Genomic DNA, 56,185 nt, shown 5'->3' with positions numbered 1-56,185 from the left:
GCGCAAAGGTGTTCAGTGGCACCTACCTCACCGACGATGCATTGATAGGGAGATCCGATGTGCCGCTGGGGGTGTTGATCGACGCCGGCCTCGACCTGCGCTCGGCCACCTGGGCGTTCCACACGGTCTACTGCTTCGTCGTCGGGTTCACCATCGAGGAGCAGGCGGTGGAGCCGTCGCCCGGCAAGCGGGATGAACGGTTCGACCCGGACCGGCGCGCCGCCCGGACCGACTCCGAGCTGGCCGCGGCCGCCGGCGAGCACCTCTTCGGCGCCGCCCAACCCCGCTTCGACTTCGGCCTCGACCTGCTGCTGGACGGTCTCGCCGCCCGCATCCACGCCACGGAACGGGCCTGACCAGCCGGTTTGTCCCACCACCCGGCAGGTGGGCTATTCTGTTCCGGCACCGCAGGCAGCTGGGGTGTGCATTCCTCCGTAGCTCAATTGGCAGAGCATCCGACTGTTAATCGGACGGTTACTGGTTCGAGTCCAGTCGGGGGAGCTGACCAGTAGCACCACGAAGGCCCGGACCTGAAGTCCGGGCCTTTTTCGTGCACGGACGCGCCGGGTCCACCGAGGAGTGGTGGACCCGGCGCGCGGGGACGGGTCCGACCGGATCGGGAGACCGATCGGGGCGCCCCCGCACTGGCCGCGCACCGAACATACAGCGACCCTTCGATGAACTTCGCAGCGCGAAGGAACCCGTTACCGTCCGCGGGCATTGCGACCTGCCATCCTCGAACGGGCACCCGGGAGGGAGGAGGCCGCATGACCACGACCCACAGGCACCGCGCCCTGCTCGGTGTGGCCCTGATGGCCCTGTGCTCGGCCTGCGGCGTGGACGGCAGCGAAGCAGCCCCCATCGAGGTCTGCGGCACCACCTTCAGCCAGACCTCCGCCGTCGGCTCGGCCGCCCACGGCCCCTTCACCGAACCTGAGACCATCAGCCAGCTGCCCGACGGCACCCTCACCCTGATCCTCACCGACGACTGCTCCATCGGCGCCCGGGTCGACTTCCCCATCGCCGACGCCATCACCACCCAGGTCGCGCTCGCCACCGACGGCCTGCAAGCCGGACTGGTCATCTACCCCAGAGCCCGGAAGTTCCCGATCACCATCGACCGGGCCCCTGTCGGCACCGTCGTCATCACCGTCGATCTACCCCCGACCCAGCGACTGCGGAGCACCACCTGATCCCGCGGAAGGGGCGCGGGCGTCACCGGAGTCGGATGTCCACTTCGGCCGCGGCCCTCTCGACCATCGCAGTCAGTCGCGCCACCCAGGCGGGCATGGTGTGTCGATAGTTCGCGATGGTGAGCAGCCCCGGGCCGACGAAAGCCCAGGCACGAGCGCGGCTCCAGGTGCCGGCGTCGGCTCCCGATGCCACTCGGAACAGTTCACGGGCCGGACCGTCGAAAAGGCTCCAGGCATAGAGCATGTCCACGGAACGATCGCCGACGCCGATGCCACCGAAGTCGATCACGCCGGCGAGGGTGCCGTCGTGGTGCGTGAGCAGATTCTCCTCGGACAGGTCGGTGTGCACCCAGCAGGGCGCGTCGGTGGCGGCGGGTACATCGCGCAGGCGTCGCCATGCCTCACGGACCTTGGTCGGGTCGAACAGGTCCGCCAGTTGATCGGCTGCGTGAGCGGCCCAGCCGTCGATCAGATCGGTGACCGGCTCGCCGCAGCGGTAACCCCAGCGCTCCGGGCCGGCTGGAATATCCGTGGTGGAGACCGCGTGCAGACTCTGCAGGAAACCACCCAGGGACTCCGCCAGGAGAGCTTGCTGCGCGGCGCCCAACGCAAGTGGGAGTGTGCCGGGTAGCCACGACAGGATCGCCCATGGCCGCGGCAATGCCTTGCTCGGCGGGCCCGAAGCGACAACCTCGGGGATGGGGGCCGTGAGATGTGGCCCGAGGTAGGGCATCCAGCGGACCTCGTTCAATAGGTCCTTGACGTAGTCGTCAGAGCGGGGCAGTCGAATGGCGAGAGCCTCCCCGATCCGGAACACCCAATTGCTGCTTCCGAACGACAGGCTCGGCCGTATCGACATCTCGCCGAGATGAGGCGCATGCTCACGGAGAAGAAGAGAGATGACCTGGTTATCCGGCGGGATGTCGGCCCGAGCCGGAGGTGTGGCGCTCACACACTCACTATCGAAGGCTCCACATCCTGCACAACCGGTTTGTGGTGGGGACAGACGGGTGCACGTCGCTGACGCGAACCCAAACCTGTTACGCGAGAGAGGGATCGGGCTGCCACCTGTCGAAGACCGAGCACCGCCCCGCTTCCCGGTGGAAGCGAGGCGGTGCCGGTCAGTGATCAGGTCAGGCGCGGGTGGACGAGGAGCGTCGGCGCGACATCAGGACGATGACGACGATCACCACGATGACGACCACGACGATCAGGATGATCGCCCAGATCGGGAATCCGCTGTCACTGTCGGCGGTAGCGGCGCTGTCGGTCGCGGACGCCGACGTGGTCGCCGCGGCGGAGGACGATGCCGGCGACGAAGCCGCCGAGGATGCCGCGGAGGACGATGCCGTCGGCGCCGCGGAGGACGGGGCCGCCGAGGACGACGGTGCCGCGGAGGAGGTCTCGACGGCCTCCACCACGGTGACCGGCTCGGGGGCGGCCTCGACCGCTTCCTGGTAGGCGACGGCGCTGGCGACGAACGCCTCGTCACCGGTGGCGGCGACGTCGTAGACGCAGTCCTGCTGGGCGACCTGATCGGTCACTCCGGCACCCTCGCAGGTGGCGGTCGCTGCCTGGACGGCGGCCGGCTCGAGGTCGGCGATGGTCTGCGGTTCTTCTTCCTGGGTGGCGTTCTCGCCCTCCGGGTGCGCGGTGTCGAAGAGGGAATCCGCGGTCGGGACGCGCCAGGTGTCGCCGAAGGTTCGCAGCTGCTCGACGGTGGCCGGCGGGGTGAGCGGGTCACCGGTGCGCGGGGTCAGGTCGTTACTGGGGTCGCCGTCGAGGTTGCCGAGCAGCCCGGCGTAGGTCTGGCTGCCGCCCAGCTTGGCGACGCCGATATCGACGTACCCCTGCTGGACGACGATGCGAACGCCCGTGTCCCCGTTCGGCAGCACGATCGTGTAGTCGTTGGCCGCGCTGACGTACAGCTGCGACCCGCCCGGCAGCGTGGTGTCGGCTGTGGGCAGGTCGGTGGCCGTGCCGTTGATGGTCAGCCCGCGCTCCGGGGTGGCGGTGAAGACCAGTGTGTCACCGGCCGCGTAGACCGCGCCGGCCCCGTTGATCGAGACGCTGGGCTTCTTCGGGTAGGTGATCTGCCGGGCCTGCACGATCAGGTCACCGGAGGAGGAGCGCACGAGTTCGTAGTCCCCGACCTCCTGGAAGTCGTACTTCAGCCCGTCGGGGGTGCGAATGTGCACGTCGCCGCGGGCATTGGGCACCACGTCGGCATCCGGGGGCACCGGGGCGCTGGTCGGTGCGCTGGGGGTGGAGTCCACGACGACGGACTCGCCGTTGAGCCTGACCTCGGCGGTGATGTTGTTGCCCGGGGCGCAGTCGTCGAGTTGGGTGATCACCACACGGTTCTCGCCCGTGGTGATCTCGGAGGCCAGGTTCTTGGACGCGGACTCCCCCAGCTTGACGTAGCTGTTGTCGACCACCCGGCCGTCAGGGTTGGTGTCGTTGTAGATGGTGATCAGCGCGGCGTCGTCGACGACGCCGAAGGAGATCTCGAACTCCTTGACGGTGGTGCCGGCCGGCACGTTCACGAACGTCTGGAAGTAGGTGTAGTCCACGGCCTGCAGGCACTCGAAGTCCTTGAGGCGGGACCCGTCCCCGCCGCCGTAGGTCTTGCCGTCGTCTGCGGTCACCGAGCCGTCGAAACCGATGGTGTCCGGGTCCGGAGCCGCGCGCCAGCCCGACTCGGATGCGGCCGGGACCTTGGACTCCTCGAAGAATCCCCGGTCGCCGTTCACGCTGCTCTTGAACTGGGTCGCGCCGTGCGGCTGCGGCTCGATGAACATCTGCCACGGCGATCGGGTCAACTCGTCCGCGGGGGCCCCGGCCGATGCCATGGGCAGACCCGCGACCATCAGGGCGCCGATCGCGAGCGGGACCGCGGCCCACTTCGCCCGTGCGCGAATGCTCTTCGGTACTGACACGTGTTCTCTCTCCGGTTCTGACGTCGACGGCAGATGGCAGAAGAGACCGCGGCCGTCCCACCCCGGCATGACCCTCGAACGCAGGGCACCCCGACGTGGCCTCTTCCGTGGAGCCGGTGACAGGCTGCTTCCATCACCGCTGGTACCAGGGGCCGATCCATGGCGGCCTCACTCCCCCGGCGCAGAAGATAGCGCGTGGTTTGTCTCTTTTACATACCTTTGCGATCTCGATCGTTCCCCGGAAGGAGGAACTGCTCACCGCATCCGAGCAACTCCGAAGGGTGACGCTCCGCTCCCCTGGCTCAGAATTCCGAGCTCGGGATGACCGGCACGGTGAGCGCAGCCGGACGTTCGGGTCCCCAGTGCAGGGTCGCACGACCGCGAGGACCGCGGGCGTAGTGGGCGGGGAACTGCCCGGTCAACGGATTCGACGGCCACAGCCAACGACCGGCGATGACAAGACGGATCTCGTCACCCGAGCGGAAGCTGGTCGCCGAAGGCCCGAGGGCGACGTCGACGGGGACCACCTCTCCGGTGGTCATCGGCTGCGGGCGGTCGAACGTGTGCTCCGGACGCCCGGGACGCGACTTCTCTTCGTCGAGCTCGCGCATCGAGACCCGCTGCCACCCGGTCGTGACCCGATCGCGACCGAATCCGTACGAGCCCTCGAAGGGCACATACCTGCCGTTGCGCCACTTCTCGACGCCGACGTACAGATCGGCGTCGGTGGTGCCGTCGAGTTCGATCCAGATGCGCAGTGCCATCGCACCGGTCAGTTCCAGGTCGCGTCCGAGCGTGCGCCGGAAGGACAGTCCTTGGCGGCGCAGGTCGAAGCGCGCGGTTCCGGCGTGCGTCGACGGGTGGTCGCCCAGCCTGCCGTTGTCGAGGTACCAAGGGGTCCACAGGGTGCGGGCCAGTGGCCAGGCGTCCTCGCGGCGGACGACGGTGACGGTGTCGCGGCTGTCCCTGACCTCCAGGCGCACCGCCGGCAGGTCGGGTCGGGGTGCCCGGTCCGCAAGGAAGTGGTCGAAGAACGCGAGTTGTGCCTCCTTCGCCTCGTCGGAGTAGAAAGTGGACCACTTCCCCGATCGGTGAGTCCACGCGAAACGGTCTGTGCTGCTGACGGTTTCGAACGCACGGAAGGTGCCACGACTGTGCAGGTTGTTGTCCGAGAACGACGTGCACAGCAGCACCGGCACCTGGATGTTGCTGATGTCGCGGACGAGCGATGTCCACCAGTCGTCGCGGGTCGGATGGATGCGGGCGGCCTTCTCGAGGTTGACCGTCTCGGACGCCGTCATCAGGGCGGTCCACAACTTCAGGAAACCGTTCTCCCGGACGCCGCCGGGTCGCATCAGATCCCGGTAGGGGTCGGTGAAACCTTCCCAGGGCACGATGCACCGCAACGCGTCCGGACGTTCGGCGGCGCCGGAGTACTGGGTGATCGCCAGGTAGGAGACGCCGATCATGCCGACGGAGCCGGTGCTCCAGGGCTGCTCGGACGCCCACTGGATGATGTCGGCGACATCCCGGCCCTCCTGCGCGGACAGGAGTGTGCCGACACCTTCGGAGGTACCGGAGCCGCGGAGGTCGGCGTTGACCACCACGTAGCCGTGGTCGGTCCAGTAGGCCGGGTCCGGGGCTTCCCAACTGGTGTACTGCGAGATCCGCACCGGGGACGTCTGCCGCATCATCCGGTACTGCGGGGGCAGCCTCCAACCGTTCCGACCGCGGGCCGGCAGGTTGTCCTTGCCGTAGGGGTGCGCGCAGACGATGACCGGCCAGGGACCCGCGCCCTGCGGACGGTAGACGTTGGCGCGCAGCACGGTTCCGTCGCGGGTCGGGATCGGCAGGTCGTTGTCGACGACCACCCGGGGTGCCTCGTACACGGTGACCTGCGGCCGTCGAAGACCACGGAGTCGGGCCATGGCGTACCGCGCGGCGCCGGGTCGTCGCCAGGGTCGCTCGGGGGACATCACACTCGTCGACGGGCTGATCGGGGCATCGGCCGACCTGGTCATGTCAACTCCTCCTGGGCGTGGGGGGCGCAAAGGAGTGTTTCACCAGGGGTTCTTCCGGACGTTCGGACCCCAGACAGGTCGCGGTTCTGCCGACAAGACCCCCTTGTAACCTGGCCGGGTTCGATCACCGACCCGGGAGGCGCCGTGCTCAGCAGCCGCATGCCGGAGCTGACCGCACTGCAGGTGCTGGTCACGGTCGCCCGCTCGCCGAGCCTCAACGCGGCGGCCAAGGCTCTCGGGGTGAGCCAGCAGGCGGTCTCGGCCCGCGTCGCCGGCCTCGAGTCGTTGGTCGGTGTGCCGCTGATATTGCGCACCCGCCAGGGGATCTCCATGACGAAGGCCGGCAGCACCGTCGCGGAGTGGGCCCACCGGCTGCTGGACGTGGCGGCGGAGCTGGACTCCGGTTTGGCCACGCTGCGGGACGACGGTCAGGCCCACATCAGGATCGCCGCGAGCCTCACCATCGCCGAGCACCTGCTGCCCGGCTGGCTGGTCGGCGTCCGGTCACCCGGCCGGCCGAACCCCGAGATCCAGGTGGTGGCGACCAACAGCGACCAGGTCCTCGAACTCCTCCGCGCCGGTGAGGTCGATCTCGGTTTCGTCGAGAAGCCCGGCGTCCTCACCGATGTGCGGAGCCGGACCGTCGCGCGGGACGAACTGGTCGTCGTCGTTCCGCCCGGTCACCCCTGGACCCGGCGCGGATTCGTCCTCGACGCCCACCTGCTCGCCGACACCGCCATCGTCTCCCGGGAGACCGGGTCCGGCACCAGGGAGGCCCTGCTGCACGCACTCCGCCGGGTGGAAGGGCCGGGGTTCCGACTCCGGCCCGCGCTGATGTCGTTGTCCTCCACCACGGCGGTGCGGGCCGCGGTCGCGGCCGGCGCCGGACCGGCCGTGCTCAGCCGGCTCGCGGTGGATGAGGACGTCAGAGCCGGTCGCCTGGTCGAGATCCCCCTGCCGGGCGTTGATCTCCGGCGGGCGCTCCGAGCTGCCTGGGTTGGCGGCAGCGCGCCACCGGCAGGAGTGGCGCGCGACCTGGTCGCCCACCTCGGATCCCGTCGACCGACTGCCTGACACCGGGGTGAGTTCGTACAAGTCCGTCTTGATACAAGGTGACCTTGTCACCTCACAGGCACGCTCACGTAGCGCCGCACGGCCGGTCGCGGGCAGGGTCGAAGGGTGAGCACCCCGACCATCGCCCGCCCGCACCAGCCGGCCCGGCTCCGCGAGCGGCCCGACACCGCGCGGGTGTTCGAGCACATCACCCCGAACTGGTTCGCCGCGGTGATGGGCACGGGCATCGTCGCCAACGCAGCGGCCGGCCTCCCCTGGCATCCTGGGCCGCTGCGGGCGTTCACCCTGGCCATCTGGGTGCTGGCCGTGCTGATGCTGGCGACCATCGGCACGGCCTTCCTGCTGCACTGGCGACGGCACCCCGACAACGCTCGCGGATATGCCCGGCACCCGGTGATGGTCCAGTTCTACGGCGCCCTGCCGATGGCGATCCTCACCGTCGGGGCCGGCACCCTGCTCGTCGGCCGGGACGTCATCGGCCTGCACGCCGCCGTGGTGGTCGACCTCGCGCTGTGGACCACCGGGACGATCATCGGGCTGGGCACCAGTCTGTGGGTGCCGTTCCGGATGATCACCCGCCATGACCACGCGAAGGCCGTGGCGCTCCCCGCCTGGCTCATGCCGATCGTCCCGCCAATGGTCTCGGCATCCACCGGAGCCCTGCTGCTGCCGCACGTCCCGGCCGGGCAGGCCCGGTTGACGCTGCTCATCGCCTGCTACGCGATGTTCGGGATGAGCCTGCTGCTCGGGATGATCACGATCACGATGATCTATTCGCGACTCGTCCACGGCGGTCTGCCGGCGCTGCAGGCGGCGCCGACGGTGTGGATCACCCTCGGCATGATTGGCCAGTCCGTCACCGCGGCCAACCTCCTCGGCGCCGGTGCCGGCGACGTCCTGCCCGCTCCGTACGCCGGCGGCCTGCGAATCTTCGGCCTGGTGTTCGGGATGGTGATGGGCGGCTTCGGCGCCCTGATGTTCGCCCTGGCGATCGCGCTGACGGTGCACGCCGGGCGGCGCGGCCTGCGCTTCTCGCTCACCTGGTGGAGCTTCACCTTCCCGGTCGGTACCTGCGTCACCGGCGCATCGGCCCTCGGGACGACCGCCGGATCCACCGTCGTGCACGGGCTGGCCGTGGTGCTGTACGTCGTCCTGCTCGGCGCGTGGGCGACGGTCGCCATCATCACCGCCCGGGGCGCGTGGAGAGGTTCGCTGCCCGGGCCGGCCTGATCCGGTCCACCTCGATCCAGCTGGCACCGCCGAAGTGCAGGGTGTTGCGGCAGAGGTAGGGCGGAACCGGCAGATCGAACTGGACGTACCCGTCGGCCGGGCTCTGACGGAGCAGATCCGAACGGCTCCCGACGTCCAGTCGGAGTCGATCACCGGCCTGCAGTCGCACCGGGACCGGAGTCAGGCTGAACCGCAGGTGCACCGGCTCGCCGGGTGTCAACGCCTGACGCCTCCCGGTGTCGTGGGCGATCTCGACAGAGCTGCCCCGCCCGGGGTCCGCCGACGCCGCGGTCGGCCGGACGGCACCCATCGACAGGTGGTGCCGGATCCCTTCGGCATCGATCCTGGACAGTCGGGCGATGACGTACGAGTCGATCTCGTTGCAGCTGAACGTCAGGTCGGCGGTGACCGCACCGGCCAGCTCGGTGTCGTCCTCCACCGGTAGTTCGAAGGTCAGAAGCTGGTGCTCGATCTCATCCAGACCACCGATCACCGGCAGCCCGATCGGGATCCCGATCCAGCTGTCGCTGCCGGCCTCCGGCTCGACATCGCTCAACACGCCTCCGGACGCCAGGTACAGCCGCTGCATCCGCGCGGACGGCGGGGGGAACGTCGCCGAGGTGTCGAAGGTCTCGGCACCCTCGACCCAGAAGCGAACGGGCGCCTGTCCGTCGTAGCCGTTGTCGGTGGATCGCAGGACGTGGTCGAAGAACGCCAATGCCTCCTCCTGCCAGGAGTACACCGGGAGCAGGTACTCCGCGGGCCCGAGGATCATCCATTTCCGGTCCGCCGGGGTCCCGGCCTTTTCGAAGAGTTCGTAGCTGCCGAACTGGTGCAGGTTGAAGTAACCCAGGTTCTGCACCACCACGAAGGGCACATCGATGTGGCCGAGATGGTCACCGACACCTTCGGCCACCAGACCCGCCTCCCTCGTCTTCGCGTCGAACACCCAGTCCACGAAGGTGCGCCGCACCGACTCGACCGGCGTGGCCGACATGAAGTGGGTGAAGAGGTCGTCGACCTTGCGGTGCACCACCTTCTCCAGCAGCGGGTGCATCGGGCCGTTGGTGAGATGGCTGAGCAGCGCACGCTTCTGCGGGCTGACCCGCAGATCCTGCATCTTCTCGGTGAAGTTGGCCCCCATCCACAGATCCATGAAGTAGAGCCCGGGCACTCCGCCGAAGTTGATGATGTGCCGGTACGGATCGGTGCAGATCTCGTTGGCGAAGAATGCCTTCAGCGCCGGTGGACGACGTGCGGCGACCATCGGCTGGGTCATGCCGTAGTAGGAGGTGCCGAACAGCACCACCTCGCCGTTGCACCACGGCTGACCGGCCGCCCAGGCGATCACCGCCTCGTGGTCGTCGATGTCCTGCACCCCGAAGAACGGGCCCTGCTCGCCACCGGAGCGGCCCATGCCGCGGCGCTCGACGATCACCGGGCAGTACCCCCGGTCGGTGAACACCGGTGGGGAACCGATCTCGTTGCTGCCGGTCGGTGCACCGGCGGTGTGCAGCTCCGTCGAGTACGCGCCGAACGACACCACCGCCGGGTAGCGCCCGTCGACCTTCGGCACGTACACGTCCGCATGCAGTGTGATGTCACCGTCCACCGGGATACGTTGATCGGCAAGCGTTCTGCTTCCGAGTCCGGACATGGCCACGCTGTCGGGGGTCCACCCCGCGTACTGGCGGCCGGCGGTGGAGGGCTTGAGTCGGATCACGTCGGGTCCTTGTCCGTCTGTCGGGAAGGGAAGGAGTGCACGAGTCGGTGGAGAAGCAGGATGGTGGTGCGTTCGTCGCCTGCGCCGTTGGCCAGGGCGACGACGGCCAACCCGGTCGAGGTGGTCTGCAGGAGCGCGATCGCCTCGGCCGAGACCTCGGCACCTGCGGCCGACAGCAGATCGGCGGCGATCGGTCCGATACCGGCGGCGAGGGCCCCGAAGTGCGACCGCAGCTCGGGCGTGGTGTCCGCGATCTGGGTGAGCGCGAGCAGTACCCGGGTCTGCCCGGGATCGAGCAGCACAGAGACCAGCACGCCGATCTTCTCCTCGACCGTCGGCGCCGAGAGCATCCGGGCGAGAGCCCCGATCCGTCGCTCCACGGCCGACGCAGCCACGGCCGCCACCAGGTCGTCCCGCGTCGGGAAGTAGTACGTGATGTGGCTCTGCCGCAGCCCGATCCGCCGGGCCACCCGGGGCTGGGTCAACCCGGCAAGGCCGTCCTGCTGCACCAGTTCGACGGACGCTGCGACGATGTCGGAGCGCTTGTCCGTCATGCACTCCCCTTTGGCTCGCTCTCTGGTTGGTCGACCTACCAAGGCTGCAGGATGTCCTCTGCACCTGTCAAGGAGTCAGCCGGATGTCGCCCTCCGCAACGGGTGGTCACATCGGCCCGGCGGTACGCACGGTGTTGGATGGCGCAATGACATCAACAGAGCTGCAGGTCGACCACCGCGACGACTATTCGGTGTACCAGACCTCGACCTTCGCAGCGCTTCTCGCCGGGATCTACGACGGAGACGTCACCGTCGAGCAGTTGCTGCGGCACGGCGACTTCGGGCTGGGCACCTTCAACCATCTCGACGGCGAGATGGTGGTCCTCGACGGCGTCTGCCATCACCTGCGCAGCGACGGCACGGTCACCCCGGCCGACGGCGCCGCGCACACGCCGTTCGCCGCCGTCACCCGCTTCCACGATCGGATTGCCTTCGACGTCACCGGGCCGATGACCCTCGACGCCCTGGAGGCGCGGATCGATGCCGCCTCCGGCGGCGAGAACGCTTCTGTCGCGGTCCGTGTCGACGGCACCTTCACCGCGGTCCGCACCCGGACCGTCAGCGAGCAGCACCAGCCGTACGTGCCGTTCGTCGAGGTCACCGCGCACCAGACGGAGTCGTCGTTGACGGCGACCACCGGCACCGTCGTCGGCTTCCGGACCCCGAAGTTCGAGGCCGGCATCTCGGTGGTCGGTTACCACCTGCACTACGTCGACGACGCCCGGGCCCGCGGTGGCCACGTCCTCGACCTGGTGCTCTCGGAGGGTCGGGTGTCGATCTCCCCCATCACCCAACTGCACCTGATCCTGCCGGAGTCCGCCGACTTCCTCTCCGCCGACCTGCATCTGGACCGGCTGGAGCAGGAACAGCGACAGACCGAAGGCTGATCAGGTTGGGTCTGCCCGGGTCAGCCCGGGTCGCGTTCGACGGGCATCCACAGCTCGGTGGTCGCAGTACTGAAGTCGTCGGCCCGCTCGAGCACGGCGACGATCGACGGTCCCGGGCGCAGTCGCCACGGGTTCGACGGGAACCAGTCGGTGGCCGTGGCCGCCCAGGTCCGCTGCAACGCGTCCGGGTAGGCCCCGGTGGCGCGGAACACGGCCCAGGATCCGGCGGGGACCTCGATCACATCGAGATCCTCCGGTAGCACGGAGTTCCCGCTGACGGCTGCGCCGTGCAGGTAGGTGAGACTGGTGCCCTCGGTGTAATCGGGGTCGACGTCGGCGGTCACCTGCAGCAGGCCACCGGGCTCGGTGTCACTGCAGTCCTTGAGCCGCTGATGCTCGCCGGCGGGCAGGGCGGCGACGAAAGCTGCGATGTGCGGGTTGACGCCGTGGTGGATCAGCGGGACGCGGGTCGCGTGACCCACCAGCCGGAACGAGGGTCGGTCGGTGATACGGGTGTCCATGGGGTCGCTCCCTTCGACGGTCAGGCGGAACCTGAGCCTCGGTTGTGAACGAAGGGGGCCGCCGTGACGCTGCACCTCGGCCGGCGTGCTGCCGTGCACCATCCGGAACGCCCGACCGAACGCCTCGGTCGAGCCGTACCCGTACCGGACTGCGATGTCCAACAGACCGTCGCCGGCCACGACATCCGCTGCGGCGACGGTCATCCGGCGCCGACGCACGTACTCCGTCACAGGCATGCCGGCCAGCGACGAGAACATCCGCCGGAGGTGGTACTCGGTCGTGCCGACGCCGGCAGCGACCTCATCGACCTTGATGTCCTCGCCGAGTTGCGTCTCGACGGCGTCGACCAGACGGTTCAGTGCTGCGATCACGGTGCCTCCTTCGTGATCCACCTTGCCGGTCCGGCCCGGGTCCGCGCCCGATCATTCCGGACCGGAACGATCGGGAGTCAGGGGCGCAGCATCACCTTGCCGGCCGTGCGCCGCCCCTCCAGTTCGCGATACGCCTGGGCGACATCGTTCAGTGCGAATTCCGCTCCGATGCTCACGGGCACGGTCGCGTCGGCGACCCAGCCGAACACCTCGGCGGCGCGTCGACGCAGTTCGTCGGTGGTCCCGGCGTAGTGGGCGATGGTCGGGCGGGTCACGTACAGCGACCCGCCGGAGTTCAGCCGCGGGATCTCCAGCGGCGGTGTCGGCCCGCCGGCCGTGCCGTAGGCGACCAGGACGCCACGCTGCCGCAGGCTCGCCAGGCTCGCGTCGAAGGTAGGGCCGCCGACCCCGTCGTAGACGACGGCCACACCGGCACCTCCGGTGACATCCTTGACCCGGTCGGCGATGTCCTGGTAGCCGAACACGTGTGATGCCCCGGCTGCTGTCGCGGCGGCCTCCTTGGCCGGCGTCGACACCGTGCCGATCACCGTTCCGCCGCGGTGCACGGCGATCCGGGTCAGCAGTTGACCGACACCACCGGCCGCGGCGTGCACCAGCACCGGGTCGCCGGGTGCGACCGGGTAGGTGTCGGTCGCCAGATAGTGCGCGGTGATCCCCTGCATCAGGACGGCGACGGCCTGGTCGTCGGTGATCCCGTCCGGCACGGCCACCGCGCGGCCGGCCTCCACCGTCGCGAACTCGGCGTGACTGCCGCTGCCCCCGCTGAACCAGCCGACCCGGTCACCGACGGCGAAATCCTGCACGTCCGGACCGAGTTCCTCGACGACCCCGACACCTTCCACACCGAGGGTGAACGGCGTGGGCCGCGGTACCGCTCCCGTGCGCTGGTAGACGTCCATGTAGTTGATGCCCGCGACCGTGACCCGGACCAGGAGTTGCCCGGGACCTGCGGTCGGGGTGCCGATCTCGGAGACCTGAAGGATCTCCGGACCACCGGTGGCGGGGACGACGACAGCGCGCATGATGGTGCTTCCTCTCCTGGGGCCGGGGCGACGGCGCCACCGGCTCGACCCCACAGTGCCGCGGACCATCTGCGCGGAGAAGAGCCACATCGACACAGGGGGCTGTGCAGATCTGCACGTCAGCGGGATCTCGATACCTGCCTCCCCTGGCACCGCCGGCCCGATCGGACCGGGGCCATGGTCAGGCGCAGCAGTTGCACCCGCCCGAGCAACTGTGCGACTCCTCCGTGCGGGTCGCGGTCAGACCGACCGGCGCGCAGCAGTTGTCGCCGCGCCACGCCTCCCGTCCCTCCTTCAGGGCGACGGCAGCGATCACCAGGGCGGCGACCGGGTCGGCCCAGGTCCACCCCCACAGCGAGTTGACGGCCAGACCGACCAGCAACACACCGGAAAGGTAGGTGCACAGCAGGGTCTGCTTGGAGTCCGCGACCGCCGAGCGTGACCCGAGCTCACGCCCGGTCCGCCGCTGCCCGTACGACAGGAACGGCATGATCACCAGGCTGAGCCCGGCCAGCACCAGTCCGACGGTGGAGTGCTCCGCCTCGGAACCGCGGGTCAGGGCGAGAACGGAGTCGACGGAGACGTAGGCGGCCAGCGCGAAGAAGGACACCGCAATGATCTTCAGAGCCACCTTCTCCCGGGCCTCGGGATCGCGCCCGGCGAACTGCCAGGCGACCGCCGCCGCCGAGCCCACTTCGATGATCGAGTCCAGGCCGAACCCGATCAGGGCGCCCGAGGACGCGATCGTGCCGGCCGTGATCGCCACCACCGCCTCGATGACGTTGTAGGCGATGGTGGCCGCGACGAACAGGCGGATCCTGCGGTGCAGCAGCGCCCGGCGAGCGGACGATGCGCCGAGCTCCAGGTTGAGCGGGACCATGTCAGCAGCAACCGTTCTCGTTCGACGCGTCGCAGTGCTCCGGGTCCACGGCCAGCACGACACTCATCAGGTCGCCCAACGCATGACCCAGGCGTGCGTCGGCCAGTTCGTAACGGGTCCGCCGCCCCTCCGGCACGGTGACCACCAGCCCACAGCCCCGCAGGCACGAGAGGTGGTTCGACAACGATTGCCGGGACACCCCGAGCAGGTCCGCCAGATCGGAGGGATAGAAGGGACTCTCACTTAGGGCGAGCATCACCCGGGCGCGGGTCGGGTCGGACAACGCGTGACCGAATCGAGCGAGCACCGAGCCGTGGGTCACCGTCTCCATAGCGCCGACGGTACACCGCTTGCTGTATTCAGCAAAGAGTGAACTATGTGCCAACTCATGGGCGTCGTGCGTCACAGATTCTGAACATCCGATGCCTTTTTTGGGCCAGGGGATGTTCAGAATCGGAGAGGTTCTCGGGCTCCTGGCCCGCCTCGGCATCAACCCCGGCATCGACGGTCTGCCGGTGTGGGGCCGCCCCGCGACCCGCGACCCGCGACCTCCGGCATCAGGATCTCGTCAAGATCCGCTCCCCCGGCGTCAAGAGTCTGTCAACCAACCGGAAACAGGCGGTCCGCACTCCTACCGTCGCGATGTCCGATTCGAAAGGCCCGGAGGTCCGGGGCCTGACCCGTGGAGCGTGGAATGACCGTCGTCGCCGCCGTGGTCGCGGTGCTGCTGCTGGGTTACCTGGTGGTCGCCCTCGTCCGTCCGGAGAAGTTCTGATGACCGGGTGGTGGGCCGCCGCGACAACGATCGCGGTGCTGGTCCTGGCCCTCGCCATCGTGCACGTTCCGCTGGGCGAGTACATGGCCCGGGTGTTGACACCCGGGAAGCACAGTCGCGCCGAACGCGGCGTCTACCGCATGCTGCGCATCGACCCGAGGGCCGATCGGCGCTGGGTGGTCTACGCGCTGTCCGTCGTGATGTTCAGCATCGTCTCGATCGCTCTGCTGTGGCTGCTGCTCTCGATCCAGAGCGCGCTGCCGTATGCCAACGACACCCCCGACATGCCGCTCGCCCAGGGCTGGAACACCGCGGTCAGTTTTGTGACGAACACGAACTGGCAGTCCTACGCCGGCGAGTCCGCCCTGGGCTACACCATCCAGGCCATCGGTCTGACGGTGCAGAACTTCCTGTCCGCCTCCGTCGGCATCGCCGTGGTGGCCGCCCTGATCCGGGGCCTGTCCCGCTCCGGCACCGATCGCCTGGGCAACTTCTGGGTCGACATGACCCGACTGGTACTGCGTCTCGTGCTGCCGCTGTCGTTCCTGGCGGCGATCGTCATGGTGATCTCCGGCGTCGTGCAGAACCTCAACGTCCCGGAGACCGTCACCACCCTCGCCGGCGGCCGGCAGACCATCCCGGGCGGTCTTGTCGCCTCGCAGGAGGCGATCAAGGAGCTCGGCACCAACGGCGGCGGCTTCTACAACGCCAACTCCGCGCACCCCTTCGAGAACCCGAACCCGTTCACCAACATCTTCCAGATCTTCCTGATGCTGGCGATCCCGTTCTCGCTGCCGCGCACCTTCGGCCGGATGGTCGGATCGCTCAAGCAGGGCTATGCCGTGGTCGCGGCCATGGCCGTGCTGTGGACCGGAGCCCTGGTCACCGCGCTGATCTCCGAGAACGCCCACGCCGGTGCCGCTCTCGACGCCGCAGGCGCAGCCATGGAGGGCAAGGAGACCCGGTTCGGGATCCCCTCGTCGGTGCTCTTCGCCGTGACCACCACCGCGACCTCCACCGGCGCCGTCAACTCCATGCACTCGTCGATGACCGGGATCGGCGGCGGTGTGACGATCCTGAACATGCTGCTCGGCGAGATCTCCCCCGGTGGAACCGGTTCCGGGCTCTACGGCATGCTCGTGCTGGCGATCGTCACGGTGTTCGTCGCGGGCCTGATGGTCGGCCGTACACCGACCTACCTGGGCAAGCAGATCGGCGGCCGGCAGATGACCTTCGTCGCCGGGTACATCCTGACCACCCCGGCCATCGTGCTGCTGGGCATCGGGTCGGCGCTGCTCGTGCCCTCGGCCAGGGAGGCCGTCCTCAACGGCGGGCCGCACGCCCTCTCCGAGATCACCTATGCCTTCGCCTCCGCCGCCAACAACAACGGTTCGGCCTTCGCCGGCCTGTCAGCGAACAGCGACTTCTACAACATCGTCCTCGGGTTCGCCATGCTGCTCGGCCGTCTGGTGCCGATCGTGCTGGTGCTCGGTCTCGCCGGAAGCCTGGCGCGGCAACGGGTCCGACCCGACGACGCGGGCACGCTGCCCACCCACCGGCCACTGTTCGTCGGCATGCTCGTCGCCGTCGTGATCCTCGTCGCTGGCCTCACCTACCTCCCCGCCCTCGCGCTGGGCCCGATCGCCGAAGGACTGTCCGCATGACCGCCCCCGTGTTGACCGATCGGTCGGTCCCGCCGACCGAGACGGGTCTGCCGCCGTCCAGGATCAGCGCCGGGGTGTTCTCCCCGCGCAGTCTGATCACCGCGCTGCCGAACGCGCTGCGCGGGCTCGATCCCCGGCGCATGGTGAAGAACCCGGTCATGTTCGTGGTGGAGATCGGATCCGTGCTCAGCACCATCCTGTGCTTCACCGAGTTCTCCGGATTCGTGCTGGCGGTGACCATCTGGCTCTGGCTGACCGTGATCTTCGCCAACCTCGCCGACGCCGTCGCCGAGGGCCGGGGCAAGGCCCAGGCCGCCAGCCTGCGCGCCGGCCGGGCGACCGCGACCGCCCGCAAGCTGGACCGCGACGGCCGCGAGATCTCGGTCCCCGCCGGCGATCTGCGCAAGGGTGATCGCGTGGTCTGCGAGGCAGGCGATGTGATCCCCGGTGACGGCGATGTCGTCGAAGGTGTTGCCGCGGTGGACGAGTCGGCCATCACCGGCGAGTCCGCCCCGGTGGTGCGCGAGTCCGGCGGCGACCGGTCCTCGGTCACCGGTGGCACCCGGGTGCTGTCCGACCGGATCGTGGTGGAGATCCGCAACGAGCCGGGCGACTCGTTCGTCGACCGGATGATCGCGCTGGTCGAGGGCTCGCAGCGGCAGAAGACGCCGAACGAGATCGCACTGAACGTGCTGCTGGCCTCGCTGACCATCGTGTTCCTGCTGGTCACCATCGCGCTGCAGCCGATGGCAGACTTCTCGGGCGCCCCCCAGTCGATCGTGGTCCTGGTGGCCCTGCTGGTGTGTCTGATCCCGACCACCATCGGCGCTCTGGTCTCCGCGATCGGCGTGGCCGGCATGGACCGCCTGGTGCAGCGCAACGTCCTGGCGATGAGCGGCCGGGCCGTCGAGGCCGCGGGCGACGTCTCCACCCTGCTGCTGGACAAGACCGGGACCATCACCTTCGGCAACCGGCGGGCGGACCGCTTCCTCCCGGCCCCGGGTGTCGACGGCAACGACCTGGCGAAGGCCGTGCTCGCCGCCAGCCTGGCCGACGAGACGCCGGAAGGTCGCTCGATCGTCGAACTGTGCGCCGAGCGCTACGGCCTGGATGCCGCCGCACCCGTGGCCGGCGAGGTCGTCGAGTTCTCCGCCCGCACCCGGATGAGCGGCATCGACCTGCCGGACGGCTCCGAACTGCGCAAGGGCGCGGTGACTGCGGTCGCCGAGTGGGTGCGCAGCCACGGCGACGAGCTCCCGACGGAGAGCCAGAACGACGCCGACGCGATCGCCGCCGACGGTGGCACCGCGCTGCTGCTGGCCCGCACGGCGAAGGGGCGCGCCGAGGTGCTCGGCGTCATCCACCTCAAGGACGTCGTGAAGCCCGGCATCGCCGAGAAGTTCTCGGAGCTGCGCACCATGGGCATCCGCACCGTGATGATCACCGGCGACTCCGCGCTCACCGCCCGGACCATCGCCAAGGAAGCCGGCGTCGACGACTTCCTCGCCGAGGCCACGCCGGAGGACAAGCTGGCGTACATCCGCAAGCAGCAGGAGGGTGGCCGGATCGTCGCCATGACCGGTGACGGCACCAACGACGCCCCGGCGCTCGCCCAGGCCGACGTCGGCGTGGCAATGAACACCGGCACGGCCGCGGCGAAGGAGGCCGGCAACATGGTCGACCTCGACTCGTCGCCGACCAAGCTCATCGAGATCGTGGAGATCGGCAAGCAGTTGCTGATCACCCGCGGTGCGCTGACCACCTTCTCGATCGCCAACGACGTCGCCAAGTACTTCGCGATCCTGCCGGCGATGTTCATGGTGGCCTACCCCGGCCTGTCGGCGCTCAACATCATGGGCCTGTCCTCGCCGCAGTCGGCGATCATCTCGGCGGTCATCTTCAACGCCCTGGTCATCGTGGCGCTGATCCCGCTCGCCATCCGTGGCGTCCGGTACCGGCCCACGAGCGCCTCGAAGCTGTTGTCCCGCAACCTCTTCATCTACGGGCTCGGCGGTCTGGTGGTGCCGTTCGTCGGCATCAAGATCATCGACCTGCTGGTGAGCCTCATCCCCGGAGTGGCCTGACCATGACGAACGACACGCACACCACCGAGTCCCGGATGTCCGGCGGGACGCTGGCTTCCGTGGCCGGCCGCCAGCTGTGGACCGGGCTCAAGTTCCTGATCGCGATGACCATAGTCCTCGGGATCGTCTACCCCCTGGTTGTTCTCGGCGTGGGCCAGGTGATCGCCAAGGACCAGGCCGACGGATCCATGGTGACCGACGCCAACGGCGACGTCGTCGGCAGCTCGCTCATCGGGCAGCAGTTCGAGGGCGACGAGTGGTTCGCCGGTCGGCCGTCCGCTGCCGGTGACGGCTACGACGCGCTGTCCTCCGGCGGCAGCAACCTGGCTGCCGACAGCCCCGACCTGCTCGCCCTGATCGACGAGCGGCGGGCCGAGGTCGCCGCGGCCAACGGTGTCGCACCGGAGGACGTGCCGGCCGATGCGCTCACCGCGTCGGCCTCCGGCCTGGACCCGCACATCTCCCCCGCCTACGCGCTGCTGCAGGTGAACCGGGTGGCCACCGCCCGCGGGCTCGACCCGCTGGCCGTGCGTGCCCTGGTGGAGGAGCACATCCAGGGCCCGACATTCGGCTTCCTGGGTGCGGACCGGGTGAACGTCCTCGAGCTGAACCTCGCCCTGCAACGGCTCCAGCCGTGAGCCGGGGGCGGCTGCGGGTCTACCTCGGAGCGGCACCGGGCGTCGGCAAGACCGTCGCGATGCTCTCCGAGGGACTCCGCCGCCGCTCCCGTGGCACCGACGTGGTCATCGGCATCGTCGAGGACCACGGTCGCGAACACACCGCGAGCGCGGGGGGTGACCTGCCGGTCATCCCCCGCGCCACCGTGTACCACCGGGGCGTCGCACTGACCGAGCTGGACGTCGAGGCGGTGCTGGAGCGGCGCCCGGCCGTGGTGCTGATCGACGAGTTCGCCCACACCAACGCGCCCGGCTCCCGCCACGAGAAGCGTTGGCAGGACGTGCAGATGCTGCAGGACGCCGGCATCGACGTGATCACCACCGTCAACATCCAACACCTGGAGTCGCTCAACGACGTGGTCGCCGCGATCACCGGGATCCAGCAGCAGGAGACGGTCCCGGACGCCGTCGTGCGCGCCGCGGACGCCATCGAGCTGGTCGACATGTCGCCCCAGGCCCTCCGCCGGCGGATGGCGCACGGCCACATCTACCCGGCCGAACGCATCGACACCGCGCTGGGCAACTACTTCCGCGAGGGCAACCTCACCGCGCTGCGTGAGCTGGCCCTGCTCTGGCTCGCCGACCGGGTCGAGGAGGGCCTGGAGCGCTACCGCAACGAACGCGGGATCACCGGCACCTGGGCCGTGCGCGAACGCATCGTGGTCGCCCTCACCGGCGGCCCCGAGGGCGCGATGCTGATCCGCCGCGGCGCCCGGATCGCCGGCCGGGTGGCCGGTCGGTCGCTGATCGCCGTGCACGTGGTGCGCTCCGACGGCACCCGCTCCTCCGTCACCGACCCGGCCGAGCTGGAGAAGCAGCGCCTGCTGGCGGAGAAGCTCGGCGGCAGCCTGCAGCTCGTCGTGGGTGATGACATCGCCGCGGCGGTTCTGGATTTCGCGCGGAGTATGAACGGCACCCAGATCGTCGTCGGCGCGTCGACGCACGGCCGGTTCACCCAGCTGGTGCGTTCCAGCACGCTGAACTCGATCGTCCGCGACTCCGGCGACATCGACGTCCACGTGGTCACCCACGACGCCGACTCCTCCCGCAAGCGTGCCATCGCACCGGACCTGGCGCCGCGACGGCGGCGCTGGGTGGCCTGGACGGCCGCACTGCTGGTGCCGATCGGACTCGCCGGCGCCCTGCTCCCGCTGCGCGACGGGCTCGGCCTGCCGTCGGTGCTCCTGGTCTTCCTGCTCGGCGTCCTGGCCAACGGACTGATCGGCGGCACGGTGCCCGCGGCGGTCAGCGCCGTCATCGCCGGCGTGCTGGCCAACCTGCTGTACACGCCGCCGATCGGTTCGCTCACCATCGCGCAACCGCAGAACATCTTCGCGCTGGCGGTCTTCGTCGCCGTCGGCGTCTCGGTCGCCTCGATCGTGGATCGTTCGGCGGCACGGGCCCGCTCGGCCGCGAAGGGCCGGGCGGAGGCCCAGCTGCTGGCATCGGTGGCCACCGACAGCCTGACCGCCACCGACGGGGTCACCGCCGTACTGGACCGCGCGCGGATCGGTTTCGGGATGACCACCGTTGCCCTCCGCGAGGTCGGCAGCGGCGAGAAGTCCTGTCTGTCCGGCCTTCCCGTGCCACCGGACACCCGTCCCGATCTGACGGTGCCGGCCGGTCGCCATCATGAGCTGCTGCTGTACGGCAGGGTGCTCCCGGCGGCGGACCAGAGCCTGGTCGACGTCTTCGCGGCGCAGGCCGCGCTCGCCGCGGACCGGCTCCATCTGGCCGGCCGGGCCGGCGAGGCCGACCGGCTGCGGCAGGCCGACTCCGTTCGCACCGCCGTACTGGCCGCGCTGTCCCACGACCTGCGGACGCCGTTGGCGACCATCAAGGCCTCGGTGTCCGGTCTGCGGACACACGACGTGACGCTGTCGACCGAGGATCGCGAGGAGCTGCTCAGCTCGACGGCCGAGGCCGCCGACCAGCTCGATGCGGTGCTGACCAATCTGCTCGACCTGTCGCGGCTGCACACCGGCGTGCTCACCCCGCTGCGCCGACCGGTGTCGGTGGACGAAGTGGTGCACGGCGCGTTGCTGGGCATCCCGGTGGACGTGATCGCCGACGAGATCCCGGACGACCTGCCGCTGCTCGACACCGACGGCGGCCTGCTGGAACGGGTGCTGGCCAACATCGTCTCCAATGCCGTCCGCTACACGCCGGAGGGCCGCCGGGTGCGGCTCACTGCCGGACCGGTGGCCGGCGAGAACGGTGACGCCGTGATGATCCGGATCGCCGACCACGGCCCGGGTGTCGCGGAGAAGGACCGGCCCACCATGTTCGCCTCGTTCCAGCGGCTCGGCGACGTCCCGGCCGGCAACGGATTGGGCCTCGGTCTGGCCGTGGCCCGCGGGCTCGCCGACGCCCTGGACGTCTCGATCGAACTCGAGGACACCCCCGGTGGTGGGCTCACCGTGCTGGTCACAGTTCCGGTCGCTGTCCTGTCGAACGGCCCTCAGCCGAGATAGAAGTCGGTCAGCACCGGGCCGAGCAGTCCCGGGTCGGCGACGTGTCCGGGCACCTCGATCGTCACCCGGCGGGCATCGGGCACCAGACCTGCCGCGACATCTGCTGCAGCGCCGAAGAAGTCGACGGGCAGTCCGGCCGAATGCGGGTCGATGGTCGCGCCGGTGGTGAGCAGCACCGGCATGCGTACGCCCGCGAGCAGATCGGCGGGCGGCGCGCCGTCACCGAGGCAGGCGGCGTCGTGGCGCAGAGTCGGCGCGAGCGCCCGTAGCGCCGGCCACACCGGAGCAGCCTCGGCGCCGGCGATCTGCTCGTCGGAGGAGCCTGCCAGCCGCATGAAGAGCCGCAGCGCCTCGTCACGGTCGTCGCGGTCCAGTGCTGCCTCGAGGTCGGACGTGTAGGCACGCCAGGCTCCGAGCATCTCCTCGCCGAGCAGGTACGGCACCTCGTGGACAGCGATCCGGTCGACGGGCAGGCCGGCGGCAGCAGCATGCAGGGCCAGCGCCCCGCCCGACGAAGCGCCGAACAGATGCGCCCGGCCGCCGACGGCGGCGATCACGGTGGCGAGGTCCTCGACCTCTCGCTGCACCGCGTACGGCGGCGTGTCACCGCTGTCGCCGCGACCGCGACGGCGGTAGACCACCGCACGAAAGTCGCCGGCCAGATGTTCGGCCAGCGGGACGTTCTCGCTGCCGTCGTCCAGTCCGCCGCTGACCAGGACTACCGCGGGGCCGCGGTTCCCGAAGACGTCGAACCCGATTGCGGTGCCGTCGGCCGATCGTATGTGGGGCATCGTCCGCTCCTTCGCTTGATTACTCCTAGTCTAGGAGTAATCAGTGTCGAAGAGGAAGTACTATGGGTTTCGTGCGTAGCTATCACGATCTCTGCGGCATCGCCCGGGCCCTCGATCTCGTCGGGGAGCGCTGGGCGCTGCTCGTGGTCCGCGAGTTGCTGTTCGGGCCGAAACGCTTCGCCGATCTGCACCGTGGACTCCTGGGCACGAGCCAGAACGTCCTGACCCAACGACTGCGCGAGCTGCAGGACGCCGGGATCGTCACCCGGAGGCGCGGGCTGCCACCCGCCACCGGACTGGTCTACGAGTTGACCGGGCGCGGGCGGGATCTGGAGCCGGTGTTGCTGGCGTTGGGCCGCTGGGGCAGCCCGCTGCCACCCGGACCGGACTCCGCCCGTGCGCTGAGCCCGGACGCGCTGATGGTTGCCCTGCGCACGACCTTCCAGCCCTCGGCGATCGTCGGGACGGGCGGCACCGTCCAGGTCCGGCTGCCCGATGACGGGTTCCTGCTGACCGTGTCCGGCGGGCGCCTGGTTGTCGTACGGGCGGAGGAACCTGCCGACTGCCTTCTCGCTGCAACGGTGCGGGTCGTCCAGGATCTGGTGTTCGACCACCGGCCGCTCGACGATGCGGTGCGCTCCGGCGACGCCCGGGTCGAGGGCGACACCGGGCTGCTGACGCGGGTCCTCACGGCTTTCGACGATCATCGTCGGTCCTGACAGTGCGCGTCACCTAGGATCGGTGGCCCGCAACGACCGCTGCCGGGCAACGACGCACCGATAGGGAACACATGATCCGCCGACTCGCCTGGGTGACCACCGCCGGCACCCGTGGCCTGGACGAGGACGAACCGCCGGCTCTGCCCGCGCTGGCCGATGCCGGGGTCGAGGTGCAGGTGGTCGAGTGGACCGACCCGGCCGTGGACTGGTCGGCGTTCGACCGCGCGGTGCTGCGGTCGGCCTGGGACTACCCCGAGCGGCTCCCGGAGTTCCTGGCCTGGCTGGACCGGGTGGACGCGGTGACCGAGGTGGTGAACCCGCCGGCCATGGTGCGGTGGAGCACCGACAAGAGCTACCTCGCCGAACTGGCCGACGCCGGCGTCCCGATCACGCCCACTCGCTTCCTGCCACCCGGTGCCGGCGCAGAGTTCCCGGACGGGGACTTCGTGGTGAAGCCGGCCGTCGGGGCCGGCAGCCGGGACGCCGCCTCCTACGGCGCCGATCAGCACGACATCGCCACCGGCCACATCGACCGGCTGCACCGCGACGGCCGGACCGTGCTGGTGCAACCGTTCCTGACATCGGTGGCCACCGACGGCGAATGGCCGATGGTGTTCTTCGGCGGGCGGTTCAGCCATGCCGCGAGCAAGCGCGTCGCGCTCCCCCGCGCCGCCTCCATCGACGAGATGTTCGCCGCGGAGACGAACGTCCCGCACGACGCCACCGCGGACCAGGTCGAGGTGGCGCAGGCCGCCGTCGACCTGGTGACCGCCAGGTTCGGCGTCCCGACCTACGCCCGCGTCGATCTGGTCCGCGACAACAACTGCCGCTACTGCGTTCTCGAGGTCGAGCTGGTCGAACCCTCCCTCTTCCTGCCGCACACCGGGCCCGCCGCGGTCGGGATGCTGGTCGAGGCCTTCACCCGCTGACCGTCCGTTCCACCCGGGCCAGCCACTCGCCGATCAACGCGCGCAGCAACTCCGGCTGCTCGTGCGGGAGGGCATGGCCGGCGTGGTCCAGCACGGCCAGGGTCGCCCCGGGCCACTGCTGCGCAAGATCCGCCGTCGCCGCCCAGCCCACGGTCGAGTCCCTGCGACCCGCGACCAACAGGGCCGGTCCCGGGTACGGCGGCAGATCACCCGTGATCTCCCACTTTCCGCCGATCCGCTGCATCACCTCCTGGTCGACCAGGTCGGCGGCGGGCTCCACGAACTCGCGGTATCTCTCGAGCATTTCCGGGGTGTGCACGACGAAGTAGTCGCGGAACCCGTCGTCACCGATCTCGGATCCACCCGGTACGGCGTGGTGCGCAGGCACATCCCTGGCGCCGGGCAGCAGCGGACAGATCAGCGCAGCACCGGCAACGAGTTCCGGTTGTCGGCAGGCCAGGGCCCGGGCGTAGTAGGCGCCTGCGGAATGACCGACGAGGAGAACCGGTTGTCCGCCGGAGACCTTCCTGGCGAGATCGAGGAGCACGGCCAGCACGTCGTCGGCGCTGCTGAGCGACGCGGGCGCGGGTGTGCGGCCCATCCCGGGCAGGTCGGGATAGATCCGCCGCCATCCCTGCAGTCCGGCGAAGGTGGGTTCGACGCACGCCTCGGTTTCGCGGTGATCCACGCCGGCGCCGTGCAGCACGATCACCGGCCGTCCGTCACCGTGCACCACGTGGTGGACGTCGACGCCGGCCGCGCGCAGTGTCGGCATCAAGCGACTCCGGAGGCGATCTTGTCGAGATCCCGCACGGCGTAACGGTGGTGCTCCCACTCCTCCTCGAGCACGGTGTGCAGGCAGGACAGCACGCTCTCCTGGTGCTGCGGGGCCCAGGGGTTCTGCCGTGGTTCGGCGAGCTGCTCCGCGGTGACGTCGCCGAGGTAGGCGGTGACCATGCCCACCCGGTCGGCGCGGGTCTCGAGCACCTGCGCCCAGGTCGGCGGGTCTGCGGCGAACACGGACATGTCGAAGCCCTCATCACCGGCACCCGCGTTGGTCAGGCCGAACCGGTGGTACGGCTGCTCCAGCCCGAGAGCGGCCTTGCCCAGCCAGATGTCGGTGGCGAGCACCAGGTGCCGCAGCGTCTCGGCGAAGGACCACTCGTCGTCGATCCGGATGTCGACGGTGCCGGCCGGCATGGCCTCCGCGCGGGACACCGTCGCCGCCCAGGTCTCCTGCAGGACGGACCACGCCGCCCGCAGCGACTCCGGATCTCCCGCCCGGCGCTGCGACCGACCGGGGAACCGCCGGTCGAGCTCGGCATCGACGAACGGCGTCACGTCGACACCGTTGACCCACAACGGATCCCGGCTCTCGATCAACCAGGGTGAGTCGATCTCGCCGCCGGCGATGTCCGACCCGCGGATCATCGCCCCGGACAGGTCGACACCGTCGAAACGGGCGCCGCGGAGGTTCACGTTCGTGAACCGGGCACCTCTCAGGTCGTCCGATCGCGAGAACTCCGTCGGCATGGTGCTCCTCCTCGTCGTGAGGGTGATCGTCGTTGACTGCACCGCCATCGTGCCGGACAGGTCCGACAGTCGCCCGACCTGTTGACCGCCTCGCCGACTTGTCTTACTGTCGTAGTACAGCGGTGGTAGAAACGTGGCGAGGTCGGCGACGAGGAGGTCCGCGGGTGATCGAGTTCGTGCTGGACGGGCGCTCGAAGGTCAACACCTACATGCAGTTGGTGCAGCAGGTGCGGCAGGCACTGCGGGTCGGTCTGCTCGACCCGGGTGATCAGTTGCCGAAGGTGCGCGATGTCGCGCAGGCGCTCGCGATCAATCCCAACACGGTGCTCAAGGCCTACCGGGAGCTCGAGTTCGAGGGACTGGCCGAAGGGCGGCCCGGCGTCGGCACTTTCGTGACCGCCACCCTCGCCGGGGAGTCATTGGCACATCATCCCGCCCTGCAGGCCGAGCTGGCCGACTGGTTGCAACGGGCGCGGGCAGCCGGCCTCACGGTCGAGGACGTGGTCGCCCTGTTCGACACCACCGTCCGGGCCGCCACGGCCGACGACCTCTCCCGACGCTGACTCCCCGCACCGACTCCCGGCATTGACGAAAGGGATGTGTTCCATGGGCATGGTTCTCGAGGCCGACGGGCTCGGCAAGCGGTACGGGAGCAGGTGGGCGCTGCAGGACTGTTCGTTCACCCTGCCGGAGGGTCGGGTGGCCGCGCTGGTCGGACCGAACGGCGCCGGCAAGAGCACATTGCTCCAACTGGCCGTCGGACTGCTCCGGCCCGACGCCGGCAGTGTGCGCATCTTCGGCCAGGATCCGTACGACAACGTCGATGTACTGGCCGATCTGGGCTTCGTCGCGCAGGACACGCCGCTCTACCGCGACTTCACCGCCGCGGAGCTCGTCCGGATGGGCGGGAAGCTCAACCGGTCGCAGTGGGACGGGTCGGTGGCCCGTGTCCGGCTCGCGCAGCTCGGCATCCCGCCGGACAAGAAGGTCGGCACCCTCTCCGGCGGTCAGCGCGCGCAGGTGGCACTGGCCCTGGCCCTGGCGAAACGTCCGCGGCTGCTGCTGCTCGACGAGCCGGTGGCCAGCCTGGACCCGTTGGCCCGGCACGAGTTCCTGCAGGCGCTGATGGGCAGCGTGGCCGAGACCGGGACCACCGTCCTGCTGTCGTCGCACCTGCTGGCCGACCTGGAACGGGTCTGCGACCAACTGGTGCTGGTGCGCAGTGCGCAGGTGCAGCTGGCCGGCGCGATCGACGACATCCTCGACGAGCACCGGCGTCTCATCGGTCCGCGGCACGACGGCCGGCCGATCCCCGGCGTCGCGACGGTGATCCGGGAGAGCCACACCGACCGCCAGTCGACCCTGCTGGTCCGGACGAACGGGCCGGTCGACGAAGGGCTGTTCACCTCGTCCGAGGTCGGCCTGGAGGACCTGATCCTGGCGTACCTGGACGAGCCGGCACCGGTCGGGAGCCACAGCGCCTGGGGGGTGCCGGCATGATCTGGCTGGTCTGGCGGCAGCACCGTCGGCAGGCACTCTTCGCCGTTCTCGGCCTGCTGGCCCTGGCGGCGTTCGTGGTGCCGAGCGGCCTCGGGATGCGCCGCTCCTACGACGATCTCGGCCTCGGGTGCATCCAGGCGGCCGGTGACGGCGATCTGCCCGGCACCTGCCTCGATGCCATCCGTACGTTCACCTCGCAGTACTCGATCGAAGGATCGCTGAGCATCCTGCTGATGTTCGTGCCGATGCTGATCGGGATCTTCTGGGGCGCACCGCTCGTCGCGCGGGAACTCGAGCACGGCACGCACCGGCTGGTGTGGACCCAGGGAGTCAGCCGGCGGCAGTGGGCGGTGGCGAAGTTCGGCCTCGTCGGCGGATTCACCCTGCTGGTCGCGCTGGTCTTCGGGTTCGGGGTGTCCTGGTGGATGGCGCCGCTGAACACCGCCGGCATCCCGCGGTTCGATGTGTTCAACTTCGACGTCGGTGGTCTCGCCCCGGTCGGCTACACGCTGTTCGCGCTGGCCCTCGGCATCGTCGGGGGAAGCCTGTGGCGCAAGGTGCTGCCGGCGATGGCGGCGTCGTTGGTGGTGTTCATCGGCGTGCGGGTCGCCGTCACCGCCTTCGCCCGGCCACATTTCGCCGCGCCGGTCGAGCGCGGCACCTCGGTCGAGGTGCTGGACACCGGGGTGGATCCCCTGGCGGGCGACTGGGTCCAGGGCATGGAGGTGCGGGCCGCCGACGGCTCGCTGCTGATGGACCATGCGTCCACGGTCTGCAACCCGGGCGCCGACGACTGCGGTTCCATGACCGGCGCCGTCAACTGGGTGATGTACCAACCCGGCGACCGGTACTGGATGTTCCAGCTCATCGAGACCGGCATCTACGTCGCGCTGGCCGGGGTGCTGCTGTGGTTCGCCTTCCGCCGAGTGCGGCAACTCGCCTGAATCAACGCAACAGCCCTAGCGGGCCGCCCCTGACGGGATGGGAGGCGCTGAGCAACTGCTGACCGTCGACGGTGACCACGACTGCGGCGTCCCGGCGGTCGGCGCTCGGATCGAGTTGGCTGAGCGGATCGACGCAGAGGTAGGCGGAGGACATCAGGCGCACGATCGTGGGACGGGACGGTGGCACCAGAACCGTCTCCCCCGCAACTTCCATGCCGGGCGGCAGGGTGGTGACAAAGTGGGTGCCCGACACGTCCAGAGCCCGCAGCACCGGGTCGACGGTGATCTCGATCGGCGAGTCCGAGTTGTTGAACAGCTCCAGTGCCCAGCCGTAGCCGGTGGGGTCCTTGATCACTCGAGCGGACAGGCCCGGATCGTGCGCGTCGGACAGTCGGCGGAGTTCGGCGGAAGGCGTGGCCTCGCAGGCTGTCGGGGTGTTCGACTGCTCCGTGCGGTGGGTGGGCGGGATGTCCTCGAGGCCGAGAAGTGCTCCGAGATCGGGATAGTCTCTGCCGCACCAGGTGTCGATCCGGGCCGGCCTGATCAGTTCGCCGGACGACACCCTGAGCACCGCGAACCACGGCGAGGGTGGCACGGCCATCGGCAAACATCCGACGACCATGTCGTCTTCCCGCTCCCGGCGTTCGAGGTCGGCGGCGAACCGTTCGGCGTCCTCTGCTGCACTGATAAACCACTGCGCCACGCGGCCGGCCTGTTCGTCGGTGAGATCCCACTGCTCGCCGACGTTGCCGTCGTCGAACCGACAGACTGTGCCGCCCACGAACGTCATGTCATCGGTCACGGTGACCGCCTGTTGGGTGCCGTCGGCGTAGGTGCCACCGCAGTAGCCCGCCTGTGCCGGGCCGGGCAGATCCACCGGGTCCGGGACGTACGCGGCCGTCGGGTCGGAGGTCACCGCCGACTGCGCGGTCGACCCGACGGTCGGCGGCGTCACGGGACCGACGGAGCCGACGCGGCGGGCCGAGACCACCCACACCACCGAGGCCACCAACGCCACCGCGGCGGCCACGGCCACCGCGGACACGAACTGGCGGGAGGAACGGCGACGCACGACCGGCGCGGGCATCGTGTCGACGTCGATCCCCCGCGCCGCGGCGGCCAGCGCGGCGGTCACAACGTTCTCGGTGTCGGTCAGGTCCAGGTCGTCGGACACGTCAGGTCCCATCGGAATCCCCGATCTGAAGGATCTTCTGCACGGCCAGCAGCGCCCGCCGGGCGGCGGTGGCAACAGCGGCGGAGGTGGTGCCGAGGCTCTCGGCGGTGTCGGCGAGCGAGAGGCCGACGTAGTAGCGCAGCACCAGGATCTGACGCTGCCGGACAGGGAGCTCCCGGATCGCCCCGAGGACCTCGCCGAACCCCTCGGCGGCGAGCACCTCGTCCTCGGCGGCGGGATGCGACCCGGCCGCCGGAGCCCGGAACAGCCGGCGGGTGCGTCGCCGGCGCAGCGCCGACGTCGCACCGTTGGTGACGCTGCGCCGGAGATAGGCGAGCCGCCGGTCCGGCGCCACCTCGTCGAGGTGGGCGATCAGGCCGGCGAAGGCATCCTGCACCGCGTCCTCGGCGACCTGCCGGTCGTTGGTCATCAACGCGGCCATCCGGACCAGGGGTGTGAAGTGGTCATGGTGCAGGTCCTCGATCGACAGCAGCGGCACCGCCCCGACGGGAGACGGCAGGTCGACCACCGGCTCGTCCGCTGCCACCACCGCTCCCCCCTCCACACCCACCGGACGGTGCCGGTTCCGGCCCCGCACCGATACAGACGCCCGACGCAGGAAAACATGACATCCGGCGTTGCCCGGCCGCCAGGTCGGGAACTCCCGGACCATGACGTCGACCGGCCGGTACTGGGGCGCGCTGCTGCTGCTCGTCGTGGTACTCACCGCTGCGGTCGTGCCCGCCGTGCTCCGCAAGGAGTCCGGGCGGGCGACGGTGGAACCGGCGATCGCCGCACCAGCACGCGGACAGTGCCTCACCGCACCGCTGCCGCTGACCTCGGCCGGCACCTTCGGCCCCGCGGTCTACGGGCCGTGCACGGACGTCCGCTTCGGCGAGATCGCCGGAGTGCTCGACGAACTGCCCTCGCTCTACCTCGGCGATGCGATCGGCGGGGACGCCTGCCCGCCGACCGCGGCCCGACGGCACCTGGGCATCCCGGAGGGGGCATCGCTGCGGGAGCCGCCGTGGCTGACCGACCTGACCCGGCCGTGGCAACCGGCGCTCGGGATCCGGCTGATCGCCGTCGGCCCGTCCCAGCGGCAGCAGATCGACGGGCAGCGGTGGATCGCCTGCGTGCTCGCCCCGGACACGCCGCTGACGCCGGCCTCGTCGGTCGACCGGCCGTACACCGGCAGCTTCGCCGGGCTCTACGCCAACGGCGTCCCACCCGCCGCGGCCGGCACCTGCTACCGGAACTTCGACGAACCGTTCCCGAACCCGATGGACTGCGACCGACCGCACCTGTACGAGTCGTTCGCGACGCTGGACACGCACGACCTCGTCGTCACCCAGGAGCAGGCGGACGCGGACTGCCTCGTGATCGCCGCGCACGACATGGGGACAGAGGATCCCACCCGGGGCGGCGTGCTCCAGGTGGCCGCGCACGGGTTCGCCCCGGTCGAGGCCGGCGGCTGGCGGCCGGGCCTGTCCACCGAACGGGGTTCCTACGCCCAGTGCCTGATCAGGGGAACCCAGGCGCGGATGCTGTCGTCCTCGCTGATCGGGCTGGGTGAGGCACCGATCCCGTGGACGTCCTGATCGTGCGCGGCGGAGCACCACGGGGTGTCGGCGCTTCCCCGGCGGTCACCCTGGGGTCGCTCCGTCCAACCGGTGGATGAAGATCAGCAGGGACCCGATCGTGCACTTCCCGCACACCGCGGCTTCACGGGAAACTGACAGTACGACATCGCCACTACGATCGGAGAGGGTCTGCCCCCGGACTCCCGACGCCGTGAGGAGATCAGCACCTGTGGACCAGCAGCGCATCCACAGCCTGATCCGTTCGCTCGCCCTGGAGATCGAGCTCGGCGAGTCCTCGGATCTGATCGAGGCCGTCCGGATCCTCGGTGAGACCCAGCAGCAGCTCGACGAGATCCTGCTGCCGCTGATCCCCTTCCTGACCGGCCGTTACCTCGTCGCCGCGCAGGAGAAGTTCGGGCTGGAGCCCGACGAGCTCGCCGCGATGACCGGTCTCCCCCTCGAGCGCGTACTGGCTGTCCTCGCCCCGCACCGGTGATCGACGAGGACGGTCTGCGGCGGGCGATCATCCGGACGGCTCTCGACTACCGCGACGGCGATCATGACGAAGATGCCGAATGGCTGGTGCCGGTGGCGGCGGAGTTCATCGGTCCCGGGTCCCATGAAGTCGCACTTGACGTCCTGCGGACGCGGGCGGACCCGGAGCGGGTGGTCGCCGCCGGTCTGTTCCAGCGCTGGTCCCTGCAAGGGCCGTCGGGCGGCTGGCGGCCGGGAATGATCGACGACCTTGCCCGGATCTCAGCCGGTACCGATCAGATGGATGTGCTGACCGCTCTTGTTCGGGCCCTGGTCGCCCTCGGGGACGATCGTGCATTTCCTGTGCTCGCCTCCCGCGTGAGCGATCCGGACCCCGACATCCGCTGGGTGTGCGCACTCGAACTGCCCGGGGCCGTCGACTGGACCGCCGACCCGCTGGCCGGCAGAGCGGAACTGGTCGATCTGGCCCGAGATCCCGACGAGCACGTCCGGGAATGGGCCCTTTTCGCGATCGGAAGCCAGAGTCCTTTTGACGGCTCCGACATCCGCGAGCTGCTTGTCGAGAGCACGCTGGACCCGGTCGAGGCGGTCCGCCACGAGGCACTCCGCGGTCTGGCCAGACGACGCGACAGGAGGGCGACCCCCGGCATCACCTACCTCCTGGAGCAGAACGAGGTCAGCAGTCAGACGTTGTTCGCAGCGGCCATGCTCGGTGATCCGTCGCTGATGCCACTGCTGCGCACAGTCGAGGAGCGAGAAGACTCCGAGCCGACCGGCGAGATCGACGAGCTCCGGCTGGCTCTGCTGACCTGCGATCCCCGGCGGCGGGAGCAGCTCGCTACCTTCGGCCAGGACCTTCTCGAGGAATTGCACCGACTGCACCCCGGTGGCGCGTGGTCCCTGCACTGCGAGAAATTCGAGGGCGACGTTGTTCTCAGCGGTCCGGGGTCCGGATGGACGTGGGCGCTGGACCCGCTGCGTCGGCGGGCCGGCGACAATGCAGCGCGGGCAGCGCGTCTTGCAGTGCAGGATCTGGCCCAGGAGTCCTGAGAATCAACGGCCGGCGCGCTGCAGGGCGGACTCCAGCCCGGTCATGTCGGCGACGTCGTAGAAGGCGACGGGTCCGTGCGCGCCGTGGTCCCACTCCAGTCCGGAGTTCGGCGGAGCGGCGATGGTCCCACGCCGCCTGAATGTCCGATCGCCGAACTCCACGGTCAGGTGGGTGCCGTCCCGGGACATCCGCCGGCGCACGGGGTGGCCACCCAGCGGCACCTCGCGCACGGCCCGGCGGGTCATCATGATCGCCCTGCGGTCGGTGAGCGCGTACTGCACCCCGCGCTTCAGCCGCTGCTTCCACCAGAACCGGCCGAGCAAAGGCACACCGCCGAGGACCAGCATCACCGGGCCGAGCACGCGGAGCGGGACCGGTGCTGGGGTCACATTCACGCCGATGGTCCAGGTGATCATGAAGCCGAGCCAGAGCACCGTGACCGGGATGAGGTAGGCGTCGTGGTGCGAGAACCTGCGCGCCGGATCAGGCCCACCCGTCCACAGCAGCTGCTCGTCGGGCCGGAGCTCGGCGGTCACGGATCGAACGGGAACCTCCGGGTACATCGGCCCACCCCCTGCCGATGCCGTCCACCCCGACTGTGATCACCACCCTACCGGCGTACCGGCGTCACACATTCGCAGGTCGCAGCCGGGTGATCGGGCGCTAGAGTCGGAAGAACCGTCCCGGAGGGCCGTTCCTCCCGACGAAAGGAGCGGACCCCTGATGATCCGACTGCTGCTCGGGGGCGCCATCGGATACGTGCTCGGGTCCCGCGCGGGGCGGGAACGCTACGAGCAGATCAAGCGCTGGTCCGCCCGGGCGGTCGACCATCCGGCGGTCCAGGGTGCCGCGGGTGTGTTCCGCGCCAAGGCCGGTGAGCTGCTGCACCGCTGACCCACCGGCAACCACCGGCAGGAGCGAGCTCAGCCCTCCAGCTTCTTGCGCTCCTGCTTCTCCAACTTCTTGCGCTGCTTCGCAGACAGCCGCTTGACGTCGACACCGGCCCAGAACGCCAGCCCGCGCACCCGGATCCGCACCCGCGGGGTCTCGGTCGGCCGCGGCACGCTGCTCTCGAAGGCGCCCATGATCCCGACGCCCTCCATGTCCACCTGGACGTCGTCCGGCACCCGGATCTCCACCCCGGCCATGATCGCGACAACGGTGATCACCACCTCGTCGGACAGGAAGATGGCGTTGGTGAGGTCGATGTCGACGCCGCCCATGATCGTGGTGATCGTGTAGGTCGGGCCGATCACCCACTCGCCCTTGCGTTCCGCGCCGCCGAGGATGGCGATGGCCGGGCCGGCCGGCGACAGCGACCCGGTTGCCGGCAGCGGCATCGGCCCCGACTTCTGCAGCGGCACCGGGGTGGCCACCGGCACCAGCGGGCGGTGCTCCGGCAGGTCCCTGGTGACCGGCTCCAGCTCGCCGAGAGTCTTTGCCTGGTAGACGGTGTCGAGTCGCTCCTGCAGCTCGTCGACGGAGATGCGACCCTCGGACAGCGCTCGGTGCAGCACCCCGGCGACCTGCTCGCGATCGGCGGTGGAGGCGCGCATCGCCTCCGGCCCGGGGAGGTGGGCGTCCGCAGCGCTCATGACCGTCAGGGTAGCGAAGGGCGGTACCGCGACGCCACGGACATGGCGAAGGAGCTCAGCGCACCTGCGGGCGCAGGGCCTCGGCGCGGCGGGACACCAACGCCACCAACGCATCCGATGGTGGCGGGCCAGGTGTGTCCGGCCGGTACTGCACGGTCAGTCCGTCCTGTCCGGCGACCCGGCGCAGCACCACCCACCCGCCGCCGGACCCCTCGATCCGGCCGCTGGCCGCCACCGACCGGCGCACCCGGTCGTGCACGACGTCGGTGAGCCCGCTGCCGGTGCCGAGCCGGAAGTCCTGCGCCACCCGGTCGGCCAGCACGACGGTCCCGTCCGGCCAGGTACCGATCGGGTCGGCGACGACGACCCGGAGCCGGCGGTCCCGCAGCCCGGCCTTGGAAATCAGGGCCCAGTCCCACCGGATGTGGGATCGGTCGACGGGTGCCCACAGCCCGAACCGGGTGGCCACCAGCTCGCCGCCGTCCTCGAGCGGCGCGACCGCGAGCACCCGCTCCTCCGGACCGAGCAGCGGCTGCAGGGACGCCGGGACCTTCCGTCGTCCGCCGAGGCCCAGCAGTGACCGGATCACGAACCGTTCGCCCGTTCCCGCAGGGCGCGCAGGTAGGTCTGCATCTCCATCAGCTCCCCGCTCGCCTCGCCGGCCCGCTCCTGATCACCACGCGCCTCGGCCCGCTGCAATTCCGACCGCAGCTCGGCGATGCGCTGCTCCGCCACCCGGATCGCCAGGACCGCGAGCATCGCGCCCGCGTAGGAGGCGGTGGCCGGACCGAGCGAGCGCAAGGATTCCACCGCGAGCTCGGTGACCAGCGAGCGCAGCGGTCCGGACGGCAACTCGGCGGCGACCCGGTCCACCCACGTGCCCAGGCCCGCACCGGAGGCGGTCCCGGGGCCGCCGGCCTTCAGCACCGCCTGGTGCACCCGGAGGTAGGCGGGGTGCCCGAAAGCGGTGTCGTCGAGGTGGTCGTACCCGGCGGCCAGCAGCTGCGGCTCCTGCAGCACCAGCTTCAGCGCCTCGCGTTCGGCGAACAGCGAGCGGTCGGCGGCGTCCGGCATCCGCGGTGCCGGCGCCTGCTGCTGCGGACCGGAATCCTCCGGGACCGGCGCGGCGGGCCGCGCGTTCTGCTGCGCCCCGCGCTCCCGGTCGGCCTTGGCCTGCCCGCGCACCCGGCGCAGGATCTGCTGGTGGTCGGCGCCGATCAGCCCGGCCAGCCGCAGCGCGTACTCGTCGCGCAGCACGCTGTCCCGGATGCGCGCAACCAGCGGTACCGCCGCCGCGGCCGCGGCCACCGTGCCCTCCGCGGTGTCCAGGTCGAAACGGTCGACGGTGTGCTCGATCGCGAACGCGAACAGCGGCTGCCGCCGGGTGACCAGGTCGCGCACCGCCTGGTCGCCGCGGGCCTGCCGCAGCTCGCACGGGTCCATCCCGTCCGGCGCGACGCAGACGTACGTGCCGGCGGTGAACCGCTGGTCGGACTCGAAGGCCTTGAGCGCCGCCTGCTGCCCGGCGTTGTCGCCGTCGAAGGTGTAGATCACCTTGGCGGTCTCGGAGTCCTGCAGGTACCGGCGGAGCACAGTGATGTGCTCCTCGCCGAAGGCCGTCCCGCAGGACGCCACCGCGGTGGTGATGCCGGACAGGTGCATCGCCATCACGTCGGTGTAGCCCTCGACCACCACCGCGGTCCGCTGTTTGGCGATCTCCCGCTTGGCCAGGTCCAGCCCGAACAGCACCTGCGACTTCTTGTACAGCATCGTCTCGTGCGTGTTGACGTACTTCGCCTCGAGCCGGTCGTCGTCGAAGATCCGGCGCGCGCCGAACCCGACCACGTCCCCTGCCGGATCCCGGATCGGCCAGAGCAGCCGACGGTGGAAGACGTCGATCGGGCCCCTTTGCCCCTGTCGGGACAGTCCCGCCTTCTCCAGTTCGGCCAGCGAGAAGCCCTGTCCGGTCAGCGCTTTCACCAGTCGGTCCCAGCCGGAGGGGGCGAACCCGCAGCCGAAGTGCTGGGTGGCGGCGTCGTCGAACCCGCGGGTGGACAGGTACTCCCGGGCCGGCGCGGCTTCGTCCGTGGCCAGCTGGGCGACGTAGAACTCGGCGGCGGCCTTGTTCGCCGCCAGCAGCCGGGCGCGGGTGCCGCGGTCCAACTTCGGCGCGCTGCCGCCCTCGACCAGGGTGAGGGTGATGTTGCCGCGGTCGGCGAGCCGCTCCACCGCCTCCATGAAGGTGAGATGTTCCATCTCACGCACGAACTCGAAGACGTCACCGCCCTGGCCGCAGCCGAAGCAGTGGTAGCGGCCGCCGGCGCGCGCCGGGCTCACCTGGAACGACGGGGTCTTCTCGTCGTGGAACGGGCAGAGTCCCTTGAGGTTTCCGCCGCCGGCCGGGCGGAGCGCCACGTACTCGGCGACCACCTGGTCGATCCGGTTCGCCTCCCGCACCCGCTCGATGTCCCCATCGGAGATGCGTCCGGCCACCTGAACAGTGTAGGTCGGGATCAGTCCCGCTCGGCCGCGGCGCCGACCAGTTGTGGATCCGTGGGCAGCGGGCGCCGCGGCTCCCGCACGCCGGCGGTGCCGCCGTCGTCCGGCCGCCGACCGCCCGCCGTCGCCTTCCGGCGGCGCCGCACCAGCAGCGCCAACCCACCGGTCAGGACCGTTCCCAGTACCACCAGGCTCTTCCTCATCCACCGAGCCTGACCCGTCGGCATCCCGGCGACCAGGGCTTTCACCGTCGGCGAAGTTCTCCCGCAGCGAACAGCGGGCACCAGGACGGCGGTCGGCCGGTGATCAGCCGGGAGCCAGCCGGCGGTGCCGGTGCAGCGCCTGCGCGTCGGTCAGCAGCGACACCTGGTCCAGCACCACCCGCAGCCGTCCCGCGTCGTCGGCCGCCCGCTTCCAGAACATCAGGAACAACGGGTCGAGCAGCTCCTCCGGACGGTCCGCGGTCGCCGTGACCAGCTCGGTGAGCACCTGCTGCTGCCGTACCTGCAGGGTGCGGCGCTCGGGGTCGGCCATCACGTAGTGCGCGGCCATCGCCTTGAGCACCGCGACCTCGGCCCGCAAGGTGTCCGGAACGACGAGATCGGTGTCGTAGCGGTGCAGTTCGCCCTCCCCCGCGTGCGTCCGGGTGGCGGCGACCGCACCGGTGACGAACCGGCCGGTGAGCTCGCTGGTCACCGCCTTGACCGCAGCAGCACCGGTGGCCCACCGGTCGTCCACCGCGGCGCGCAGCCCGTCTGCGACCGCCGGCAGCCCGAGCAGGTCGTCCAACCGGTGCCGCAGGGTGTCCCGGTCCACCGCCAGGTACCAGGTCGAGGCCACCTCGGCGATCTGCCGGCGTTCGTCGGCCGAAGCCAGCGCGCGCAGGTCGATCCGGCCGGACAGCACGCCGTCCTCGACGTCGTGCACGGAGTAGGCGACATCGTCGGCCCAGTCCATGATCTGGGACTCCAGGCAGCGCGCGGTCGGGTCCGGCACACCGTCCCGCAGCCAATCGAAGACCGCCAGTTCCTCGGCGTAGACACCGAACTTGCCGCCGCCGGGCGGCCGCGTCCACGGGTACTTCAGCACGGCGTCCAGCGCCGCCCGAGTCAGGTTCAGCCCGGCCGGCGCACCATCTGCGTCGAGCACCTTGGTCTCCAGCCGGGTGAGCAGCCGGAGGTTCTGCGCGTTGGCCTCGAACCCGCCGGCCGCCACCCCGACCGCGTCGAGGGCGGTCTCGCCGTTGTGCCCGAACGGCGGGTGCCCGATGTCGTGGGCCAACCCGGCCAGGTCCACCAGGTCCGGATCGGCACCGAGGTGCTCGCCGATGTCCCGGGCGATCTGCGCGACCTCCAGCGAGTGGGTGAGGCGGGTGCGCGGCACGTCGTCCTCGTCCGGGGCGACCACCTGGGTCTTGCCGGCGAGCCGCCGGAACGAGGCGGAGTGCAGCACGCGCGCCCGGTCCCGGGCGAACGGGGCACGCTCCGGCAGGTCGTCGGCCAGCGGCAGGGCGGCCGACTTCGGAGCTTCCGACACCAGCCGGGCGGTGTCGTGCGCGGAGTAGCCGGCGGCGCTCACAGCACCTCCGGTCCCAGGCCGGACGATCCGCCGGTCAGCAGGTAGAAGACGGTGCCGAGCGTCTCCCGGGCGACGTAGAAGTCGGTGATGCCGTCGCGCACCGACGGTCCCTCGGTCACCGGCGAGACCTGCACCTGCAGGCCGAGGTCGGAAGCCATCAGCGCCGCCCGGTGCGCGTGGTAGCCGTCGGTGACCAGCAGCACCGAGGTGATGTCCTCCGTGCGCAGCCGCTGGGCGGCCGCCCGCAGCGAGACCAGCGTGTCGTTGCCGACGCCGACGGCGGTGATCGCGGCGGCGTCGATGCCGGCGTCGGCCAGGTACATCCGGCCGGCCTCGGCCTCGGTGTACCGGTCACCGGTGCGGCTGCCGCCGAGGGTCATGATCTCCGGCGCCAGCCCGTCCCGGTACAGCTCCGCCGCGTGGTCCAGCCGCTCGGAGAACACCGCAGACGGCCGGCCGTCGTACTGCGCGGCGCCCAGCACCAGGATGACGTCCGCCACCGGGCCGGCCGCGGACGGTTCGACGGTGCTGGAGGCGCCGCGGACCACACCGACCGCCACCCCGCCCAGCACCAAGGCGGTCACCAGCAGCGCACCGGCCAGGTACCGGCCGAGGACGCGCAACGCACCGGACACGGCTGCGATCTTGCCAGGCAGCGCGTCCCCGGTCCGCACGACCTGCGAGATTCCGCCGGTCCGAGCGGTTCTGCGTTGTTACCGTGACGGCATGATCACGCACCGCCGACGACGCCGCCTCTCCGCCACCGCCCTGGCGCTGGCCACGCTGTCGGCGGCGGCCTGCAGCCCGTCCCTGTCCGGCTCGCCAGCCCGGGGCACCACGAGCGGTTCTGCCGGGTCGACGGTCAGCAGCACGTCGGCCGGCGCCGGCGGCATCACCACCCCGCCGTCCGGTCTGCCGCTCACCTCCTCGGACTCACCCGGGATCAGCACCCGGCCGACCGCCGGCTCGTCGACGGCCACGTCGTCGGCCGGTGACGGCTCCGGCATCGGCGCGGACGGCATCGGCGACCCGTACTACCCGACCGCCGGCAACGGCGGCTACCAGGTGGACGGCTACGACCTCGCGATCACCTACGACCCGGAGACCAACGACTTCAGCGGCACCGCGACCATCACCGGCAGCGTCACCGAGGCCGTGGACCTGCGCCGCTTCAACTTCGACCTGCAGCCGACGCTCGAGGCGTCTGCGGTGACGGTGAACGGTGAGGCGGCCACCGTCGAGCACGACGGTGCGGAGCTGATGGTGACGCCGGCCTCGCCCCTGGCGCCGGAATCGAAACTGACGATCGTGGTCGAGTACGGGGGCTCACCGGAGCTGATCGAGGGTGGCACCGCCAACCTCGGCGACGGCGGCTGGTACCGCACCCAGTCCGGCGGCGCACTCGCCCTCGGCGAGCCGTTCTCCGCCTCCGCCTGGTACCCGGCGAACGAGCACCCGTCCGACCCGGCCACCTTCGCCGTCACCGTGACGGTGCCGGACGGCTGGGACGTCATCTCCAACGGCATCGAGCAGCAGAGCAACGGCGGTGCGCCGGCGGGCATGACCACCAGCCGCTGGGTGCAGGCCGAGGAGATCCCGACCTACCTGACCACGCTGTACATCGACAAGTTCACCACCACGACCGGCACCACCTCGGCCGGGATCCCGATCGTCAACGCCTTCGCGCCGGTCAGCGACGTCGCCCGGTACGAGGCGCTGAGCAAGGACACCGGCGCGATCATCGACCTGCTGACGACCTACCTCGGCGAGTACCCGTTCGACTCCGTCGGCGGCATCTACACCGGCGAGGCCATCCCGTTCGCGCTCGAGACGGCGACCCGACCGGTGTACGCCAACTGGGTCGACGAGGACACCGTGGTGCACGAGCTGGCGCACCAGTGGTTCGGCGACGACGTGTTCGTGAAGACCTGGTCGGACATCTGCCTCAACGAGTGCTTCGCCTCCTACCTGCCGTGGATCTGGTTCGCCGACACCGAGAACCGTGACCTGGACGCCGTCTGGAAGGCTCAGATGGCGACAGTGGCGCGGGACAGCCAGTTCTGGAGCTCACCGCTGGTGGACATGGGTGCGGGCAACGAGTTCAGCGCGGTCTACACCCGGGGACCGCTGGCCCTGCACGCGCTGCGGGCCGAGATGGGCGACGACAAGTTCTTCCAGATGCTCAAGGGCTGGATCGCCGACAACCGCGGCCGCAACGCCACCTTCGACGAGTGGGCGGCCTACACCTCGCAGGTGGCCGGCACGGACCTCACCGACTTCATCGACGCCTGGTTCCGCGGCACCACCGTGCCCGCGCAGGAGTTCCGCTACCCGGGCAACCTGGGCGGGTGAGACAGCTCCGCCCCGTGCCTGTGGTGGCACGGGGCGGAGTCTTTGTCAGCGTATCCGGCCGGGATCAGGAACCCTGGAGCCGCTCGGCGAGGTAGCCGCGGACCTGGTCCAGCGCCACCCGCTCCTGGGTCATCGCATCCCGCTCGCGGATGGTCACGGCCTGGTCGGTGGCGGTGTCGAAGTCGACGGTGATGCAGAACGGCGTGCCGATCTCGTCCTGCCGCCGGTAGCGGCGGCCGATCTGGCCGGCGTCGTCGAACTCGATGTTCCAGGACTTCCGCAGCTCGGCGGCGAGATCCTTGGCCACCGGTGACAGGTCGGCATTGCGGGACAGCGGCAGCACCGCGGCCTTGACCGGGGCCAGCCGCGGATCGAGCTTGAGCACCACCCGCTTGTCCACGCCGCCCTTGGTGTTCGGCGCCTCGTCCTCGGTGTAGGCCTCCAGCAGGAACGCCATCATCGGGCGGCCGACACCGGCCGCCGGCTCGATGACGTACGGCGTCCAGCGCTCGCCCGCCTCCTGGTCGAAGTAGGACAGGTCGTTGCCGGAGTGCTCGGAGTGCGTCTTGAGGTCGAAGTCGGTCCGGTTGGCGATGCCCTCCAGCTCGCCCCACTCGCTGCCGGCGAAGTGGAAGCGGTACTCGATGTCGACGGTGCGCTTCGAGTAGTGGGACAGCTTCTCCTTCGGGTGCTCGAAGAAGCGCAGGTTGTCCCGGTCGATGCCGAGGTCGGTGTACCAGTTCATCCGCTGCTCGAGCCAGTACTCGTGCCACTCCTCGTCGGTGCCGGGCTTGACGAAGAACTCCATCTCCATCTGCTCGAACTCGCGGGTGCGGAAGATGAAGTTGCCCGGGGTGATCTCGTTGCGGAACGACTTGCCGATCTGGCCGATGCCGAACGGCGGCTTCTTCCGCGACGAAGTGGCCACGTTGTTGTAGTTGACGAAGATGCCCTGGGCGGTCTCCGGGCGCAGGTAGTGCAGGCCGGACTCGTCCTCGACCGGGCCGAGGAAGGTCTTCAGCAGCCCGTTGAACTCCTTGGGCTCGGTCCAGGCGTGCCGGGTGCCGCAGTTCGGGCAGGCGATGTCGTCCAGGCCGTTCTCCGGGGCGCGGCCCTTCTTCTCCTCGAACTCCTCCTCGAGATGATCGGCCCGGTAACGCTTGTGGCAGTTGGTGCATTCCACCAGCGGGTCGACGAACGCTGCGACGTGCCCGGAGGCCACCCACACCGACCGGGGCAGGATCACCGACGAGTCCAGGCCGACCACGTCCTCGCGGGAGCGGATCATGTACGACCACCACTGCCGCTTGATGTTGTCCTTCAGCTCGACGCCGAGCGGACCGTAGTCCCACGCCGACTTGGTACCGCCGTAGATCTCACCCGACGGGTAGACCAGACCCCGGCGCTTGGCCAGGGAGACGACGGCATCGATGCGGTCTGCGGATTTCGCGGCGGCCACGGCGGCAACTCCTCGTTGTGACGTGCGGACGACAGGCTTGCGTCCACCCATCGAGCCTAACCAGTCGGCGCACCCTGCTTTCACCGCTCGGACCGGACACTGCTCCTCCCGCTGTGTTGCCCTGGTGTTTGTGTTGCCCTGGCGTCAGCCTTCGCGGACCGCGCTGATCCGGTAGCCGTCCGGGGAGGCCTCGAGCACCAGGATCCGCCGGGCGTCGGCGCGCGCGGTGGTGCTGCCGATGGACCGGCCGGCCGGGTCCAGCACCTGATAGGCCGGGAGGCTGTCGGTCACCGCGACCTCCACCGTGGCCGCCCGGTGGGTCGCCGGCGACCCGGGCGCGCTGGCGGTGACCAGCCGGTGGGCGGCGCCGCTCACCCGGCGGTCCTGTGCCAGCAGCTGCTCGATCAGAGCACTGTCCGCCCGGTGCACCGCCGATCCCGGCACCTCCGCCGCGGCCAGCAGGTCCGGGTCCCGCCGGATCAGCGCCAGCGCCCGGGCAGCGTCCAGTTCTCGCACCACCGCCGCCCAGTCGGCCGGGGCGGCATCGGGCTGCGCGGCCGGTGGCGACGACGACGGCGGGGCGGACGACGGCGGGGCGCTCGACGGTGGTGCGGGCGACGGCGACGGTGGTGCGGATGAGGTGGCAGGAACGGGTGTGGTCGTTGCCGGGACCGATGCCGACGCCATGGCCGACACCGAGGGAGCAGACGAGTCGGACGACGACGCAGCTGCCGGTGGGCCGGCCGAAGCGGGCGACACCGTGTCCCAGTTCGCCCACCACAGGCCGGCCTGCACGGCACCGATCCCGACGATCACGCAGGCCAGGCCGAGGGCGACCGGCCGCCAGCGCCGGGTCCGGCGCATCACGGGACCGGCCGGGACGACCGGCGGATCGCCGCGCCTTGCCCGGGTGACCAGTCCGGCCCGGGTCAGCCGCCCCGGATCGGCGGGCTCCGGATCGGCCGGCCGGACGCGCTCCTCCGCCGGCACCGTGCTGTCAACCAGTGCCAGATCGATGGGCTCGGGGATCCCGCACCGCTTCAGTTCGAGGACCACCCCGGCCGCCGGCGGGCGCCGGTCCGGGTCGGCGTCGAGCAGGTTGCGGATCACCTCGGCGATCTCCGGCCAGTCCTCGCCCTCGTCACCGGGGTCCGGCCACTGCCCGGCCGTGGACTGGATGAGCACGTCGCGCAGGTCGTCCGCGGGCCAGGCGTGACGTCCGGTGAGGCAGGCCAGCGCGACGGACCCGAGCGCGAACAGGTCGGCGCCGGCCGTCGGCACACCGCCGCGGGCCACCTCCGGGGCGGCATCGGCCGCAGTCAGCGAGACCTCCGACCCGTCCCCGAGCGCCGCGCGGGCGGCGCCGAGATCGGCCAGCAGCGGCCGGCCGATGCGGTCGAACAGGATGTTGCCCGCGGAGACGTCGCCGTGCACCATCCCCCGGCCGTGGGCGACCGCCAGCACCGAGAGCACCGGCAGCAGCACGGTCAGCAGCTCACCGGGGCGCAGCCGACCGCGCCGCTCGAGCAACCCGGCCAGCGATCCGCCCGCGGCGAACTCGGTGACCAACGCCGCCCGGTGATCGTCGGCGACCACACCGAGCACCTCCGGGAGGTGCGCGTGACCGATGGCCGCGGCCACCGCCGCCTCCCGGTCCAGCTCGTCCCGGCGGTCGACCGGGACGATCTTGAGCGCGACCGCCCGGCCGGTCGACGACTGCACCCCGCGGTGCACCACCGCCGACCCGCCGCGACCGATCTCCTCCTCAATGCGGTACCCGCCCAGCTCGGAACCGCCTGCCACCCCTGGTGTCTCCACCGGGTTCTCCCCTGTGCTCTCCCCCATGCGCAAGCACGCTAGCCACTTCCCCGACTGCGGATCCGGGTTGTCCACAATCCCCTGACGAGGGGCGGTCGGAGCCGTCCACAGGTCGGCGTACGGTGTCCGCATGCGAGATCGCGCCGTTCCCCTGGAGATCATCGAGGCCGGGGACGTGGACTACCCCACCGCATGGGACCGGCAGCGTGAGCTGGCCGCCGCCCGCGCCGACGGGCTCGGCCCGGACACGGTGCTGCTGCTCACCCACCCGCCGGTCTACACCGCCGGCAAACGCACCCGCCCCGAGGACCGCCCGGTGGACGGCACCCCGGTGGTCGAGGTCGATCGCGGCGGCCGGATCACCTGGCACGGACCGGGTCAGCTCGTCGGCTACCCGATCGTCGGGCTGAGCGATCCGAAGGACGTCGTCGGCTACGTCGGTGCCCTGGAGCAGGCGATCATCGCCGTCTGCGAGGACCTGGGGCTGACCGGCACCGGTCGGGTCCCGGGCCGCAGCGGGGTCTGGCTACCGGCGGACGGCATCAAGCAGGAACGGAAGATCTGCGCGATCGGCATCCGCGTCACCCGCGGCGTCTCGATGCACGGCTTCGCGCTCAACTGCGATCCGGACCTGGCGGCCTACGACCGGATCGTCCCGTGCGGCCTCACCGATGTCGGAGTGACCTCGCTCAGCGCCGAACTGGGGCGGCGCGTCACCGTCGACGAGGTGCTCACCACCACGGCGCGACGGGTTCGGCAGGCGCTGGACGGGGAACTCCCGATCCAGGACAGGGACCTGCACCGGCCCGCCGTCCCGGCGGGGGTGACCTGGGACCTCGACCCGGCGCTCGCCCGCTGAGGCGATCGGGCAGGATGGTGGGCCAGGCATGCAGCACGAGGAACCGGACACCCGGGCAATGTCCGCACAGGACACCCGGGCACAGCCCGTCCAGCAGGACCAACGAGCGCAGCAGGATCAACGAGCGAGGAGCGCAGGGATGAGCAAGACGACGGCCGGTTCGGCCGCCCACGATCTGGCGGAGAAGGCCGAGAAGGTGGCGGAGAAGGTCGCCGACCAGGCCACCGAGGTCGCCGGCAAGGTCGCGACCTTCGCCACCGGGGCCGCCCACGACGTCGCCGAGAAGGCCGGTGAAGTGGCGGAGAAGCTGAACCGCCGCACCCGCAAGGCCCGCGCCAAGGCTGCGAAGCGTGCGCAGAAGTCGCTGGCCAAGGGCTCGGCCAAGGCCCAGGACTCGATCACCAAGGGCACCGCGTCGGCGAAGAAGAGCGCCCTCGCCGGTGCCGCCGTGGTCGCCGCGAAGGCCGCTGCGGCCGCGCACGAGGCCGACCGCAAGGCCGCGAAGCTCGCCGACAAGGCCGCGAAGAAGGCCGGCAAAAAGAAGCACCCGGTGCGCAACATCCTGCTGCTCGGCGCGCTGGCCGGTGGCGTCGCGGCGGCCGTGAAGTTCCTGCGCTCGCCCACCCCGCCGGCACCGGAGACCCGCCCGGCGCCGACCACCCCGGCCAAGCCGGTGGCGGAGAAGGTCGCCGAGGTGAAGGACGCGGTGGTCGAGAAGGCCGCCGAGGTGAAGGACGCCGTCGTCGATAAGACCGCCGAGGTCAAGGACGCGGTGGCGGACAAGGTCGAGGACGTCAAGGAGGCGGTGGCGGACAAGGTCGAGGACGTCAAGGACGCCGTGGCCGACAAGGTCGACGACCTGAAGGACGCCGCGGACGATGTCAAGGACGCGGCCGCGGATGCGAAGGACGCCGCCGAGGCCGCCAAGCCGAAGCCGGCCCCCCGCACCCGCACCGCCGCGCCGAAGGCGAGCGACAGCAAGTGAGTGATGCTCCGGCCGGTCGCAAGCTGCTGCGGCTCGAGGTCCGCAACGCTGCCGTCCCGGTGGAACGGAAACCGGAGTGGATCCGCACCCGGATGAAGACCGGACCGGAGTTCAACTCGCTGCAGAACCTGGTGAAACGCGAAGGGCTGCACACGGTCTGCCAGGAGGCCGGCTGCCCGAACATCTACGAGTGCTGGGAGGACCGGGAGGCCACCTTCCTCATCGGTGGCGACCAGTGCACCCGGCGCTGCGACTTCTGCCTGATCGACACCGGCAAGCCCGGCGAACTGGACCGGGACGAGCCGCGTCGGGTGGCCGAATCGATCGCCACGATGGACCTGCGCTACGCGACGATCACCGGCGTCACCCGCGACGACCTGCCGGACGAGGGCGCCTGGCTCTACGCGGAGACGATCCGCAAGGTGCACGAGCTGGCCCCGCAGACGGGCGTGGAGATCCTGACGCCGGACTTCTCCGGCAAGGCCGACCTGCTGCAGCAGGTGTTCGACGCGAAGCCCGAGGTGTTCGCGCACAACCTGGAGACGGTGCCGCGGATCTTCAAGCGGATCCGGCCGGCGTTCACCTACGAGCGCTCGCTGGACGTCATCTCGCAGGCCCGGGCGGCCGGCATGGTCACCAAGTCGAACCTGATCCTCGGTATGGGCGAGACCCGCGAGGAGATCTCCCAGGCGCTGCTCGACATGCGCGAGGCGGGCTGCGACCTGGTCACCATCACCCAGTACCTGCGGCCCACCCCGCGGCACCACCCCATCGAGCGCTGGGTGAAGCCGGACGAGTTCGTCGAACTGCGGGAGGAGGCCGAGCGGATCGGCTTCCTCGGAGTGATGTCCGGGCCGCTGGTCCGCTCGTCCTACCGCGCCGGCACCCTCTACCGGCAGGCGGAGGCCGCCCGCTCCCAGGTGTGAGGACTTCCCTACCACGGGTGTGAACCGCTCGGTCCTGGATGTGAGGACCGCTCGGTCCTTGATGTGGGCCCGGCGGACGTATCCTGTGCGCTATGGCCAAGAGCAAGTCAGGTGGTGCTGCCGTCTCCAAGGAGGAGAAGAAGGCAGCGAAGGTCGCTTCGAAGGCGGCGCGCAAGGAACGCTGGAGTCAGATCTGGCAGGCGTTCCAGATGCAGCGCAAGGAGGACAAGAAGCTCCTCCCGATCCTGATCGGCACCTTCCTGATCGTCGCGGCGATCGGTACCGGGATCGGCCTGCTCACCTTCACCTGGTGGATCGGTCTGATCTTCGGCGTGATCATGGGCGTCCTCGTCGCCATGATCGTGTTCGCGCGGCGGGTGCAGTCCAACGTCTACAAGCAGGCCGACGGCACCCCCGGCGCCGCGGCCTGGTCGCTGCAGAACAACCTGCGCGGGCGCTGGCGGATCACCCCGGCCGTTGCCGGCACCACCCAGCTCGACGCGGTGCACCGGGTCATCGGCCGCCCCGGCGTGATCCTGATCGGCGAGGGCGCCCCGCACCGGGTCAAGCCGCTGCTCGCGCAGGAGAAGAAGCGCATCGCCCGCGTCGTCGGCGAGAAGACCCCGATCTACGACATCATCGTCGGCCACGACGAGGGCCAGACCCCGCTGAAAAAGCTCAACCCCTCGCTGATGCGGTTGCCGCGCAACATCTCCCCCTCCGAGGTCTCCGAGCTCGACACCCGCCTGGCATCCCTGGCCAAGACCTCCCTCGCCGCCGGCATGCCCAAGGGCCCGATGCCCGCCGGGGCGAAGATGCGCAACATGCAGCGCGCCACCCGCAAGGCCCGCTGACACCCCGCCCCCACCCGGCGCGAGGATCAACTTCCTCGACGCGCACGAAGTTGTTGACGACTGTCCCATCAGTCCCAACGGCGACAACTTCCTGCGCGCAGCCGGTGTCGGAGCACCTCGGCCTGGCAGTGACAGCAGGTCGTCACTGTGGGAGGGCTCTCATGCGGCGCTTCAGGCTTGGGCGCAGCGTCGAGCCCGGCCGCGCGTACGAAAGTGTTGACGCCTGTCACATCCGCCCCAAAGACGGCACCTTCACACGCGTCGAGGACTTTGATCCTCGCGCCCAGGGAGGTGCGGTCAGCGCATGCGAACGACGACCGTGCGGCAGAGCCGGTCGTGCCATCCGCGGCCGTCGGGGTCGGTGACCAGCGGCGGCACGACGAGGAAGATCAGCGCGGTGCGCGGGATCGCCCAGAGGCCGACGTAGGTCCGGCCGAGCGGCGCCACCCGGATGCCCAGCAGGCCCTGACCGGGCGTGTACCCGAGCACCGCGACGGTGATCACCGTCATCACCGCCCAGGTGATCAGACTCCAGTTGCGGGGCAGTTCGGGGCGGGTGAACAGCAGCGCGATGCCGCCGGCCAGCACGATGTCGATCAGGAACGCGCCGACCTTCGAACCCATGCCCGCGACGGACGTCACACCGGTCTCCGGAAGGCCGAGACGCCGTCCGGGCCAACTGGGTTCGGCCTCAGCACTCATGCACCGAGCGTAGGCGACGGCAGACGGACGATTGCCCGCCGTTAACCCGCGGGAAACAATCGAGAGACCCGAAGGCAACACCCCGTCCCTAGCGTGGCGACGAATGTCCGGATCCTCGTGACCCGGCATCAGGCCGCCCCGTGCGGCCGAGTTGTACGCCCTGTCACCGACGCGAAGGAGTGCGTGCGTGTTCTCCACCCCCGAAGAACTGGTCGCCTACATCAAGGACAACGACGTCGAGGTCTTCGACATCCGGTTCTGCGACCTGCCGGGCATCATGAACCACCTCACGGTGCCCGCCGGCACGGTCTCGGTCGAGTCCCTCGCCGCCGGTATGGCCTTCGACGGGTCGTCGATCCGCGGCTTCCAGTCGATCCACGAGTCGGACATGACGCTGCTGCCCGATGTCACCACCGCCCGGGTCGACCCCTTCCGCCGCCGGAAGACGCTGACCTGCAACTTCTTCGTGCACGATCCGCTGACCCTGCAGCCGTACTCGCGCGACCCGCGCAACATCGCCCGCAAGGCCGAGGAGTACCTGGCCAGCACCGGCATCGCGGACACCGCGTACTTCGGCCCGGAGGCCGAGTTCTACGTGTTCGACAACGTGCAGTTCGGCGAGTCGGCGGCCGGCAGCTTCTACAAGGTCGACTCCGAGGAGGGCTGGTGGAACACCGGCCGCGAGGAGGAGGGCGGCAACCTCGGCTACAAGACCCGGTTCAAGGGCGGCTACTTCCCCGTCCCGCCGTACGACCACCACGCGGACCTCCGCGAGGACATGACCGCGAACCTGATCTCGATGGGCTTCGACGTCGAGCGCGGCCACCACGAGGTGGGCACCGGCGGCCAGGCCGAGATCAACTACAAGTTCAACACCCTGCTCGCCGCGGCGGACGAGCTGATGCTGTTCAAGTACATCATCAAGAACACCGCGTGGGACGCCGGCAAGACCGCCACGTTCATGCCGAAGCCGCTGTTCGGTGACAACGGTTCGGGCATGCACGCCCACCAGTCGCTGTGGTCCGGCGGCAAGCCGCTGTTCTACGACGAGGCCGGCTACGGCGGCCTGTCGGACACGGCCCGCTGGTACATCGGCGGCCTGCTGCACCACGCCCCGTCGCTGCTGGCCTTCACCAACCCGACGGTGAACTCCTACCACCGTCTGGTCCCGGGCTACGAGGCCCCGGTCAACCTGGTCTACTCGGCCCGGAACCGCTCCGCCTGCATCCGTATCCCGCTGACCGGCACCAACGCCAAGGCGAAGCGCATCGAGTTCCGCTGCCCCGACCCGTCGTCGAACCCGTACCTGGCGTTCGCCGCGATGCTCATGGCCGGGCTCGACGGGGTCAAGAACAAGATCGAGCCGCCGGCTCCGGTCGACAAGGACCTCTACGAGCTGCCGCCGGACGAGGCCGCCAACATCCCGCAGGTGCCGGCCTCCCTCGGCGCGGTCATCGACCGCCTCGAGGTGGACCACGACTACCTGCTCGAAGGTGGCGTCTTCACCCCGGATCTCATCGAGACCTGGATCCGGATCAAGCGCGAGGAGATCGACGCCGTCCGTCTCCGCCCGCACCCGCACGAGTTCGCGATGTACTTCGACATCTGATCGGTTCGCACGCTCACCGCAGCGAATCTGATCGATCCTGATCGACGCGAAGGCCCCCGCTCCGGCGGGGGCCTTCGTGCTGTCCGGACCCAGGACCGCCGACCTGCTCAGGCGACGCAGAACTCGTTGCCCTCGGGATCGAGCATCACCACGTGGCCGAGGACCGACCCGCGCTCGTCGGTGTAGTGCTCCTCGCGCACCTCGGTCCCACCGAGAGCGACGAGCGCGTCGACCCTCCCGCGGATCAGCAGCGCCCGGGCCGCCCAGTCCCACGGCGGCTCCCCCGCCATCCGGATGTCGATGTGGAAACGGTTCTTCGCCGACTTCGACTCCGGGACCCGCAGGAAACCGATCGCCGGCCTGATGTCCTCCGGGTCGAGCACCGTCGCGCTCTCCGCCGAGCAGTCGTCCGGATCGATCACGTAGTCGAGTGCCTCGGCCCAGAAGGCCGCCAGACGTTGCGGGTCGTTCGCGTCGGCGCCGATGCTCCAGTGCTGGCTCATGTCAGGCACGGTACGACCGAAACCGGACGGGTTGCGTCCGGATGTGGCCGGGCGCTTCGGCGGACATGGATGGCCGTCACGGCTGCCACCGAGGTATCGGTTTCAGACGGGTAGGCCGAGGACGATGACGGCGGTCATCACCTTCGACCGTGACTGCGACATCGGTGCTCACACCATTCTTCTCGTGGTGCTGCGGATCTCCGACGCGATCCTGTACAGATCAAGCTCTCTCGGCGGGCGGCCGGTCAGCCGGCGGTCGGGTCGATGACCTGGCCGACGAAGAGCGGTGTGGCCGTGGCGGTGTCGTGGATGACGTAGTAGAAGGCGTGGTCGACGACGAGGTCCACCTTGCGCGGTTCGGCGGGCGGCGGTGCGGAGCCGGCCTCGACGAGCACCGCCGTCGCGGCCGCCGCTTCGGTGCCCTTCTCGTCAACGATGATCCGCGCCTCGTGGATCACGTCGCCGATGACCAGATCGCCCGGCTTGCCGGCGATCCCGGACAGGTCGATGTCGTCGGCGAACAGGTCGCCGGCGCCGAGCGCACCGAGCGCATCCTGCAGCGACACCGCGGTGCGCGATTCGAAGGACGGGAAGGTGAGGGTGATCTCGGCATCCGGGGCGTCCGCCACCTCCAGCAGCAGGCCCTTGCCGAGAGCGGCGCCGACCTCGTCGAAGCGAGCCTCCTCCGGCAGCACGACGGTCATTGCGAGGTCGCGTCCGGCGTAGGGCAGCACCGCCGCCTGCCAGCCGTCGCCCTCGGCGTAGCCGGAGGTCAGCACCCGGTGCATCAGGTCGGTCTGCACAGCGGCACCGGCAGCGGAGATGAAAGTGCCGGGGGCGGTGGAGTCCTCGTCGAACGGCAGGTGCCAGGAGGCCTTCAGGTACAGCGCGTTGACCAGCACCATCCGGGTGATGTCGGTGATGGAGCCGTCCGGCAGCAGGGTCGGGATCAACTCGTGCGTGCGTTCCGACACCCAGGCGTTGATCGCCCGCCGGGCTCCTTCCGGTGCGGCCACGAAGTCGGTGACCCGCATCCCGGCGGCATAGCCTTCGGCGAGCGCCTGCAGGAACTCCGGCCGGACGTCGTAGCCGGACTGTGCCCAGATCATGTTCGCCGCGTCGACCGCGGTCTGCACCTTCTTGCCCATCCCGTCGCGCGTTCCGGCGGCGACGGCCGCGGCCAGCGCGGCGTCGGCGGTGGTCAGCGCCGCCGCCACCTCGGTCGGGTCACCGCCGAGCAGGTCACGGAACAGGTCGAGGGTGGCGGCGCGGGCACCCAGCGCCGTCATCCCCAGCGCCGACACCACCGAGTACGGACTGACCAGGGTGTTGCCCGGGGTCGCCCCCGCGGCCACCACCGCACGGAACAGGTCGGCCCCAAAGTCGGCGAACCGGCCGCGGGCCTGCTCGTCGGTGAGGGTGGAGCGCCGGGCGGCGTCGATCTTGAGCAGCGATCCCTCTCCGGAGGACAGATCCTCCGCAGGCCGGCTCGGCAGTCCCGCGGTGCTGCCGCAGCCGGTGGCGAGGGCGGCCAGCAGAAGGCCCGCCCCGCCGAGGAAGTCGCGTCGTCTCATGGCGCTTCGACGCAGCGGACGGTGCTGTCGGTTGCATCGGCGGCCAGGACCACCCGATCCGACCAGTGCGGCCTCCCCGCTAGAGTGACCGGGCCAGTTGCCACCTGAGGACGTCGACGCAGCAGCGGTCGACCCAGCATCGAGAGGTCGTCACCATGCCGGTGTTCGCCGTGATCTACCGCTACACCGACAACACCGAGGCACTCACCGAGCACCGGCCCGCGCACCGGGTCTTCCTCAACGAGACCGATCACGGCGACGTCGAATTCCTGGTCACCGGACCGTTCGCCGACGGGGCGCCCGGTGCCCTCATCGTGGTGTCCGGGCCCGATCTGGCCGCCGTCACCGCGACCATGGACGAGGACCCCTTCGCCGTGCAGGGCGGCATCATCGCCGAGCGCGAGATCCGCGAGTGGACCCAGGTCAAGTCCCCCTGGATCTGAGTTCTCCCGGCTCGGTCAGGCCGTCGGATCGGTGATCTGACCGAGGAACAGTGGCGCGCCGGTGGTGGTGTCGTGGACGACGAAGAAGAACGGCCGGTCGATCACGAGCGTTTCCGGCGGTGGGGGCGCTGAGGAAGCCATCATCAGCATTGCGGTGGCCGCAGCGGCCTCGGTGCCATCCTTGTCGACGGTGATCACCGCCTGGTGCACCAACTCGTAGGCCTCGAGCGGCGGCGTGATGTCGGCGATCCCGGTCCAGTCGGCCGTATCCGGCGTGAAGATGTGGTCGTAGCCGAGTGATCGGACGTGCTCGACCAACGACAGCTTGCTGGCCGCGTCGAAGGCCGGGAAGGTCAGGTCGACGGGGATCCCACCGCCCCCGGCGCGGGTCGCGACCGGCAGCACCTCCGGCAACTGCTCCCGGAATCCGGCGATGCCGTCGTCCGGGACGATGAGCGTCATGCCGAGGCCGGCTCCGAGGTAGGGCACCGTCGCCGACCGCCAGCCCTTCCCCGCCGCTCCCGAGACCGTGAGCGGGGTCCGCATGCCCTCCACGGTGACCGCGCCGGTGGGAGTGGTGAAGGACAGGTCGCCGGTCTCCTCCAACGGCTCCATCCACGGCGCTGACAGGTACACGGCGTTGACGAGGGCCATCAGCGTGTCCACCGTGATCGCGCCCTCGGGAATCAGTTCCGGGATCAGGTCGCGGGTGCGGTCGGCCACCCAGTCGTTGATCGTCAGCCGTGAGGCCTCCGGGTCGCCCTCGAAGTCCAGTTCGTACACCGCGCTGTCGAAGCCTTGGCGGACCCCGTCGAGAAAGTCCTGCTCCACCGGTAGCCCAGGTTGGACCCAGATCGAGTTGCCGTTGCCGAACTCCAACGGCCGGTTCGGCGGGGCGTCCGGTGAGGTGGGGATCATGGCGCCCGCGGCGATGGCCGCCTTCACCGCCGCGTCGACCGCGGTCACAACAGCTCCCTGCACGTCGGGGTCCGCGCCCAACAACTGATCCAGCTGCGCGGCCGTCTCCCCCTTCGCACCCACCCGGGCCATCGCCAGCACGGCGTACACCGAGTACGGGCTGATCACGGCATTCTCGTCGGGCTCAAGCGCACCCAACAGATCCAGGCCGAACCCGGTCAGGGCTTCCGACGCCACCGCGGCTGACGCCGGCGCGACCCGCTTGCCGTCGCCCTTGAGCTCGACCGGCGCGGCGAGGGGCACCTCGCCGCCCTGCATGACCGACCCAGAGCTCCCGACCGTCGAGGGACTGTTCGGCCCACCGGTGCCGGCGCACCCCGCGAGCGCCACCACCGCCAGAACCGCCGTTGACGTCGACAGGAGCGCACGCCGCGACCTCGAGAATCCACCCATGAGGGCAGGACGGAACACCGACCTCACACGGTTGCACGGGGACGGCGAGGAGTTTCAGCCGCCGGCGGCGGGCTCCGGCACCGGCTCGACCTTCTCCACCACACCGCGGATCCGCTGGCTGATCACCTGCGTGATGCCGTCGCCGCGCATGGAGACGCCGTAGAGCGCGTCGGCCGACTCCATCGTGAACTTCTGGTGGGTGATGATGATCAGCTGGGAGGAGTCGCGGAGCTCGGTGAGCAGGCCGACCAGCCGGGTCAGGTTGACCTCGTCCAGCGCCGCCTCGACCTCGTCCATGATGTAGAACGGGCTGGGCCGGGCGCGGAAGATGGCCACCAGCATGGCGACCGCGGTCAGCGACCGCTCGCCACCGGACAGCAGCGACAGCCGCTTCACCTTCTTGCCCGGCGGGCGGGCGTTGACCTCGATGCCGGTGGTCAGCATGTCGTCGGGGTTGGTCAGCACCAGTTCGCCGTCGCCGCCGGGGAACAGCGTCGCGAACACCGTCACGAACTCGCGCGCGACGTCGTGGTAGGCCGAGGTGAAGATCTCCAGGATCTTCTCGTCGACCTCCGTGACCACGGTGAGCAGATCCTTGCGGGTCGACTTCAGGTCCTCGAGCTGGGTGGCCAGGAAGCTGTGCCGCTCCTCCAGCGCCGCGAACTCCTCCAGTGCCAGCGGGTTGACCTTGCCCAGCAGGGTCAGGTCCTTCTCCGCCCGCTTGAGCCGCCGCTCCTGGGTGCCGCGGTCGAACGGTGCCGGCTGCGGCCGGCTGACCTCCTCGCCGCGTTCCTTCGCCGCCTCGTACTCGGCCATCTCGGCCGGTGACGGCGGCACCGGGACGTCCGGGCCGTACTCGGCGACCAGCTCAGCGACGCCGAGACCAACGTCGGACACGGCCTTCTCAGCCAGCTGCTGGACGCGCAGGGTCTGCTGGGTGCGCTGCACCTCGTCGCGGTGCACGGCGTCGGTGAGTGCGTCCCACTCCTTCTGCAGCTCGGCGGCCCGCCGACGGGCATCGGCCAGGGCCGCGTCCGCGGCGGACCGGGCAGCGGTGGCCTGCTCCCGCGCGGTACCGGCGTCGACCAGTGCCCGCTCCAGCGCCGCGGTCGCCCGGTGACCCAGTTCGACCACCCGGCCGGCCAGCTCCGCCCCGGCCGCCCGGCGCCGGGCGGCAGCCTCGGCCCGCTCCCGGGCCTGCCGCTCCTGGGCGGCGGCCCGGCGCAGGTTCTCGGCGGTGCCCGCGGTCGAGCGGGCGCGTTCCTCCGCTGATCGCAGCGTCAGCCGGGCGTCGACCTCGACCTGCCGGGTGGCGGCGGTCCGCTCCTGCAGATCGTCCCGGACCGACGAGTCGATCTCCTCCGGCGACTCCTCGTCCTCGGCGGCGTGCAGCCGGGATTCCAGGTCGTCCAACGACTGTCGGTGCTGTTCGCGGCCGTCCTCGGCCGCCTGCCGCTGCTTGTCCAGCCGGTCGGCCTCCGCCGTCGCCGACCGGACCGCACCGCCGAGCCGACCGAGCTGCTCCCCCACCGCCGACAGCGACGCGTCCGACTCGTGCAGAGCGCTCAGCGTGGTCTCCGCGTGCGCCGCCCGGGACTGTGCCTCCTGCTTCGCGCCGGCCAGCGCAGCTTCGAGACCGCCGATGGTGCCGGTGATCTCGGCAAGCTCCTGCTCGGCACGATCCAGCGTCGCCTGGATCTCCAGCACCGACTGCTTGCCGGTGCTGCCGCCGTCCGCCCAGGCGCCGCCCAGCACATCACCGGTGGTGGTGACGGCCCGCAGATCGGGACGTTCGGCGATCAGCCGCCGGGCCGACTCCAGGTCGTCGGTGACGACGACGCCGGCGAGCAACCGACCGACGGCGTTCCGCAGTTCGGTCGGAGCCGTCACGAGATCGACGGCCCAGCGCGCAGTGTCGGGCAGGGTGCCACCGGACGCGAGGTCAGGGGCGCCGCCGATCACCAGCGGTGCACGACCGCCGTCGTGCTCCTGCAGCCAGCGCACCGCCCCGACCGCATCGTCCAAACCGGCGACGGCGATCGCGTCGGCGAACCGGCCGAGCGCACCGGCCACCGCGGCCTCCGCGCCCGGGGTGATGTCCAACAGGGAGGACAGCGACCCCAGCACACCGTGCACGCCGTCGCCGGCCGCGAGCAGCGCACCGGCCGCGTCCTTCCGGTCGAGTCCGAGGGACAACGCCTCGGCGCGGGCGCGTAGGCCGGTCTGCG

The 56,185-nt window shown here is 70.3% G+C and carries 54 protein-coding genes and 1 tRNA gene (2 of these 55 cut by a window edge); 27 read left to right on the top strand and 28 right to left on the bottom strand.

Annotation, left to right across the window (positions count from 1 at the left end; genetic code table 11):
• The 3 genes from GIS00_RS06430 to GIS00_RS06420 all read left to right on the top strand — a co-directional run.
• Nucleotides 1-356 carry the 3' portion of a TetR/AcrR family transcriptional regulator C-terminal domain-containing protein gene (locus GIS00_RS06430; RefSeq protein WP_154767405.1) on the top strand. Its footprint begins 292 nt before the window's first position, so only the last 356 of its 648 coding nucleotides appear in the window; its start codon lies beyond the left edge, outside the window; the stop codon is at nt 354-356.
• Between the two features lie 72 nt (nt 357-428).
• Nucleotides 429-501 (top strand) — tRNA-Asn (locus GIS00_RS06425).
• Nucleotides 502-767: 266 nt separating this feature from the next.
• Entirely contained in the window at nt 768-1,193 is a 426-nt protein-coding gene (locus GIS00_RS06420; protein WP_154767404.1) for a hypothetical protein, read from the top strand.
• 22 nt (nt 1,194-1,215) lie between these two features.
• Here the strand turns inward: GIS00_RS06420 and GIS00_RS06415 are convergent, their stop codons facing one another.
• From GIS00_RS06415 to GIS00_RS06405, 3 genes are all read right to left on the bottom strand, one after another.
• Entirely contained in the window at nt 1,216-2,145 is a 930-nt protein-coding gene (locus GIS00_RS06415) for an aminoglycoside phosphotransferase family protein (RefSeq protein WP_322097592.1), read from the bottom strand.
• Between the two features lie 181 nt (nt 2,146-2,326).
• Complete coding sequence (locus GIS00_RS06410) at nt 2,327-4,132, bottom strand: VWD domain-containing protein (RefSeq protein ID WP_196073146.1); 1,806 nt, start codon at nt 4,130-4,132, stop codon at nt 2,327-2,329.
• A gap of 302 nt (nt 4,133-4,434) precedes the next feature.
• Nucleotides 4,435-6,153, bottom strand: coding sequence for a CocE/NonD family hydrolase (locus tag GIS00_RS06405; RefSeq protein WP_154767402.1), 1,719 nt, complete (start codon nt 6,151-6,153; stop codon nt 4,435-4,437).
• 144 nt (nt 6,154-6,297) lie between these two features.
• Between GIS00_RS06405 and GIS00_RS06400 the strand changes: the two genes are divergently transcribed.
• Both GIS00_RS06400 and GIS00_RS06395 read left to right on the top strand, forming a co-directional pair.
• The gene (locus GIS00_RS06400) at nt 6,298-7,227 is read left to right on the top strand and encodes a LysR substrate-binding domain-containing protein (protein WP_322097591.1); all 930 of its coding nucleotides are present in this window, start codon (nt 6,298-6,300) and stop codon (nt 7,225-7,227) included.
• Nucleotides 7,228-7,332: 105 nt separating this feature from the next.
• Complete coding sequence (locus GIS00_RS06395; protein ID WP_322097589.1) at nt 7,333-8,457, top strand: TDT family transporter; 1,125 nt, start codon at nt 7,333-7,335, stop codon at nt 8,455-8,457.
• On the opposite strand, the gene GIS00_RS06390 is transcribed toward GIS00_RS06395, so the two are convergent.
• Nucleotides 8,411-10,069 carry a CocE/NonD family hydrolase gene (locus GIS00_RS06390; protein WP_322097588.1) on the bottom strand — a complete coding sequence of 553 codons (1,659 nt, stop codon included), beginning with the start codon at nt 10,067-10,069 and terminating at the stop codon, nt 8,411-8,413. The genes GIS00_RS06395 and GIS00_RS06390 overlap by 47 nt on opposite strands.
• Before the next feature lie 107 nt (nt 10,070-10,176).
• Nucleotides 10,177-10,734: a TetR/AcrR family transcriptional regulator gene (locus GIS00_RS06385; protein ID WP_154767401.1), complete on the bottom strand. Its 558-nt coding sequence runs from the start codon at nt 10,732-10,734 to the stop codon at nt 10,177-10,179.
• Nucleotides 10,735-10,880: 146 nt separating this feature from the next.
• Between GIS00_RS06385 and budA the strand changes: the two genes are divergently transcribed.
• Nucleotides 10,881-11,621, top strand: coding sequence for an acetolactate decarboxylase (gene budA / locus GIS00_RS06380; RefSeq protein ID WP_196073145.1), 741 nt, complete (start codon nt 10,881-10,883; stop codon nt 11,619-11,621).
• 20 nt (nt 11,622-11,641) lie between these two features.
• On the opposite strand, the gene GIS00_RS06375 is transcribed toward budA, so the two are convergent.
• The 4 genes from GIS00_RS06375 to GIS00_RS06360 all read right to left on the bottom strand — a co-directional run bounded on the left by GIS00_RS06375 (nt 11,642) and on the right by GIS00_RS06360 (nt 14,768).
• Nucleotides 11,642-12,514 carry an AraC family transcriptional regulator gene (locus tag GIS00_RS06375; protein WP_322097587.1) on the bottom strand — a complete coding sequence of 291 codons (873 nt, stop codon included), beginning with the start codon at nt 12,512-12,514 and terminating at the stop codon, nt 11,642-11,644.
• 77 nt (nt 12,515-12,591) lie between these two features.
• The gene (locus GIS00_RS06370) at nt 12,592-13,557 is read right to left on the bottom strand and encodes a quinone oxidoreductase family protein (protein WP_154767399.1); all 966 of its coding nucleotides are present in this window, start codon (nt 13,555-13,557) and stop codon (nt 12,592-12,594) included.
• Nucleotides 13,558-13,738: 181 nt separating this feature from the next.
• The gene (locus tag GIS00_RS06365; protein ID WP_154767398.1) at nt 13,739-14,437 is read right to left on the bottom strand and encodes a cation transporter; all 699 of its coding nucleotides are present in this window, start codon (nt 14,435-14,437) and stop codon (nt 13,739-13,741) included.
• 1 nt (nt 14,438) lies between these two features.
• Nucleotides 14,439-14,768, bottom strand: a complete 330-nt coding sequence (locus GIS00_RS06360) for an ArsR/SmtB family transcription factor (protein ID WP_154767397.1) — start codon at nt 14,766-14,768, stop codon at nt 14,439-14,441.
• A gap of 351 nt (nt 14,769-15,119) precedes the next feature.
• On the opposite strand from GIS00_RS06360, the gene kdpF reads away from it, so the two are divergent.
• Genes kdpF through GIS00_RS06335 form a run of 5 tightly spaced genes read left to right on the top strand, consistent with a single transcriptional unit; the run spans nt 15,120 to nt 22,111 of the window.
• On the top strand, nt 15,120-15,212 hold the full coding sequence (gene kdpF / locus GIS00_RS06355) for a K(+)-transporting ATPase subunit F (RefSeq protein WP_322097586.1): 93 nt from the start codon (nt 15,120-15,122) through the stop codon (nt 15,210-15,212).
• Nucleotides 15,212-16,876 carry a potassium-transporting ATPase subunit KdpA gene (gene kdpA, locus GIS00_RS06350; RefSeq protein WP_154767396.1) on the top strand — a complete coding sequence of 555 codons (1,665 nt, stop codon included), beginning with the start codon at nt 15,212-15,214 and terminating at the stop codon, nt 16,874-16,876. The genes kdpF and kdpA overlap by 1 nt, the downstream gene beginning before the upstream one ends.
• On the top strand, nt 16,873-18,960 hold the full coding sequence (kdpB, locus tag GIS00_RS06345) for a potassium-transporting ATPase subunit KdpB (protein ID WP_154767395.1): 2,088 nt from the start codon (nt 16,873-16,875) through the stop codon (nt 18,958-18,960). Before kdpA ends, kdpB begins: the two co-directional genes overlap by 4 nt.
• Nucleotides 18,961-18,995: 35 nt before the next feature.
• Complete coding sequence (kdpC, locus tag GIS00_RS06340) at nt 18,996-19,598, top strand: potassium-transporting ATPase subunit KdpC (RefSeq protein WP_154767965.1); 603 nt, start codon at nt 18,996-18,998, stop codon at nt 19,596-19,598.
• A complete protein-coding gene (locus tag GIS00_RS06335) occupies nt 19,595-22,111 on the top strand; it encodes an ATP-binding protein (RefSeq protein WP_322097585.1) in 2,517 nt (838 codons plus the stop codon). Before kdpC ends, GIS00_RS06335 begins: the two co-directional genes overlap by 4 nt.
• Here GIS00_RS06335 and GIS00_RS06330 read toward each other — a convergent pair.
• A complete protein-coding gene (locus tag GIS00_RS06330) occupies nt 22,099-22,902 on the bottom strand; it encodes an alpha/beta fold hydrolase (RefSeq protein WP_154767394.1) in 804 nt (267 codons plus the stop codon). The genes GIS00_RS06335 and GIS00_RS06330 overlap by 13 nt on opposite strands.
• A 62-nt stretch (nt 22,903-22,964) precedes the next feature.
• On the opposite strand from GIS00_RS06330, the gene GIS00_RS06325 reads away from it, so the two are divergent.
• Nucleotides 22,965-23,621, top strand: a complete 657-nt coding sequence (locus GIS00_RS06325) for a winged helix-turn-helix transcriptional regulator (RefSeq protein ID WP_154767393.1) — start codon at nt 22,965-22,967, stop codon at nt 23,619-23,621.
• A gap of 71 nt (nt 23,622-23,692) precedes the next feature.
• Nucleotides 23,693-24,550: an ATP-grasp domain-containing protein gene (locus GIS00_RS06320; protein WP_154767392.1), complete on the top strand. Its 858-nt coding sequence runs from the start codon at nt 23,693-23,695 to the stop codon at nt 24,548-24,550.
• Here the strand turns inward: GIS00_RS06320 and GIS00_RS06315 are convergent.
• Nucleotides 24,540-25,325: an alpha/beta fold hydrolase gene (locus tag GIS00_RS06315; protein WP_154767391.1), complete on the bottom strand. Its 786-nt coding sequence runs from the start codon at nt 25,323-25,325 to the stop codon at nt 24,540-24,542. The genes GIS00_RS06320 and GIS00_RS06315 overlap by 11 nt on opposite strands.
• Nucleotides 25,325-26,083: a DinB family protein gene (locus GIS00_RS06310; protein ID WP_154767390.1), complete on the bottom strand. Its 759-nt coding sequence runs from the start codon at nt 26,081-26,083 to the stop codon at nt 25,325-25,327. Before GIS00_RS06310 ends, GIS00_RS06315 begins: the two co-directional genes overlap by 1 nt.
• A 164-nt stretch (nt 26,084-26,247) precedes the next feature.
• Here GIS00_RS06310 and GIS00_RS06305 point away from each other — a divergent pair, with 164 nt between their 5' ends.
• The 3 genes from GIS00_RS06305 to GIS00_RS06295 are packed head-to-tail and all read left to right on the top strand — an operon-like array spanning nt 26,248 to nt 28,527.
• A complete protein-coding gene (locus GIS00_RS06305; protein ID WP_322097583.1) occupies nt 26,248-26,646 on the top strand; it encodes a GntR family transcriptional regulator in 399 nt (132 codons plus the stop codon).
• A 43-nt stretch (nt 26,647-26,689) separates the two neighbouring features.
• Nucleotides 26,690-27,583 carry an ABC transporter ATP-binding protein gene (locus GIS00_RS06300; RefSeq protein ID WP_154767389.1) on the top strand — a complete coding sequence of 298 codons (894 nt, stop codon included), beginning with the start codon at nt 26,690-26,692 and terminating at the stop codon, nt 27,581-27,583.
• Entirely contained in the window at nt 27,580-28,527 is a 948-nt protein-coding gene (locus GIS00_RS06295) for an ABC transporter permease (RefSeq protein WP_154767388.1), read from the top strand. The genes GIS00_RS06300 and GIS00_RS06295 overlap by 4 nt, the downstream gene beginning before the upstream one ends.
• Nucleotide 28,528: 1 nt before the next feature.
• Here the strand turns inward: GIS00_RS06295 and GIS00_RS06290 are convergent, their stop codons facing one another.
• Nucleotides 28,529-29,713 (bottom strand): hypothetical protein, encoded by a 1,185-nt coding sequence (locus GIS00_RS06290; protein ID WP_154767387.1) that lies wholly within the window; start codon nt 29,711-29,713, stop codon nt 28,529-28,531.
• Nucleotides 29,703-30,248, bottom strand: coding sequence for an RNA polymerase sigma factor (locus tag GIS00_RS28340; RefSeq protein WP_196073144.1), 546 nt, complete (start codon nt 30,246-30,248; stop codon nt 29,703-29,705). The genes GIS00_RS06290 and GIS00_RS28340 overlap by 11 nt, the downstream gene beginning before the upstream one ends.
• Nucleotides 30,249-30,372: 124 nt before the next feature.
• On the opposite strand from GIS00_RS28340, the gene GIS00_RS06280 reads away from it, so the two are divergent.
• From GIS00_RS06280 to GIS00_RS06270, 3 genes are all read left to right on the top strand, one after another.
• The gene (locus tag GIS00_RS06280; protein WP_154767385.1) at nt 30,373-31,302 is read left to right on the top strand and encodes a septum formation family protein; all 930 of its coding nucleotides are present in this window, start codon (nt 30,373-30,375) and stop codon (nt 31,300-31,302) included.
• Between the two features lie 211 nt (nt 31,303-31,513).
• Nucleotides 31,514-31,780, top strand: a complete 267-nt coding sequence (locus tag GIS00_RS06275; protein ID WP_154767384.1) for a hypothetical protein — start codon at nt 31,514-31,516, stop codon at nt 31,778-31,780.
• Entirely contained in the window at nt 31,777-32,829 is a 1,053-nt protein-coding gene (locus tag GIS00_RS06270; protein WP_154767383.1) for a HEAT repeat domain-containing protein, read from the top strand. Before GIS00_RS06275 ends, GIS00_RS06270 begins: the two co-directional genes overlap by 4 nt.
• Before the next feature lie 3 nt (nt 32,830-32,832).
• Here the strand turns inward: GIS00_RS06270 and GIS00_RS06265 are convergent, their stop codons facing one another.
• Nucleotides 32,833-33,366: a hypothetical protein gene (locus GIS00_RS06265; RefSeq protein WP_154767382.1), complete on the bottom strand. Its 534-nt coding sequence runs from the start codon at nt 33,364-33,366 to the stop codon at nt 32,833-32,835.
• A gap of 187 nt (nt 33,367-33,553) precedes the next feature.
• Here GIS00_RS06265 and GIS00_RS26830 point away from each other — a divergent pair, with 187 nt between their 5' ends.
• A complete protein-coding gene (locus GIS00_RS26830) occupies nt 33,554-33,724 on the top strand; it encodes a hypothetical protein (protein ID WP_196073143.1) in 171 nt (56 codons plus the stop codon).
• A 29-nt stretch (nt 33,725-33,753) separates the two neighbouring features.
• Here GIS00_RS26830 and GIS00_RS06260 read toward each other — a convergent pair whose 3' ends face one another.
• The 6 genes from GIS00_RS06260 to GIS00_RS06240 form a co-directional block, all read right to left on the bottom strand.
• A complete protein-coding gene (locus GIS00_RS06260; protein ID WP_154767381.1) occupies nt 33,754-34,425 on the bottom strand; it encodes a DUF1707 SHOCT-like domain-containing protein in 672 nt (223 codons plus the stop codon).
• 55 nt (nt 34,426-34,480) lie between these two features.
• The gene (locus GIS00_RS06255) at nt 34,481-35,014 is read right to left on the bottom strand and encodes a hypothetical protein (protein WP_154767380.1); all 534 of its coding nucleotides are present in this window, start codon (nt 35,012-35,014) and stop codon (nt 34,481-34,483) included.
• The gene (gene dnaG, locus GIS00_RS06250; RefSeq protein WP_322097582.1) at nt 35,011-36,918 is read right to left on the bottom strand and encodes a DNA primase; all 1,908 of its coding nucleotides are present in this window, start codon (nt 36,916-36,918) and stop codon (nt 35,011-35,013) included. The genes GIS00_RS06255 and dnaG overlap by 4 nt, the downstream gene beginning before the upstream one ends.
• Nucleotides 36,919-36,938: 20 nt before the next feature.
• Nucleotides 36,939-37,127 carry an LPXTG cell wall anchor domain-containing protein gene (locus GIS00_RS26825; RefSeq protein ID WP_196073189.1) on the bottom strand — a complete coding sequence of 63 codons (189 nt, stop codon included), beginning with the start codon at nt 37,125-37,127 and terminating at the stop codon, nt 36,939-36,941.
• Between the two features lie 103 nt (nt 37,128-37,230).
• On the bottom strand, nt 37,231-38,502 hold the full coding sequence (locus GIS00_RS06245) for a deoxyguanosinetriphosphate triphosphohydrolase (RefSeq protein WP_322097581.1): 1,272 nt from the start codon (nt 38,500-38,502) through the stop codon (nt 37,231-37,233).
• Nucleotides 38,499-39,137, bottom strand: coding sequence for a YdcF family protein (locus GIS00_RS06240; RefSeq protein WP_322097580.1), 639 nt, complete (start codon nt 39,135-39,137; stop codon nt 38,499-38,501). The genes GIS00_RS06245 and GIS00_RS06240 overlap by 4 nt, the downstream gene beginning before the upstream one ends.
• 91 nt (nt 39,138-39,228) lie before the next feature.
• Here GIS00_RS06240 and GIS00_RS06235 point away from each other — a divergent pair, with 91 nt between their 5' ends.
• Complete coding sequence (locus GIS00_RS06235) at nt 39,229-40,854, top strand: M1 family metallopeptidase (RefSeq protein ID WP_154767379.1); 1,626 nt, start codon at nt 39,229-39,231, stop codon at nt 40,852-40,854.
• Between the two features lie 64 nt (nt 40,855-40,918).
• Here the strand turns inward: GIS00_RS06235 and GIS00_RS06230 are convergent, their stop codons facing one another.
• Nucleotides 40,919-42,364, bottom strand: coding sequence for a glycine--tRNA ligase (locus GIS00_RS06230; protein ID WP_154767378.1), 1,446 nt, complete (start codon nt 42,362-42,364; stop codon nt 40,919-40,921).
• A 93-nt stretch (nt 42,365-42,457) separates the two neighbouring features.
• On the bottom strand, nt 42,458-44,158 hold the full coding sequence (locus GIS00_RS06225; protein ID WP_196073142.1) for a serine/threonine-protein kinase: 1,701 nt from the start codon (nt 44,156-44,158) through the stop codon (nt 42,458-42,460).
• 103 nt (nt 44,159-44,261) lie between these two features.
• On the opposite strand from GIS00_RS06225, the gene lipB reads away from it, so the two are divergent.
• The 4 genes from lipB (at nt 44,262) to GIS00_RS06205 (ending at nt 47,755) form a co-directional block, all read left to right on the top strand.
• Nucleotides 44,262-44,990, top strand: a complete 729-nt coding sequence (gene lipB, locus GIS00_RS06220; protein WP_154767376.1) for a lipoyl(octanoyl) transferase LipB — start codon at nt 44,262-44,264, stop codon at nt 44,988-44,990.
• Nucleotides 44,991-45,129: 139 nt separating this feature from the next.
• A complete protein-coding gene (locus GIS00_RS06215; RefSeq protein WP_154767375.1) occupies nt 45,130-45,975 on the top strand; it encodes a hypothetical protein in 846 nt (281 codons plus the stop codon).
• Nucleotides 45,972-46,901: a lipoyl synthase gene (lipA, locus tag GIS00_RS06210; RefSeq protein WP_322097578.1), complete on the top strand. Its 930-nt coding sequence runs from the start codon at nt 45,972-45,974 to the stop codon at nt 46,899-46,901. The genes GIS00_RS06215 and lipA overlap by 4 nt, the downstream gene beginning before the upstream one ends.
• A 92-nt stretch (nt 46,902-46,993) precedes the next feature.
• A complete protein-coding gene (locus tag GIS00_RS06205; RefSeq protein ID WP_154767374.1) occupies nt 46,994-47,755 on the top strand; it encodes a DUF4191 domain-containing protein in 762 nt (253 codons plus the stop codon).
• 297 nt (nt 47,756-48,052) lie between these two features.
• Here the strand turns inward: GIS00_RS06205 and GIS00_RS06200 are convergent, their stop codons facing one another.
• Nucleotides 48,053-48,457 (bottom strand): RDD family protein, encoded by a 405-nt coding sequence (locus GIS00_RS06200; protein ID WP_154767373.1) that lies wholly within the window; start codon nt 48,455-48,457, stop codon nt 48,053-48,055.
• 187 nt (nt 48,458-48,644) lie between these two features.
• Between GIS00_RS06200 and glnA the strand changes: the two genes are divergently transcribed.
• Nucleotides 48,645-50,066 (top strand): type I glutamate--ammonia ligase, encoded by a 1,422-nt coding sequence (glnA, locus tag GIS00_RS06195; RefSeq protein ID WP_322097577.1) that lies wholly within the window; start codon nt 48,645-48,647, stop codon nt 50,064-50,066.
• Nucleotides 50,067-50,173: 107 nt separating this feature from the next.
• Here the strand turns inward: glnA and GIS00_RS06190 are convergent, their stop codons facing one another.
• Together GIS00_RS06190 and GIS00_RS06185 are read right to left on the bottom strand one after the other, a co-directional pair.
• On the bottom strand, nt 50,174-50,569 hold the full coding sequence (locus GIS00_RS06190; RefSeq protein WP_154767372.1) for a VOC family protein: 396 nt from the start codon (nt 50,567-50,569) through the stop codon (nt 50,174-50,176).
• A 245-nt stretch (nt 50,570-50,814) separates the two neighbouring features.
• Nucleotides 50,815-52,143, bottom strand: coding sequence for a serpin family protein (locus tag GIS00_RS06185; protein ID WP_154767371.1), 1,329 nt, complete (start codon nt 52,141-52,143; stop codon nt 50,815-50,817).
• A 155-nt stretch (nt 52,144-52,298) separates the two neighbouring features.
• Between GIS00_RS06185 and GIS00_RS06180 the strand changes: the two genes are divergently transcribed.
• Nucleotides 52,299-52,586, top strand: a complete 288-nt coding sequence (locus tag GIS00_RS06180; RefSeq protein WP_154767370.1) for a YciI family protein — start codon at nt 52,299-52,301, stop codon at nt 52,584-52,586.
• Between the two features lie 15 nt (nt 52,587-52,601).
• Here the strand turns inward: GIS00_RS06180 and GIS00_RS06175 are convergent, their stop codons facing one another.
• Both GIS00_RS06175 and smc read right to left on the bottom strand, forming a co-directional pair.
• The gene (locus GIS00_RS06175; RefSeq protein ID WP_196073141.1) at nt 52,602-53,807 is read right to left on the bottom strand and encodes a serpin family protein; all 1,206 of its coding nucleotides are present in this window, start codon (nt 53,805-53,807) and stop codon (nt 52,602-52,604) included.
• Nucleotides 53,808-54,011: 204 nt separating this feature from the next.
• Nucleotides 54,012-56,185, bottom strand: the 3' portion of a protein-coding gene (smc, locus tag GIS00_RS06170; protein ID WP_322097576.1) for a chromosome segregation protein SMC. 1,438 nt of this gene lie beyond the right edge of the window; 2,174 of the gene's 3,612 nt are visible here — the last part of the coding sequence; the start codon falls outside the window, past its right edge; it ends in the stop codon at nt 54,012-54,014.

The organism is Nakamurella alba (genome assembly GCF_009707545.1).
GTDB lineage: Bacteria > Actinomycetota > Actinomycetes > Mycobacteriales > Nakamurellaceae > Nakamurella > Nakamurella alba.
Note: the sequence above shows the minus strand (reverse complement) of the source record. Positions and strands in the feature narration are given on the sequence as shown.

What these genes read in the sequence shown, in the direction of transcription:
- GIS00_RS06420 (WP_154767404.1), top strand. Translation starts at nt 768, where the DNA reads ATGACCACGACCCACAGGCACCGCGCCCTGCTCGGTGTGGCCCTGATG.
- GIS00_RS06405 (WP_154767402.1), bottom strand. Translation starts at nt 6,153, where the DNA reads ATGACCAGGTCGGCCGATGCCCCGATCAGCCCGTCGACGAGTGTGATG.
- GIS00_RS06385 (WP_154767401.1), bottom strand. Translation starts at nt 10,734, where the DNA reads ATGACGGACAAGCGCTCCGACATCGTCGCAGCGTCCGTCGAACTGGTG.
- budA (WP_196073145.1), top strand. Translation starts at nt 10,881, where the DNA reads ATGACATCAACAGAGCTGCAGGTCGACCACCGCGACGACTATTCGGTG.
- GIS00_RS06370 (WP_154767399.1), bottom strand. Translation starts at nt 13,557, where the DNA reads ATGCGCGCTGTCGTCGTCCCCGCCACCGGTGGTCCGGAGATCCTTCAG.
- GIS00_RS06365 (WP_154767398.1), bottom strand. Translation starts at nt 14,437, where the DNA reads ATGGTCCCGCTCAACCTGGAGCTCGGCGCATCGTCCGCTCGCCGGGCG.
- GIS00_RS06360 (WP_154767397.1), bottom strand. Translation starts at nt 14,768, where the DNA reads ATGGAGACGGTGACCCACGGCTCGGTGCTCGCTCGATTCGGTCACGCG.
- kdpA (WP_154767396.1), top strand. Translation starts at nt 15,212, where the DNA reads ATGACCGGGTGGTGGGCCGCCGCGACAACGATCGCGGTGCTGGTCCTG.
- kdpB (WP_154767395.1), top strand. Translation starts at nt 16,873, where the DNA reads ATGACCGCCCCCGTGTTGACCGATCGGTCGGTCCCGCCGACCGAGACG.
- kdpC (WP_154767965.1), top strand. Translation starts at nt 18,996, where the DNA reads ATGTCCGGCGGGACGCTGGCTTCCGTGGCCGGCCGCCAGCTGTGGACC.
- GIS00_RS06330 (WP_154767394.1), bottom strand. Translation starts at nt 22,902, where the DNA reads ATGCCCCACATACGATCGGCCGACGGCACCGCAATCGGGTTCGACGTC.
- GIS00_RS06325 (WP_154767393.1), top strand. Translation starts at nt 22,965, where the DNA reads ATGGGTTTCGTGCGTAGCTATCACGATCTCTGCGGCATCGCCCGGGCC.
- GIS00_RS06320 (WP_154767392.1), top strand. Translation starts at nt 23,693, where the DNA reads ATGATCCGCCGACTCGCCTGGGTGACCACCGCCGGCACCCGTGGCCTG.
- GIS00_RS06315 (WP_154767391.1), bottom strand. Translation starts at nt 25,325, where the DNA reads ATGCCGACACTGCGCGCGGCCGGCGTCGACGTCCACCACGTGGTGCAC.
- GIS00_RS06310 (WP_154767390.1), bottom strand. Translation starts at nt 26,083, where the DNA reads ATGCCGACGGAGTTCTCGCGATCGGACGACCTGAGAGGTGCCCGGTTC.
- GIS00_RS06300 (WP_154767389.1), top strand. Translation starts at nt 26,690, where the DNA reads ATGGGCATGGTTCTCGAGGCCGACGGGCTCGGCAAGCGGTACGGGAGC.
- GIS00_RS06295 (WP_154767388.1), top strand. Translation starts at nt 27,580, where the DNA reads ATGATCTGGCTGGTCTGGCGGCAGCACCGTCGGCAGGCACTCTTCGCC.
- GIS00_RS06290 (WP_154767387.1), bottom strand. Translation starts at nt 29,713, where the DNA reads ATGGGACCTGACGTGTCCGACGACCTGGACCTGACCGACACCGAGAAC.
- GIS00_RS06280 (WP_154767385.1), top strand. Translation starts at nt 30,373, where the DNA reads ATGACGTCGACCGGCCGGTACTGGGGCGCGCTGCTGCTGCTCGTCGTG.
- GIS00_RS26830 (WP_196073143.1), top strand. Translation starts at nt 33,554, where the DNA reads ATGATCCGACTGCTGCTCGGGGGCGCCATCGGATACGTGCTCGGGTCC.
- GIS00_RS06260 (WP_154767381.1), bottom strand. Translation starts at nt 34,425, where the DNA reads ATGAGCGCTGCGGACGCCCACCTCCCCGGGCCGGAGGCGATGCGCGCC.
- GIS00_RS26825 (WP_196073189.1), bottom strand. Translation starts at nt 37,127, where the DNA reads ATGAGGAAGAGCCTGGTGGTACTGGGAACGGTCCTGACCGGTGGGTTG.
- GIS00_RS06235 (WP_154767379.1), top strand. Translation starts at nt 39,229, where the DNA reads ATGATCACGCACCGCCGACGACGCCGCCTCTCCGCCACCGCCCTGGCG.
- GIS00_RS06230 (WP_154767378.1), bottom strand. Translation starts at nt 42,364, where the DNA reads ATGGGTGGACGCAAGCCTGTCGTCCGCACGTCACAACGAGGAGTTGCC.
- GIS00_RS06225 (WP_196073142.1), bottom strand. Translation starts at nt 44,158, where the DNA reads ATGGGGGAGAGCACAGGGGAGAACCCGGTGGAGACACCAGGGGTGGCA.
- lipB (WP_154767376.1), top strand. Translation starts at nt 44,262, where the DNA reads ATGCGAGATCGCGCCGTTCCCCTGGAGATCATCGAGGCCGGGGACGTG.
- GIS00_RS06215 (WP_154767375.1), top strand. Translation starts at nt 45,130, where the DNA reads ATGAGCAAGACGACGGCCGGTTCGGCCGCCCACGATCTGGCGGAGAAG.
- GIS00_RS06205 (WP_154767374.1), top strand. Translation starts at nt 46,994, where the DNA reads ATGGCCAAGAGCAAGTCAGGTGGTGCTGCCGTCTCCAAGGAGGAGAAG.
- GIS00_RS06200 (WP_154767373.1), bottom strand. Translation starts at nt 48,457, where the DNA reads ATGAGTGCTGAGGCCGAACCCAGTTGGCCCGGACGGCGTCTCGGCCTT.
- GIS00_RS06190 (WP_154767372.1), bottom strand. Translation starts at nt 50,569, where the DNA reads ATGAGCCAGCACTGGAGCATCGGCGCCGACGCGAACGACCCGCAACGT.
- GIS00_RS06185 (WP_154767371.1), bottom strand. Translation starts at nt 52,143, where the DNA reads ATGAGACGACGCGACTTCCTCGGCGGGGCGGGCCTTCTGCTGGCCGCC.
- GIS00_RS06180 (WP_154767370.1), top strand. Translation starts at nt 52,299, where the DNA reads ATGCCGGTGTTCGCCGTGATCTACCGCTACACCGACAACACCGAGGCA.